This window comes from Amycolatopsis sp. 3B14, from assembly GCF_050958625.1.
Classification (GTDB): Bacteria; Actinomycetota; Actinomycetes; order Mycobacteriales; family Pseudonocardiaceae; genus Amycolatopsis_E; species Amycolatopsis_E thermoflava.
Genome location: NZ_JBHZEN010000011.1, coordinates 54,750 through 98,669, shown reverse-complemented (window position 1 = coordinate 98,669; position 43,920 = coordinate 54,750). Strand labels below are relative to the sequence as shown.

Genomic DNA, 43,920 nt, shown 5'->3' with positions numbered 1-43,920 from the left:
GTTTTCGGGGGCAGGGGCGCTGCGGGTGCTGGGGTGGATGGGTCGGCTGGCGGTGGGGCAGGTGGGTGGTGTTTTCGGGGGCAGAGGCCGCTGCGGGTGCTGCGGTGAATGGGCCGGTCGGTGGTGGGCAGGGGGTGGCGATTCCACGGGACAGGGGCCGGCGCGGGTGTTGCGGCGAGTGGGCCGGCCGGGGCGGGGCAGGGGGTGGCGATTCCACGGGACAGGGGCCGCCGCCGGCGCTGCGGTGAATCGGCCGGCCGGGGCGGGCAACGAACTGGGGCGGCGCTGATCTGCCACCAACCGTGACCGATCGGCGCCGCCGTGTTCAGGCCAGCCTGGCCGCCACCCGGGCGCGCGCTTCCCGCAGCGGCGTGGTTCCCTTGTCCCGTGCGGCATCCAGCACCGCGGACACCGTGGCGCCGATCGCCTCCACGCGGGCGTTCGCCTCCTCGTGCGGCACCCCCTCCACCTCGCGCAGCAGCGTGTACACCGCGCCGCCCGCGCTGGCGATGAAGTCCGGCACCCACACGATCCCCCGCGCGGCCAGCTCGTCCGCCACCGCCTCGGACGTGAGCTGGTTGTTCGCCGGGCCGACGACCAGCGGCGCGGACAGCTCGGGCACCAGCTCCGCGGACAGCACGCCACCCACCGCCGCCGGCACCACGATGTCCGCGGGCGTGCGCAACGCCTTCTCCGGATCCACCCACTCGTAACCGGACGCGCGCTTCGCCGGGTCCACATCGGACACCACCACCCGCGCGCCCGCCGCTGCCACGTGCTGCGCCACCAGCGCGCCCACCGAACCCAGCCCGCTGACGACGACCGTGCGGCCGGTCAGATCGGCGCTGCCGAACACGTGCCGCGCCCCGGCCCGCAGCGCGGCGAACACCCCCAGCGCGGTCGGGATGCTCGACGAACCCGTCCCGCCGTGCTCCGGCGGCAGGCAGAACACCCGCGACGTCGAGCGCCGCACCACCACCATGTCGTCCGGGCCCGTCCCGACGTCCGGACCACCGAAGTACGTGCCCTCGAACGATTCGATCAGCTCGCCCGCGTCGAGCAGCGCCGCCTCCCGCAGCGACGGCGTCACCTCGGTGTCCGGTCCGAGCGCGATCACCGTCTTCCCGCCGCCGAAATCCAGGCCGGCGGCGGCGTTCTTCGCGGTCATCGCCTCCGACAGGCGCAGCGCGTCGGCCAGGCCGTCCCGCCAGTCCGGGTACCGGCGCAGCCGGATGCCGCCGGCCGCGGGGCCGAGCGCGCGGGAGTGGATCGCGACGACGACCGGCAGCCCCGAGCGGGGACCGCGCCGGACCTTCACCTCTTCATGCTCCATGCGCGAAAAGCTAGGCTGATGCACAACCACGAAGCGCCGCCGCCGAACGATATTCGGCATGACCACCGGAGCTGCGAACATGGACGAACTTGATTCGGCGATCGTGCGGCTTCTGCAGGAGGATGCGCGGCAGTCGAACCGGGACATCGCGCGCAAGGTCGGCATCGCGCCGTCCACCTGCCTGGAACGGATCCGCCTGCTGCGCAAGCGCGGCGTGATCCGCGGCTACCACGCGGACATCGACCTCGGCGCCCTCAACCGCGGTGTGCAGGCGATCGTCGCGGCGCAGATCCGGCCGCTGACGCGCGACGTGGTGGACGCGTTCGAACGCTCGCTCGCCCAGCTGCCCGAGGTCATCTCGGTCTTCACGATCGCGGGCAGCGACGACTTCCTCGTGCACGTCACCGCGCAGGACATCGACCACCTGCACGCGTTCCTGCTCGAACGGTTCACCAGCCGCAGGGAGATGGTCACGTTCCGGACGTCGATCATCTACCAGCACCACAGCAAGCAGGTGCTGGACCCGCTACCCGGTCACTGATCGGGGTGCAGCGCGGCGAACACCGACGGCCAGTCCGGCCGCGGTGAGTCCTCGTCGTCGTACAGCTCGAACGTCTTGCCGGACGACGACGGGTCGAACAATGCGGCCACGACGGCGTCGGCCACCGCGTCGCGGGAGACCCGGCCTTCGCCGGTGTCGCCCTGCTCGACGCGCACCCCGCCCGCGGGCAGGTCGTGCAGCCAGCTCGGCCGGACGATCGTGTACTGCGCGCCGCTCTCCCGCAGCGCCTGCTCGCCCCGGGCGCGAGCCTCGATGCGCGCGCTCATCTCCGGGTGCTCCGCCGGCCGCGTCAGGTAGATCTGGGACACCAGCACCACCGGGATGTCCTCGCGCGCCGCGATTTCCGCGATCGCCGACACACCGCCGTGCATCGCGGCCTCCGCCGCGTCCGGTTCCTTCGGCGGCTCCGCGACGATCACAACCCCCTCGGCGCCCGCGAAGAGCGCCGGGTCCGGTTTCGCCGTCAGGTCCAGCGGAGGCTCCGTACTCCGGCCGGCCACCACCACCCGGTGCCCGCCGCTCGCGAGCCGTTCGGTGATCCGGCGGCCCGTCCGCCCGGCGCCGCCGACCACGACGAAGGTGCTCATGGCTCTCTCCCGGCTCTCTCGGAGGGAACCAGGATGGACCCGCCGGCGATCATGGTCAACGGGTGGTGACTCAACCGTTCCCGCAGCGCGGCCGCCGCTTCTTCGGCGCCGAGCTCCGACCAGATCTCCAGTGAGCGCCGGAACAGGCCGTGCGCCTCGCGGACCTGCCCGAGACGTTCGTGCAACTCGCCGAGGAGCTGCCCCGCTTCGGCCTCGGACCGCCGGTCGCCGTCGCGCCGGTGCACCGACAGCGAGTTCACCAGGAGGAGCTTCGCGTGCGCGAGGTCGCCGCTGCGCAGGCACAGCTCGCCGAGGCTCTGGTGCGCGTAGCCGACGCAGTGGTCGTCGCCGAGCTCGCCGAAGATCGCGATCGCCCGGTCCAGCTCCTCGCGGGCCCGTCCGAGTTGGCCGCGTTGCTGGTGCAGCAACGCCATCCGGTGCCGGGCGTGCGCCTCGCGGTGCCGGTCGCCGATCTCGACGCACGCCTCGCGCGCGTCGGTGAACCAGCGTTCGGCCGTCGCGTGGCAGCCGCGCGCCAGCCACACCGACCCGATCGCGATCCGCACCACCGCTTCGCCATGCCGGTCGCCGCTGCGGACGAACAGCTCCAGCGCGTCGTGGCAGTGCGAAAGTGCCATCTCGTGCTCGCCCGCGACACGCCGGATCGTGCTCAACCCGGCCAGCGCGACGGCCGCGCCCTGGTCGTCGCCGATGCTCCGGAACAACGCCAGTGACCGCTCGAACGCCTGACGCGCGGCGGTGTAGTCGTCCTGGTAGACCTCGAGCTGCCCGAGGTTGCGCAACACCAGCGCCTGCCCGCGTGGATCGCCTGCCCGCTCGGCCGCGCCCAGCGCCAGTTCGTGCGTGCGCCGCCAGTCCTCGTGGTGCCCGCGCAGGTCGAAGTACGGGGTAAATGCCGCCGCAAGCCGCCACGCCAGCCCGTCGAGACCGTGGTCCACCGCCAGCTCGACGAGCGGCAGCGGTCGCTCGCCCGCGAACCACGCCACCGGATCGGCGAAACGGTCCGGGCACCACAGGTCCGCCGACCTCGGCTCCGGCGCGGCGCCGAAGAAGCGGACCGGCATCCGCTCCGCCGCCTCGGTGGCGAGCGAGAGGTACCCCTCGACCACGCGGCGGACCCCGTCCGGATCCGGCTCCCCGAGTTCCCGCGCGTAGCAGCGCACCAGGTCGTGCAGCCGGTACCGCGGCTGGTCGCCGACCAGCTCCACCAGGTGCGCGTCGACCAGCGCGTCCAGCACGTCGTCCGCGTGCTCCCGCCCGAGCAGCGCCCCGACCACCCAGCCGGGGAACGGCAGCGGCCCGAGCCCGCCCAGCGCGCGGAACGCCCGCGCACAGCTGCCGGGCAGCTGGTCGTGGCTCAACGCGAGGCTCGCGCGCACCGCGAGGTCGCCGACGCGCAGCTCGTCCAGGCGACGGCGCTCGTCGGCCAACCGGACGGCGAGCGTGCGGAGTGTCCACTCGCGACGGTGCGAAAGCCGTGCGCCGGCGATGCGGATCGCGAGCGGCAACCGTCCGCACGCCTCGACGATCCCGGCCGCCGCCTCGGGTTCGGCCGCCACCCGGCCTGCCCCGGCGATCCGGGCCAGCAGCTCCGTGGCCTCCGCGGCGGTCAGCACGCCGACGTCGACGTGCCGGGCGACGGTGAGGTCGGGCAGCCTGCCCCGGCTGGTCACCAGCACCGCGGCCGCGCCCGCGCCGGGCAGCAACGGTCGCACCTGCGCGGCGCTGCCCGCGTCGTCGAGGACCACGCACACCCGCCGTCCGGCCAGGCGCGACCGCAGCAACGCGGCCCGTTCGCCGAGCCCACGCGGGATCCCGGCGTCCGGCACGCCGAGCGCGTGCAGCAGTTCCGCCAGCACGTCCAGCGGCCGCCGCGGCGAGTCCGAAGTGCCGCGCAGGTCCACGTACAGCTGGCCGTCGGGGTAGCGGTCGCGCACGGCGTGGGCGGCGTGCACGGCCAGCGCCGACTTGCCCGCGCCGGGCGGACCGGACAGCACCACGACGGCGGGGTGTTCGCCGTCCAGCAACCCGGTCAGCTCCGCGAGTCCGGTCTCGCGGCCGGTGAAGTCGGGTAGATCCAAGGGCAGCTGGCACACCGGCGCCGGCGTGTCCAGCTCGGCCACCGCCTGCCGGAGGCGGACGCCCGGCTCGGCGTCCAGCTCCGCACGCAACACGCGCTCGGCCTCGGCGTACGCGGCCAGCGCCTCGCCCTGCCGCCCGCTCGCGCCCAGCGCGACGACGAGCAGCCGCCACAGCTCCTCCCGCAACGGGTGTTCGGTCAGCAGGCCACGCAGTTCGACGATCGCCTCGGCGTGCCGCCCGGCCGACACGTGGCACCGCAACCGTTCCTCCTGCACCGACAACCGCAGCTCGCTCAGCCGCGCGACGGCCGGCGACCAGGTGTGGTGGTGCGGCAGGTCTTCCAGCACCTCGCCGCGCCACAGCGCGGCCGCCTGGTCGAGCAGCGCCGGTGCCTCTTCGGCGCGGGCCCGTGCCACGAGTCCTTCGGCGAGCGTCGCGTCCAGCTCGTCCGGTCCGGCGTGCAGCTGGTACCCGCCCGCGCCGCTTTCGATGCGGTCGCCGAGCACGCGGCGCAGGCCGTGCACGTAGGTGCGCAGGTTCGCGGCGGCCGACCGCGGCGCGCGCCCCGGCCACAGCACGTCGGTCAGCGCGTCGGCAGACACCACGACTCCGGGCTGGAGCAGCAGGGCGGCCAGCAGCAGGCGCGGTTTCGGGCCGCCGAGCGGCACGCGACGGCCCCCGGCCTCCGCTTCGAGCGGTCCCAGGATGCGGAAGAACACCAACGGCATCGCCCCCGACCGGAAAAAAGGAAATCCGATACTAGGCAAGCCCGTCAACGATTCACCAGTGCCGTTCGGCGGCTTTTTCCCGAATTTCAGCGGAAGTATTCGCGCCGATTGTTCACTTGTTCACCGGTTCCGGCCGGACGGCTCCGGGCGAATTCCGCGGCGGCGGGCAGCTTCGGGCCGCGCGGCTCGTCGGCCGCGAGACGGAGGCAGGCAAGCAGGCGCAGCCCCGTCCACTCCCGCTCGGTCCAGCCGCCGGGATCCGCGGGCGGCTGCCAGTCCAGCTCCGCCGCCTCCGTCCACACGTCGTGCGCGTGACCGGCCAGCAGGACGAGCCTGCTCACCGGCTCCTGGCGCGGGACCATGTCCTGCTCGCACCGCACCGCGTCGTCGACCGCGGCCAGGTGCCTGTCGAACGCCCGCCACACCGAGGGGTCTCCGGCCAGCGCCTGCCAGCCGGAGTCGAGCCGCCCGGCGATCCCGCGCAGCCACCGCCGCGCGGATCGATCTGCCAGGGAGTCGGCCCACTGCACCCCTCGATGATGAACCCTGAACGGCGTTTTAGCGACCGTATCCGGCCTTCCGGAGGGCGTCGGCCATCGAACCGCCGCCGCCGGCGGGCTCGCGCCGCTTCGGCTGACCGCCCTTGCGCGGCTGCCCGCCACGGCGCTCGCCACCGCCGCCACCAGCGGGTTTGGCACGGCCGCCGCCGACCTCGTCATCCAGGCGGAGGGTCAGCGAGATCCGCTTGCGCGGGATGTCCACCTCGAGCACCTTCACCTTGACGATGTCACCCGGTTTGACTACCTCACGCGGGTCCTTGACGAAGTTCTTCGACATCGCCGAGACGTGCACCAGGCCGTCCTGGTGCACCCCGATGTCGACGAACGCGCCGAACGCGGCCACGTTCGTCACGACGCCCTCCAGCCGCATGCCCGGCTTGAGGTCGCCGATCTTCTCCACGCCCTCGGCGAACGTCGCGGTCTTGAACGCCGGGCGCGGGTCGCGGCCGGGTTTCTCCAGCTCGGCGAGGATGTCGGTGACGGTCGGCAGGCCGAAGGTCTCGTCGACGAAGTCCTCCGGGCGCAGCTTGCGCAGCACCCGCTCGTTGCCGATCAGCTCCCGCAGCTCGATGCCGGTCTTCGACAGGATGCGCCGCACGACCGGGTAGGCCTCGGGGTGCACGCTGGAGGAGTCCAGCGGGTCGTCGCCGCCACGGATCCGCAGGAAGCCGGCGCACTGCTCGAAGGCCTTCGGGCCCAGCCGCGCGACGTCCTTCAGCGCCGAGCGCGACCGGAACGGGCCGTGCGTGTCGCGGTGGTTGACGATGTTCTCGGCCAGGCCCGCGGTGATGCCGGAGACCCTGGTCAGCAGCGGAGTCGACGCGGTGTTGACGTCCACGCCGACCGCGTTCACACAGTCCTCGACCACCGCGTCCAGCGAACGGGACAGCGCCACCTCGGACACGTCGTGCTGGTACTGCCCGACGCCGATCGACTTGGGGTCGATTTTCACCAGCTCGGCCAGCGGGTCCTGCAGGCGCCGCGCGATCGAGACCGCGCCGCGCAGCGAGACGTCCAGCTCGGGCAGCTCCTGCGAGGCGAACGCGGACGCCGAGTACACCGACGCGCCCGCCTCGGAGACGACCGCCTTGGTCAGCTTCAGCTCGGGGTGCCGCTTGATCAGCTCGACGGCGAGCTTGTCGGTCTCCCGGGACGCGGTGCCGTTGCCGATCGCGATCAGGTCCACCGAGTGGGCGGCGCAGAGCTTGGCCAGCTCGTCGATCGACTGGTCCCAGCGGTTCTGCGGCTGGTGCGGGTAGATCGTGTGGGTGTTGACGACCTTGCCGGTCCCGTCGACGACGGCCACTTTCACGCCGGTGCGGAAGCCCGGGTCCAGGCCCATCGTGGCGCGGGTGCCGGCAGGCGCGGCCAGCAGCAGGTCGCGCAGGTTCGCGGCGAAGACGTTCACCGCGTCCTCCTCGGCCTTCTGCCGCAGCCGCATCCGCAGGTCGATGCCGAGGTGCAGGAGGATCTTGGTGCGCCAGGCCCACCGCACGGTGTCCTGCAGCCACTTGTCGGCCGGGCGGCCCTCGTTCGTGATGCCGAAGCGCTGCGCGATGCGGCGTTCGTAGTCCGACGGGCCCACCTTCGGCTCGTCGCTGGGTTCCTCCGGCTCGACGGTGAGGTCGAGGACCTCCTCCTTCTCGCCGCGCAGCATCGCCAGAACCCGGTGCGAGGGCATCTTCGTGAACGGCTCGGCGAAGTCGAAGTAGTCGGCGAACTTCGCGCCCTCGGTCTCCTTGCCCTGGCGGACCTTCGACGAGAAGTAGCCCTCCGACCACATCTTCTCGCGCAGCTCGCCGATCAGGTCGGCGTCCTCGCCGAAGCGCTCGACCAGGATCGCGCGGGCCCCGTCGAGGGCGGCCTGCGCGTCCGCGACGCCCTTCTCGGGGTCGACGAACACGGCCGCGGCGGCCTGCGGGTCGGTGTTCGGGTCGGTCAACAGGCCGTCGGCCAACGGCTCCAAGCCGGCCTCGCGGGCGATCTGCGCCTTCGTGCGCCGCTTCGGCTTGTAGGGGAGGTAGATGTCCTCCAGTCGGGCCTTCGTGTCCGCGGTGCGGATCGCCTCCGCCAGCTCCTCGGTGAGCTTGCCCTGACTGTCGATCGACTCGAGGATCGCGGCCCGGCGCTCGTCGAGCTCCCGCAGGTAACGCAGCCGGTCCTCCAGCGTGCGCAGCTGGGCGTCGTCCAGCGCGCCGGTCACCTCCTTGCGGTACCGCGCGATGAACGGCACGGTCGCCCCGCCGTCGAGCAGGTCCACGGCGGCCTTGACCTGCCCTTCGCGGACGCCGAGCTCCTCGGCGATCTTCTGCTCGATCGACTGCACGGCCACTGTCACGATGCTGATCACTCCCTGCTCGCGGTTGCGGGGGCCAATTCTGCCTGCGCCGCCCCCGGCGCGGCACGGAAGGGGTGCCCGCCGTTGCCGAATCGGGAGGATCGGCGCGGTAACCAACGGGGGCCCGGCCGCGACCTCGGGATACCGGGGTCGAGGTGGGCAGGTGCGGATGGGCGGGAAGCGGCAGGTGCGGGTGGCGATGCACCGCCGGCGGGTCGACGTGGACGGGCCGGACGGCGAGCCGGTGACGTTGTCGTACCCGGGGATGCTGCTGACCGGGTACGAGGACGGCCGCGAGGTGTGCCAGCGCTGGATCCCGCTGGGCAACGAGCCGAGCGTGTCCGACGACGAACGGCTGATCGCGGCCCTGCACGCGGCGATGCGGTGGCAGAACAACGACGCGGAGGAGGAGTGCCCCTGAGGGGCGTCCGCGCGGTGCCGAGCCTGGGCTAGCTGTCGTGACCTGAGACGTTGCGGACGGTGAGGGCAGTCGGGTGATGGGTGGGTGGCCTGCTAGGGCGGAGTGTGCGCGTTCAGTCTTGTAGTGGTGGACCCAGGTGGGCAAGGTGGCGAGCCGGTGGGTGTTGGAGGTCCAGGGCTGGGCGTAGGCGAACTCGGTGAGCAGGGTGCGGTTGAAGCGTTCGGCTTTGCCGTTGGTCCAAGGGCAGCCGGGTTTGGTGAACTGGCGGCGCAGCCCGAGCGCGGTGCAGACCGCTCGCCAGGTGCTGCCGATGCGGTAGACCTTGGCGTTGTCGGTCAGGATCCGCAGCACGTGAATCCCCTGGTCGCGGAACCAGGCCACGGCCCGGTGCAGGAAGGCGGCTGCGGTGGTGTCCCGCTCGTCGGGCAGGGCTTCGACGTAGGCCAGGCGGGTGTGGTCGTCGATGGCGACGTGGCGGTAGTCGTAGCCGATGCCGCGGCCGCGGACCTGCTCGCGGCGTCCGTGGACCCGCCAGCCGCCGCCGTCGGGCACCCGGCCGAGTTTCTTGACGTCAATGTGCAGCAGCTCGCCCGGGGCGCGGCGTTCGTAGCGGATGCCCGAATGCCGTCGCCGCACCGGCATCCCGGCGATCGGATCGATCGCCGACAACGGCGCTACCCGGTGGCGACGCAGGACGCGGCCCACGGTCGAGGCCACCAGGCCCAACTGCGCGGCGAGGAACACCGCACCCCGGTGGGACTGTTCCCGCAACGCCAGGATCGCGTTCTCGGTCTCGGCCGGCAGCCGGGTCGGGCTGTGGTGCGGGCGGGAGGAGCGGTCGGCCAACCCGGCCTCGCCCTCCTCCCGATGCCGGACAACCACTTGCAGACCGTGGAGCGGGCCACCCCGAGCTGCTCGGCGATCCGCGCCGCCGGCCACCCCGCCTGATACCGCGCCACCATCAACTGCCGGGCATACACCGTCGTGCGTGCATTAGCGTGACCCATCGAGGACCTCCAGGCCTGGTGTGGATGCGTCGCAACACCCACCCCGCCCGGAGGCCCTCCCCACAATCAACCCAACACGCCGTCCACAACCTCACGAGTCACGACAGCTAGAACGCCCAGAGGTGGACCGACGCGCCGTCCTCGGCCACCGTGTACCAGGCGCCGTCGCCCGCCGAGCGCGGTGGGCCCGTGACGGGGAACGGGTAGGTGACCTCGCCGCGCGGTGTCAGGTCGCGCAGGAGCCAGTGACGGGCCGGGCGGTTGCCCGCGCCGGCGACGATGACCGTGCTCTCGTCGGCGAACGCCGCCTCCAGGTCCCAGTAGACGCGGCTGCCGGCTCCCGGCGGGAGGGTGCCCGTCGCGTCCAGCTCGCGCAGCACCGAGCCGTCCTCGTCGTGCAGCGACAGGGTCTCCTGGGTGACGTCGACGGTGAGCAGCAGGCCGGACGGGCTCACCGCGAGCGCGACCAGCTCGTCGTCGACCTTCGTCACCGACAACCGCCCGTCCCACCGGCCGGACAGGACGGGTGAACCCTCCTCGCCCTCGCCGATGCTCAGGTGCATCCGGGTGGGATCCGGGTGCGCGGTGTGGAACGAGCCGGAGGCCACGGTGCCGGTCTCCGCGCGGCCGAGCACCCGGCCGTCGACCGCGTCCAGCACGAGCCACGCCTCGCCGTCCGGTTCGCGGATGTGGGCCCAGACGAGCTTGCCGTCGCCGGACACCGCGGCCGATCCGTGGTCCGGGTACTTGTGGTCCTCGTCGTCGAGGTACTCGGCAGCCGACGCGTGCGGCACGTCGCAGCCGCCCCAGCACGCGTGCCGCATCTCCCAGCGGATGTCGCCGGCCGGATCGACCGCGCGTACCGCGTGCAGCCCGGCGAACACCGCGAAATCGCCGTGCGGGGACAGGGTCGCGGTGCCGAGACCGCGTGGCCACGGAGCCGGGAAGCGCACCTCGCGGCCCTCGCCGGGAGCGAGCGCGACCAGTTCGGTGTCGCCGCGCTGCACGAGCAGCCCGTGCACCAGTTCAGGAGCGTCGGCGCCGGACGGGGGCAGCGGCGCGGCGAGGGTGGCGACGAGGCGGGCGACGGTCACGCGCACACCTTACGGTCACGCCGGCGGCGGGCTGAGCTTCAGCAGGAGCCGGTGCAGTTCGGCGCGCTCCGCGGCGCTCAGTCGGCTCAGCATCGACTCGTCCACCTCGCGCGCGACCGGGTCGGCCTCGCGCAGGGCGGCTTCGCCCGCGCTGGTCAGGCGCAGGATGCGGCGGCGCCGGTCGGTGCCGATCGTGCGGGTGATCAGGCCGCGCTGTTCCAGCCGCAGCATCAGGTTCGCCAGCGTCGCCTTGTCGATCGCCGCCTGCTGGCCCGCGCTCGCCTGGTCCACGTCGTCGCCGTCGGCGATCGCCTTCAGGACCGCGTACTGCGGCTTCGTCAGCGCGGGCAGCTCCGCCTGCCAGCGGGCGCCGTGCTCCTGTAGGGCGCGGCGCATGACGTGGAACACGGCTTCGTCGACAGCGGTCATGGGGGCATGTTAGTGTGCGTACGAAAGGTTCGTATACGAACTAACGAGGAGGGTGCGATGCGGCTGATCGTCGGCATGACCGGGGCGACAGGCGCACCCTTCGGCGTCCGCCTGCTCGAAGCGCTGCGCGACCTGCCCGATGTCGAGACCCACCTGGTGCTCTCCCGCTGGGCCCGCACCACCATCGAGCTGGAAACCCCTTACACCGCACGGGAAGTCGGCAAGCTCGCCGACGTCGTGCACGGCGCGGGGGACCAGGCCGCGCCGATCTCGTCCGGCTCGTTCCGCACCGACGGCATGGTCGTCGTCCCGTGCAGCATGAAGACGGTCGCCGGGATCCGCGCCGGGTACGCCGACGGGCTGGTCGGCCGCGCGGCCGACGTCGTGCTCAAGGAACGGCGCAAGCTGGTCCTGGTGCCGCGCGAGACGCCGCTGAGCGAGATCCACCTGGAGAACCTGCTCGCGCTGGCGCGGATGGGCGTGCGCGTCGTGCCGCCGATGCCCGCCTTCTACAACCACCCGGACTCCGTGGACGACATCGTCGACCACGTCGTCGCCCGCGTGCTGGACCAGTTCGACCTGCCCGCGCCCCGCGCCCGCCGCTGGTCCGGCCTGCACCGATAGGAGGAAACCCGTGCCCTACGACGACTTCCGCTCGTTCCTGGACACATTGGACGAACACGGGCAGCTGCTGCGGATCACCGAGGAGGTCGCGCCCGAACCCGACCTCGGCGCCGCCGCCAACGCCGCCCCGCGCCTCGGCGACAAGGCGCCCGCGCTGTACTTCGACAACGTCACCGGCTTCACCGACGCCCGGATCGCGCTCAACGTGCACGGCTCGTGGGCCAACCACGCGCTCGCGATGGGACTGCCGCCGCAGACCGGGATCAAGGACCAGGTCGCCGAGTTCATCCGGCGCTGGGAGGACTTCCCGGTGCCGCCCGAGCGGCGCGCGAACCCGCCGTGGGCGGAGAACGTGCTCGAAGGTGACGACGTCGACCTGTTCCGGGTGCTGCCGCTGTTCCGGCTCAACGACGGCGACGGCGGGTTCTACCTGGACAAGGCCGCGGTCGTGTCCCGCGACCCGGCGGACCCGGACCACTTCGGCAAGCAGAACGTCGGGGTGTACCGGATGCAGGTCAAGGGCCGCGCCAAGCTGGGGCTGCAGCCGGTGCCGATGCACGACATCGCGCTGCACCTGGCCAAGGCCGAGGAGAACGGCGAGGACCTGCCGGTCGCGATCGCGCTGGGCAACGAGCCGGTGATCTCGATCGTCGCGGCGACGCCGATGGCCTACGACCAGAGCGAGTACGAGATGGCCGGCGCCCTGCGCGGCGCCCCGGCCCCGATCGCGACCGCGCCGCTGACCGGGCTCGACGTGCCGTGGGGCTCGGAGGTGATTCTGGAAGGCGTCATCGAGGGCCGCAAGCGCGAGATCGAGGGGCCGTTCGGCGAGTTCACCGGCCACTACTCGGGCGGCCGGAACATGACCGTGGTGCGCGTCGACCGCATCCACCACCGGACGAACCCGGTGTTCGAGTCGCTGTACCTCGGCATGCCGTGGACCGAGATCGACTTCCTGATGGCGGCGAACACCTGCGTGCCGATCTACCAGCAGCTCAAGGAAGCGTTCCCGGAGGTGCAGGCGGTCAACGCCATGTACACGCACGGGCTGCTGGCGATCATCTCGACGAAGAAGCGCTACGGCGGGTTCGCGAAGGCCGTCGGGATGCGGGCGATGACCACGCCGCACGGGCTCGGGTACGTCAAGACGGTGATCATGGTCGACGAGGACGTCGACCCGTTCAACCTGCCGCAGGTGATGTGGGCGCTGTCCACAAAGGTCAACCCGGCCGGCGACCTGGTGAACACCCCGAACCTGCCGGTGCTGGAGCTGGATCCCGGCTCGCAGCCGGCCGGCATCACCAACAAGATGATCATCGACGCGACCACCCCGGTGGCGCCCGACGACCGCGGTCACTACAGCCAGCCGGTGCGCGACCTGCCCGAGGCCGCCGCCTGGCTGACCAAGTTGCAGGGAATGCTGGCGCGGTAAGGAGAATCCGATGTGCCCACGTTGTGAGTTCGAGGTCGTGGAGAAGCTGGCGGACTCGCCGGTCGCCGGGGTGTGGGAGGTGCTGCAGTGCCGGCGGTGCCTCTACACGTGGCGGACCACGGAGCCGCCGCGGCGCACGAGCCGGGAGCACTACCCGGAGGAGTTCCGGATGACCCAGGCGGACATCGACAACGCGCCCGAGGTACCCGCCGTGCCGCCGCTGCGGGTGCGCTGATGGCGGACACGCTGATGTGGGAGGCGCGCGCGGTGCCCGGCGGGCGTGACGCGCTGGCGCGCTGGGTGGTCGAGAACGTGCCCGGGCCGGCCGACGTCTACCTCGGCGGGCAGGACCGGGTGGTGGTGATCGCGCGCGGCGCCGGGCGGCTGCCGGAGCCGCCGGCGGACCTGGTGGCGCGGCCGGTGGCGCAGTGGCCGTTCACGTTTCACCGGTCGGTGTAGCTGGCGATCGGCGAGCCCCGCCCGGCGTTCGATGACGTTGCGGCGGTAGTCGACCTCGTCGAAAAAGCAGGTGGCCGGCCGCCGCGAGAACCGCGGCGTTTGCGGTGGCCGACCTGGTCGGCGGGTTTGGGGACTACCGCACCGATCTTGCGATTGCGCAGGTGGTTCGGGTCGCCCGCATCAGGGACGGGAACATCGGCGAGTGTCCGGCCCGTCCCGCGGTCCGCAGCACCACCAGCGGCTAGGCCTGGTCGCGGGCAGCGGCGGGGTGGCAGCGTTTGAAGCCGATCAGCGTGCGGTAGCGCTCGCGGGCCGCGAACTGCGTCAGCGTCCACACCGCCGGCGTGCCGATCTCCGCGCACAGGTGCAGGACGCGGTCGTCGTCCGTCCAGACGCCCAGGTGCGCGCCGAACGGGTCCGCGGTCCGGTTGAACAGCGCCAGGTCCAGCGGCGCCGGCTCGGTCACCGGGCTGGTCGAGCCGGTGTCGTGCCACAGTTCCCGTGACCGCAGGTCCGGCGCGGCGAGCCCGAAGTGCCGGAGCACCGCGTAGGCGTAGACCTGGCAGTTCGCGCCCGCCGCCGGGTCGCCGGGTGAGCCGGGGATCCGGGAGCCGTCGTAGGGGACCGTGGTCAGCCACTCCGGCAGCCGGGTGAGCAGGGAGTTCACGAGATCATTCTGCTCGTCCGTGCCAACCCGCCGCGACTGTGCCAAGCTCGCCTCAGCAGGGGTCAGCGAGGACTTGGAGGGCGCACATGGAGCGGGTCGGCACCGGCGAGCACGTCGTTCTCGTGCTGCACGGGTGGTTCGGGTCGTCGAAGGCGTGGGAGGAGCTCACCCCGCACCTCGACGCCGAGCGGTTCAGCTACTACTTCCCCGACTTCCGCGGCTACGGTACGCGCAAGGACGAGGCGGGTACGTACACCATCGCGGAGGCGGCCGGGGACGTGCTGCTGCTCGCCGACGAACTGGGCATCGACCGGTTCTCCCTCGTCGGGCACTCGATGGGCGGCAGCGTCATGCAGTACGTCCTCGCCGAGGCGCCCGGCCGCGTCCGGTCGCTGTTCGGGATCTCCCCGGTGCCCGCGAGCGGGGTGCCGATGGACGCGGACACCTGGGGCCTGTTCAGCAGCGCGGCCGAGGACCCGTCGAGCCGCCGCGCGATCATCGACTTCACCACCGGCGGCCGCCATCCAGACTCGTGGCTCGACGGCATGGTTCTGCACTCGCTGGAGAACTCCGACAGGGCCGCGTTCGGCGCCTACCTGGAGGCCTGGGCGAAGACCGACTTCTCGGAGCGGATCGCGGGCAACGAGGTGCCGATCAAGGTCGTCGTCGGCGAGCACGACCCGGCTCTCAGCGAAGACGTCATGCTCGCGACGTTCGGGCAGTGGTACCCGAAGCTGGAGCTGGAGGTGCTGCCCGACGCCGGGCACTACGCGGCAGACGAGGTGCCGGTGACCGTGGCCAACATGATCGAGGTCTTCCTGGACGAGCACTGATGTCCGATGTGGACGTTTTCGACCCGAGGGTGTTCGCCCGCGGCGTGCCGCACGACGAGCTGCGCCGCCTGCGCGACACCGAACCGGTCGCGTGGCAAGAGGAACACGAGGTGCTGGACTGGCCGTCCGGTCCTGGTTACTGGGCGGTGACGCGGTACGCCGACGTGAAGCACGTGCTGCGCACGCCGGAGGTGTTCTCGTCCTGGCTCGGGGCGACGCAGATCCGCGACCCCGAGCCGGACGACCTCGCGTTCATCCGGCGCATGATCCTCAACATGGACCCGCCGGAGCACAACCGGTTGCGCCGCATCGTGGCCGCGGTGTTCACGCGGCGGCGGCTGGAAACGCTCGGCGGAGCAGATCGCCGAGCGGGCCCGCGCCCTCATCGGGGCGGTGGTGCCGCGCGGCCGGTGCGATCTGCCGGTCGAGGTGACCGACGACTTCCCACTGCTGAACCTGGCGGACCTGATCGGGGTGCCGCCACGGGACCGCGGGTTGCTGCTGAAGTGGACCAACCGCGTCATCGGCTACCAGGACCCGGAGCACGCCGAGGTCGTGCGCGGCCCGGACGGCAAACCGCTCAACCCGCGCTCGCCCGCGCTGCTGGCCGACATGTTCGACTACGCGCAGGAACTGGCCGAGGCGAAGCGGCGGGACCCGGCGGACGACCTGATGACGGCACTCGTCCAGGCCACTGTGGACGGAAGGTCGCTGGACGACGCCGAGTTGCGGATGTTCTTCTTCCTCATGGTGATCGCCGGGAACGACACGGTGCGCAGCGCGTTGCCCGGCGGGGTGCTGGCGCTGGTGCAGAACCCGGGCGAGTACCGGCGGTTGCGGGCCGATCCGTCGCTGCTGCCCTCGGCGGTGGAGGAGATGCTGCGGTGGCACCCGCCGGTGCTGACGTTCCGCCGCACGGCGGCTGTCGACACCGAGCTGGGCGGGCAGCGGATCGCCGCCGGGGACAAGGTCGTCGTGTACTTCGCGTCGGCGCACTACGACGAGCGGCAGTTCCCGGACCCGCACCGGTTCGACGTGTCGCGGACGCCGAACGACCACCTGGCGTTCGGGCAGGGGCCGCACCTCTGCCTGGGCGCGCACTTCGGGCGGTTGCAGATGCGGGTGTTCTTCCGGGAGTTCCTGACGATGCTGCCGGAGGTGCGCCTGGACGGCGAGGTGCGGCGGTTGACGTCGAACTTCATCAACGGGGTGACGCATTTGCCGTTGGCTTGGTGATGGCGCTACGCGGGTTTCTTGAGCGCCGGGCTTCGCTTCGCTACGCCCGGATGAGAGAAGCCCCTTCCGAACCCGATCTCGAATTGTTCGGTTGCCGAGACACCGCGTCAAGGCGGGAAAGCGTGCCTTGACCCGGTGGCTCGGCAACCGATTTGGCTGGGGATCGGGTTGCGGGAGGGGAGTGGTTCGTGGGGTTGTTGCTTTTCGTTGCCGGCTTGCGGCTACGCGAACGAACGAACAGAAACCCCGGCCTCAACCAATGCCGCCCGCACGCGGCGGCCGATCTCCACCGCCCCTGGGGTGTCCCCGTGCAGGCAGATCGACTGCGGCTCCACCTTCACCTCGGAGCCGTCGATCGCCGTGATCACGCCCTCGACAGCCATCCGCACGCACCGCCGCACCACCTCGTCGGCGTCGTGGATCACCGCGCCCGGCTCGCGGCGCGAGACCAGCGTTCCGGAGGGCGTGTAGGCCCGGTCGGCGAACGCTTCGCGCACCGGGCGCAATCCGGCCTTTTCCGCCTGCCGCAGCCACTCCGAACCCGGCAACCCCAGCACCGGCAGCGACGGGTCGAACATCCGCACCGCCTCGACCACCGCCGCGGCCTGCTCCGCGTTCGAGACGATCGCGTTGTAGAGCGCGCCGTGCGGCTTCACGTACCCGACCCGGGTGCCCGCCGCCTTCGCGAACGCGTTCAGCGCGCCGATCTGGTACAGCACGTCGTTAGCCAGTTCGTCCGGCGGCACGTCCATGAACCGCCGCCCGAAACCGGCCAGGTCCCGGTACGCCACCTGCGCCCCGACAGTCACCCCCCGCGCGGCCGCGGAAGCCGTCACGCGCCGCAGCACGCTCGGGTCTCCCGCGTGGAAACCACACGCCACGTTCGCGCTCGAGACGATCTCCAGCAGCGCGTCGTCCTCGGTGAGGTGCCAGATCCCGAACCCCTCACCGAGATCCGCGTTCAGGTCCACCCCGGTCACTCGCCCTCCAGCTCACCTTCGGTCCGCAGGTACACCTCGCGCAACTGTCCCAGCAGCTCCGGGTCCGGCTCCGCCCACAGGCCGCGGTCGGCGGCCTCGGTGAGCCGCTCGATGATGCCGCGCAGCGCCCACGGGTTGGCCTTCGCGAGGAACTCCTGGTTCTGCTGGTCGAGGACGTACGACTGGGACAGTTTCTCGTACATCCAGTCCTGCACGACCCCGGCGGTGGCGTCGAAGCCGAACAGGTAGTCCACAGTGGCCGCGAGCTCGAACGCGCCCTTGTAGCCGTGCTTGCGCATCGCCGCGATCCAGCGCGGGTTGACCACCCTGGCGCGGAACACGCGGGCCGTCTCCTCGGACAGCGACCGCGTCCGCACCGCGTCCGGGCTCGTCGAATCGCCCACGTAGGACGCGGGAGCCGTGCCGGTCAGCGCGCGCGTGAACGCGATCATGCCGCCGTGGTACTGGAAATAGTCGTCCGAGTCGGCGATGTCGTGCTCACGCGTGTCGGTGTTCTTGGCCGCCACCTCGATGCGCCGGTACGCGCTCTCCATGTCCGGCCGCGCCTCGACGCCGTCCAGGCCCCGCCCGTAGGCGTATCCGCCCCACGTCGCGTACACCTCGGCCAGGTCGGCGTCGTCCCGCCAGTTGCCCGAGTCCAGCAAGGGCAGGATCCCCGCGCCGTACGCGCCCGGCTTGGAGCCGAAGATCCGCGTCGTCGCCCGGCGCTCGTCGCCGTGCGCGGCCAGGTCGGCCTGCACGTGCGCGCGCACGAAGTTGTCTGATGCGGGCTCGTCCAGCGACGCCGCCAGCCGCACCGCGTCGTCCAGCAGTGCCACCACGTGCGGGAACGCGTCCCGGAAGAAGCCGCTGATCCGCACGGTCACGTCGATGCGCGGGCGGCCGAGTTCGGCGAGCGGGATCGGCTCCAGCCCGGTCACCCGGCGGGACGCGTCGTCCCACACCGGCTGCACCCCCAGCAACGCCAGCACCTCCGCGGCATCGTCACCGGAGGTGCGCATCGCCGAGGTGCCCCACACCGACAGGCCGACCGACTTCGGCCACTCGCCGGTGTCCTCGCGGTAGCGGCGCAGCAGCGACTCCGCGAGCGCCTGCCCGGTCTCCCACGCCAGGCGGCTCGGGATCGCCTTCGGGTCCACGGTGTAGAAGTTGCGCCCGGTCGGCAGCACGTTGACCAGCCCGCGCAGCGGCGAACCGCTCGGCCCGGCGGCGATGTACCCGCCGTCCAGGGCGTGCAGCACCGAGTCGATCTCCGCCGACGTCCCGGCCAGCCGCGGCACGATCTCGGTGGCCGCGAACGTCAGCACCCGCGCGACCTCGGGATCGGGAGCCACCTCCGCGACCGCTGACGGAGCCCAGTCCCGCTTCTCCATCGCCTCGACCAGCGCACGCGCCGACGCCTCGATGGCGTCCACTTCGGACGTCGGCGCGCCGTCGGTGAGCCCCAGCACGGACCGCAGGCCGGGCACCGCGCCGGCCTGACCGCCCCACATCTGCTGCGCCCGCAGCATCGCCAGCACCAGGTTCACCCGCGCCTCGCCGACCGGCGCCGCGCCGAGGACGTGCAGCCCGTCGCGGATCTGCGCGTCCTTCACCTCGCACAGCCAGCCGTCGATGTGCAGCAGGAAGTCGTCGAACTCGGCGTCGTGCGGCCGTTCCGCCACGCCCAGGTCGTGGTCCAGCTTGGCGGCCTGGATCAACGTCCAGATCTGCTGGCGGATCGCGGGCAGCTTCGCCGGGTCCATCGCCGCGATGTTCGCGTGCTCGTCGAGCAGCTGCTCCAGCCGGGCCAGGTCGCCGTAGCTCTCCGCACGCGCCATCGGCGGGATCAGGTGGTCGACGATCGTGGCGTGCGCGCGCCGCTTCGCCTGCGCGCCCTCACCCGGGTCGTTGATCAGGAACGGGTAGATCAGCGGCAGGTTGCCCAGCACCGCGTCCGGCCCGCAGGACGCGGACAGCCCGGCGTTCTTGCCCGGCAGCCACTCCAGCGACCCGTGCTTGCCCAGGTGGACCACCGCGTGCGCGCCGAACTCCTCCTCGATCCAGCGGTAGCAGGCGAGGTAGTGGTGGCTCGGCGGCAGGTCCGGGTTGTGGTAGATCGCCACCGGGTTCTCGCCGAAGCCGCGTGGCGGCTGGATCATCAGCACGACGTTGCCTGCCCGCAGCGACGCCAGCACGATGTCACCGTCCGGATTGGACGATCGGTCGACGTAGAGGTCGCCCGGCGGCGGGCCCCAGTGCTCCTCGATCTCGGCGCGCAGCTCCTCCGGCAGCGCGGCGAACCACTCGCGGTACCGCGCGGCCGGCACGCGGATCGGGTTGCCGGACAGCTGCTCCTCGGTCAGCCACTCCGGGTCCTGGCCGCCCGCGGCGATCAGGGCGTGGATGAGCGCGTCGCCGTCCGGCTGGTCAGTGCCGGTCGGCTCCACGCCGGGGAACGGCTCGTCGCCGAGGTCGTAGCCTTGCGCGCGCATGCGGCGCAGCAGCTCGATCGCCGAGGCCGGGGTGTCCAGGCCCACCGCGTTGCCGACCCGCGAGTGCTTCGTCGGGTACGCCGACAGCATCAGCACGATCTTGCGCTGTTCCGGCGGGGTGTGCCGCAGGCGGGCGTGCGCGAGCGCGATGCCCGCGACCCGCGCGGCGCGCTCCGGGTCCGGCACGTAGTGCGGCAGCCCGTCGTCGTCGATCTCCTTGAACGAGAACGGCACCGTGATCAGGCGGCCGTCGAACTCGGGCACCGCCATCTGGTTGCCCGCGTCCAGCGGGGACAGGCCGTCGTCGTTGTCCTCCCAGGTCGCGCGGTCGCTGGTCAGGCACAGCGCCTGCAACGTCGGCACGTCCAGCGCGGCCAGCTCGGCGACGTCCCAGGCCTCGTCGTCGCCACCGGCGCCCACCTCGGACGGCCGGGTGCCGCCCGCGGCGAGCACCGTGACCAGCAGCGCGTCGGCCTTGCGCAGCTCGGCCATCATCTCCGGCTCGCGCGAGCGCAGCGAAGCGCAGTAGATCGGCAGGGCCTGCCCGCCCGCGTCCTCGACCGCCTCGGCCAGCGCCTCGACGAACCGGGTGTTCCCGGACAGGTGGTGCGCGCGGTAGTAGAGGATCGCCACCACCGGGCCGTCGGTGCGGTGGGGCGTGCGCTCCAGCACACCCCACGCCGGCTGCTCGGCGGGCGGTTCGAAGCCGTCGCCGGTGAGCAGCAGCGTGTCGGAGAGGAACCGGTGCAGCTGGGTGAGGTTGTCCGGCCCGCCCTGCGCGAGGTAGGCGTGCGCCTCGGTGGCGATGCCTGCCGGCACGGTGGACAACGCCATCAGCTCGGCGTCCGGCGTCTGCTCACCGCCCAGGACCACCACGTGCTTCCCGCTCGCCCGGACGGTGTCCAGGCCCTCCTGCCACGTCCGCGCGGATCCCAGGATGCGGACCACGACGACGTCGGCGTCCGCCAGCAGGCCGGGCAGCTCGGCCAGGTCGAGCCGGGCCGGGTTGGCCAGGGTGTAACCGGCCTCACTGGTCCGGGCGCTGAGCAGGTCGGTGTCCGAAGTGGACAGCAGCAGGATCACGCGGTTCCCTCCTAGGTCCCCCCAACACTGTCCGCTGGGCAGGCCCGGAGTCAAGCCGTCCGTTCGTCGCGGCCGAGGCGGGGGAAGGGTTGCGTGGAGAAGATCACCTCGACGGGCACCTCGAAGTACTCGGCGATGCGCAGCGCGAGGTACAGGCTCGGGCTGTATTCGCCGCGTTCGAGGTACCCGATCGTCTGGTAGTGCACCCCGACCGCCTCGGCCAGCTGCCGTCGCGAGATGCCGCGCTCGGCGCGCAGCATCGCGATGCGGTTGTAGATCGACTCACTCATCCCGGCATCCGCTGTAGTGCCTTCTCCCGCCGTGCGGCCACGGTCGACCCGGACTCGCGCCGCGCCATCCTACGCAGCACGATCGGCGCCAGTACCAGGCCCGCGACCGCCCACGCGCCGAGCACGCCGAGCGTCTCCCAGGTCCGCCACGACTGCCCGATCTCCACGGCCACCATGCTGTCCGGCAGGAAGGCCGAGCGCATGCCGAGGCCGAGCCAGTACAGCGGGAACACCTGCGCGATGCCCTGGATCCAGGACGGCAGTTCGCCGATCGGGTAGAAGATGCCCGACGTGCCGACCAGTGCCATCACCGGCAGCATGATCACGCCCATCGTGCGGGGGTTCTCGAACAGCGACCCGAACACCGCGCCGATCGGCAGCGTCGCGACCAGGCCGAGCACCAGCACCCAGGCCAGGGTCACCCAGGTCATGGCGTCGATCTCCAGGCCGTCGAACATGAACAGTCCGGGCACGATCAGCAGCGCGATGCCGACGAGCGTCATGCCCGAGACCATCACGATCTTGCCGATCAGGTATCCGCTCATGCCGTTGGGCAGGGCTTTCGCGCGCAGCAGGGTGCCGTCCTCGCGCTCGACGGTGAGCTGCTGCATCGTGCTCATCATCGCGTTGAACCCCACGCTCGCGCCGATCAGGCTGGGCAGGGTCATCGAGCCGCGGGAGAACGTGGTGCCCGGGATGACCGAGCCTTTCATCAGGGTCATCACCACCAGGAACACCACGGTCGGGAAGAAGTACCCCCACAGGTCCTGGACTGTGGTGAAGCTCTGCCGCAGCTCGATCAGGCCGCGCTGGACCCCGGTGCGCACTGCGGTGGTGGTCGGTGTCGTCACCGTGCGCCTCCCTCGAACTTGCGCAGCAGCGCCATGTAGGTGTCCTCCAGGCTCGCCCGGCGCACCTCCAGGTCCTCGATCTCCTCGCCGTACTGGCCGAACAGCTCGCGCACGTACTTCGTCGCGTCGGTGGTCGAGTGCACGTACCGCTGCCCGTCGCGGGACCAGCGGACCTCGGCGTCGGTGGACATCTCGCGGCTGAGCTGCTCGGCCGAGCCGTTCGCGATGATCGTGCCGCCGGCCAGGATGAGGATCCGGTCGGCGAGCTTCTCGGCCTCGTCCAGGTCGTGGGTGGTGAGCAGGATCGTGGTGTCCGACTCGTCGGCCAGGCGGTGCACCAGGTCGTGGAACTCGCGGCGTGCCTCCGGGTCGAACCCGGCGGTCGGCTCGTCCAGGAACAGCAGGTCGGGGCGGCCGACGATGCCGATCGCGACGTCCAGCCGCCGCCGCTGCCCGCCGGAGAGCCGGCTGACCCGCTTGTGCGCGTGCTGGGTGAGGCCGACGGTCTCGACCAGCTCGTCGACGTCCCACGGCCGCCGGTGGTCGACGTAGTACGAGCCGAGGTGGGCCAGCAGTTCCCGCACGCGCCACTTGCCGTGGTCCCGCCAGGACTGCAGCACGATGCCCAGCCGCGCGCGCCACGCCTCGGTGCCCCGCGCCGGGTCGACGCCGAGCACCCGCACGTCACCGGCCGAGCGCATCCGGAAGCCTTCCAGGATCTCGATGGTGGTCGTCTTTCCCGCGCCGTTCGGCCCGAGCAGCGCCAGCACCTCGCCCGGCGCGGCCTGGAAGGTCACGCCCTTGAGCACGTCGTTGGCGCCGTACCGCATGCGGAGGTCGCGCACGTTGAGCGCGGGCTCGTCGCCCGGCGGCTCCGGCGGTCTCGTCGCGATCTGGCTCATCGCTGTCATAGGTGTTCTCCCCAGTGCTACGCCTGTGCGATGAAATGTAGCAGACCTACTACATATGATCCAGGTAATACTTCGCGCCGATCCCGCCGTTTACAGTGAGCGCATGGCCCATCCCGGACGTGTCCGCCCCGACGCCTGTCCGGGTGTCTTCGCCACGCACGACGCCGCAGACGGCGCGCTCGCCCGGATCCGGCTGCCCGGCGGGCGGGTGAGCACCGACCAGGCCGAGGTGCTGGCCTCGTGCGCGGAGGAGCTCGGCGACGGCTCGGTGCACCTGACCTCGCGCGGCAACATCCAGCTGCGTGGCCTGTCGCGGGACACCGGAGAGCTGGCCGCCCGGCTGACGTCGGCCGGCCTGCTGCCCGCGCCCGCGCACGAGCGGGTGCGCAACTACCTGGCCTCGCCGCTGAGCGGGCTCACCGGCGGGCTGGTCGACGTGCGCGAAGCGGTGTTCGAGCTGGACCGGGCGGTGCGCGCGCGGCCCGAGCTGGCCGCTCTGCCGGGCCGGTTCCTGTTCGCGCTCGACGACGGCCGCGGCGACGTGTCGGGCGAGGACGCGGACGTGTGCTGGCGAGCGCTGGACTCCTCGACCGGCGCGGTGTTGCTCGCCGGGCGGGACACCGGCGAGCGGGTGCCGTTCGCCGGGGCGGTCGACGCGCTCGTGCGGAAGGCGTTGTGGTTCCTGGAGGTCCGGGGCAGCGCGTGGCGGGTGCGGGAGCTGGACCTGCGTCTCGGCGAGCGTCTGCCCACGTCACCCGGAGTGCCGATCGGGCCGTTCACCCGCGACGACGGGCGCACCGGTGTCGTCGGCGCGCCGGTGCTGGGGCAGCTCGCGGCCGCGGATCTGCGGGCGCTGGGGGAGGTCGTGGTGACGCCGTGGCGCTCGGTCGTCGTGCCGCTCGGCCTGGACGCGCCGGGACTGGTGACCGATCCCGCCGCGCCGGGGCTGGGGATCAGCGCGTGCATCGGACGGCCGGGCTGCGCGAAGTCGCGCGCCGACGTGCGGGCGGACGCGCGAGCCATGATGCCCCGCGTCCCCGCCGGGGTGCGGATGCACTTCTCCGGATGCGAACGGCGGTGCGGGCGACCGCACGAGCCGCACGTCGACATGCTCGCGGGCAGCGAGGAATACCAGAAGGGAACAGCGTGATCGACTACATCCGCGACGGGGCGGAGATCTACCGCCACTCGTTCGCCACGATCCGCGAGGAGGCCGACCTCGCGATCCTGCCGGAGGACCTGGAGCCGGTCGCGGTCCGCATGATCCACTCGTGCGGGATGGTCGACCTCGTCGACGACCTGGCCTACTCGCTCGACCTCGTCGAGTCGGCCCGTGCCGCGCTGCGCGACGGCGCGCCGGTGCTGTGCGACGCGCAGATGATCGCCAGCGGCGTGACCCGCAAGCGGTTGCCCGCCGCCAACGAGATCCTGTGCACGCTGTCCGACGAGCGCGTGCCCGCGCTGGCCGAGCGGATGGGCACCACCCGTTCGGCGGCCGCGCTGGAGCTGTGGCGGGACAAGCTCGCGGGCTCGGTGGTGGCGATCGGCAACGCGCCGACAGCGTTGTTCCGCCTGCTGGAGATGATCGAGGAGGGCGCCGGGGTGCCCGCCGCGATCATCGGGGTGCCGGTCGGGTTCGTCGGCGCCGCCGAGTCGAAGGAAGAGCTGGTCAAGCGCGCGCCCGCGCCCTACCTGGTGGTGCACGGGCGGCGCGGCGGCAGCGCCATGGCGGTGTCGGCGGTCAACGCGCTCGCGAGCGAGGTCGAATGAAGACGGGCAAGTTGTGGGGTGTCGGACTCGGCCCGGGCGACCCGGAGCTGATGACGGTCAAGGCCGCGCGCCTGATCAGCGAGGCCGACGTGATCGCCTACCACTGCGCGCGGCACGGCCGCAGCATCGCGCGGTCGGTGGCCGAGCCGTACCTGCGGGAGGGTCAGGTCGAGGAACGGCTGATGTACCCGGTGACGACCGAGGGCACCGACCACCCCGGCGGGTACGAGGGCGCGATCGCCGAGTTCTACGAGCTGAGCGCGAAGCGGCTGGCCGAGCACCTGGACGCGGGGCGCGACGTGGTGGTGCTGTGCGAGGGCGACCCGTTCTTCTTCGGCTCCTACATGTACATGCACGAGCGGCTGTGCGACCGGTACGAGGCCGAGGCGGTGCCCGGGGTGACGTCCGTTTCAGCGGCGTCGGCGGTGCTCGGCAAGCCGCTGGTGCAGCGCGACGAGGTGCTCACGATCCTGCCGGGGACGCTGCCCGCGCCGGAACTCGCGCGGCGGCTGGCCGACACGCAGGCCGCGGCGGTGATGAAGCTGGGCCGCACGTTCGGCTCGGTGCGGGAGGCGCTGGCCGAGTCGGGACGGCTGGACGAGGCGTACTACGTCGAGCGGGCCACGTGGCCCAACCAGCGGGTCGAGCCGTTCGCTGACGTGGACCCCTCGACGGTGCCGTACTTCTCGCTGGCGCTGGTGCCGAGCCCGGCTTACGCGTCGCGGAAGGAGCCGGCTGCTGAGCCTGCGGAGGTTGCCGCTGAGGGCGGTGAGGTCGTGGTGGTCGGGCTGGGGCCGGCCGGGCCGGAGTGGCTGACGCCGGAGGCTTCGTCGGCGTTGGCCGAGGCCGAGCACATCGTCGGGTACGGGCCGTACGTGGCGAAGGTGCCGCAGCGGGCGGGGCAGGTGCGGCACGCGTCCGGGAACCGGGTCGAGGCCGACCGGGCCCGGCATGCGCTCTCGCTGGCCGCGTCCGGTGCTCGGGTGGCCGTGGTGTCCTCAGGTGATCCCGGGGTGTTCGCGATGGCTTCCGCGGTGCTGGAGCAGGCGGCTTCGTTGGAAGAGCCCGTGCGGGTGCGGGTGATTCCTGGGGTGACGGCTGCTTCCGCTGCGGCGGCCCGGGTCGGGGCGCCGTTGGGGCATGACTACTGCGTTTTGTCGTTGTCGGATCGGTTGAAGCCTTGGGATGTCATCGAGCGGCGGCTTGATGCGGCTGGGGCGGCGGATCTTGTGGTGGCTCTGTACAACCCGGCTTCGCGGACGCGGACTGAGCAGTTGGTGCGGGCTCGGGATGTGTTGCTGTGGCATCGGGCTGTGGAGACGCCTGTTGTTGTGGCGCGGGATGTTGGGGGTCCTGAGGAGTCGGTGACTGTTACCTCGCTGGGGGAGTTTGATCCTTCGGTGGTTGATATGCGGTGTTTGGTGATTGTCGGGTCGTCGCGGACTCGCGTGACGCATGGGCAGGTGTGGACGCCGCGGTCTTATTGATTGCGTAGCCGCTACGCGGCCGCCCCGATTTTTCATTGTTTCTACGCCCGAGCAGGGGTTGTCAAGGCTGGAAAGAGCACCTTGACAACCCCTGGTCGGGCGCAGAACTGGGCTGTGGATCGGGTGCGGGGGGAGGGGTGGGCGGTCTGTGTGGTCGGTTTTCGTGCCGGGTGGCGGTTTTGTTGGTGGTGAAAAAAAGAAAGCCCCCGCCGTGTGGCGGGGGCTTCTTTAGCGGGTTGGGGTTGAGCCGTTTGGTTGTTGGGGGCCGGGGCCTGGGCTTTGCCAGCCCCACATCGTTTCGGTTCCGTGTTCCACCTGGGGCGCCACCCCGTCGGTGTACGGCTCGATCTGCAGCAGGCGTCCCCACGAGCGGCCGGACTGGTCGCCCTCCAGATAGCTCGGCACCTCGGGCTGGTCGGCCAGCTCCTCGATCCACCCGTTCGGCCCGCCGCCGATGTTGTCCGCCACACCGGCCTCCGCGGCCAGATCACCCGCGGTGATGCGGTACGCCGGGATCTGCGAGATGCCGTCGTGCGAGGCGACCGGGTTCATGCACGGGTACACGAACGCCGCGGGCCAGTCCATGTAGACCGGCGCGCTGCCCACCCGCTGCGTGAGCGTGGTGAACGTCGGCACGCGTGGGGCGCTCACCGCGACCCAGCCGTCGCCCGTGATGTCGTCGTCCTTGGCCACCACGCGCACCCGGTTGACGTCCGCGGGCAGATCACCGATGTCGAGCCGCTCGTCGGCCCACTTCGTCTCGTCCGCCGACGCCCCGGTGCCGACGTTCTCCGCCAGCACGGTCGTCGACCGGACCACCTCGACGCCCGCCGGCGTCTCCCGGCCGAACTCCAGCGCCACGCTCGTCGCCTTGCCCGGGGGCGCCGCGGCGGCGATCGTCACCTGCGCGCCCGCGTGCTGGTCCGGCAGCGCGTACCAGTCGGTGCGCAGCCGGCCCGTCGCGGAGCCCTCGTGGTAGCTGCTCCACATCGGCACGGTCGCCGTGGTGAAACCGTGCGGCGGCGAGTTCAGCGGGTCCTCGTCGCCGTTGCCGTCGGTGTGGAAACCCGCCGACGACTTCTCGTTGCCCTCGTCCTCGGGCCGCGGCAGCGTCGAGTTCTCCTGCGCCGTGGTCTCCGGCACGGTCACCGCCGACACCGGTTTGAGCATGCTCGACACCGGGTCCTGCTCGACCATGACGTGATCGGACAGGTTGCAACTCTTGCCGAACAAGTGGTCCACGTTCGCCGCGGCCAGGCTGTAACTGCCCGTCGACATCTGCTTCTGGATGCCCTTCGCCATGCTGGCGACCTCGAACACCACGACCGCGCCGCACACCACGACCAGCGACGTCGCGCCCAGCCGCAGCGCCCGGCCACGCCGCTCCTGCACCGGCGGCGGCGCACCCGGCCGCTGCATGCGCACGTTCTCCACGAACGCGAACACCGCCGCCACCGCCGCGGCCAGCAGCAGCGCCGTGGACAGGTGGTAGCCCTTGATCGACGGCGCCTTGTCCCACCACGGCACACCGAGGCTGGACACGAACCAGTACGCGTTCGGGCCCGTCGCGGCCAGCGCGGACACCACCAGCAACCCGGCGGTGAACGCCGCCCGGTTGCGCCGCGACCGCAGCACCGTCGAACTCGTCGCCAGCGCGGTCAGCGCCGCCATCGCAGCCCCCACACCGGCGAACGCGCCGAAGTGGTGCGTCCACTTGGTCGGGGTCAGCGCCAGCAGCAGGAAGAACAGCGCCACGGTGCCGATCAGGCGGCGGGCCGGGCCCAGCGCCGCGCCCTGGATGCGGCCGCGGCGCAGCAGCACCACCAGGCAGGTGCCGGTGCACAGGATCAGCAGCAGCACCGGGAACCGGCGGGTCAGCGCGCCGTCCGCGCTGCTCTCGAACAGCAGCTCGTACCGCGACAGCTCCTCGTACCACGACTTGTTCGGGCCGACCGAGCCACGCAGGCGGGTCGCCTCCATCACCGTCGAGAACGTCTGGTCGGCGAAGACCACGATCAGCACGATGAACCCGGCCGCCGCGATCGGCGCCAGCACCGCGGCCCAGCCCGAATCGCGGGCCCGGCTGCGCAGCAAGTGGAACAACGGCTTCGCGGCCACCAGGAACGGCGCCACCGCGATCAACGCGGTCGGCGTCGCGGCCAGCGCGAACGCGGCCCCGATCAGGCCGAGGCACAGCGGCAGCAGACGCCGCGTGACCAGCGAGCGCTCCACGGCGCACAGCGCGATCAGCGAGCCCAGCGCCGCCCACGGCTCGGGACGCACACCGTTGTTGAACGGCAGCCACCACACCAGGAACACCACGGCCGCGGCCCAGCCCGCCGCCGGGCTGATCCGGACCTCCTTGCCCAGCCGCGGCAGCACCTCACGGCTGATCAGCAGCCAGCTCAGCACGCCGAGCAGGAACGACGGCAACCGGATCCACGGCGGCACCGTGGACACCGTCGCCATCAGCTCGTAGATGTGGTCGTTCCACCCGAACGGCGCCTCCGCGACGCCGAACCAGCGGTGATAGTTGGTCAGGTAACCCACCTGGTCGGCGACTCTGGCCATGGTCAGGATGTAGCCGTCGTCCGAGGTCACCGGCCCGATGAACACCCACGCGCCGAGCACGCCGAAGACGGTCACGTCCCGCTTGGTGAGCTTCCACCAGCCGATCGGCGCCCACCGCGGCGCGCGCCGTGCGGTGCCCGAGTCCAGCCGGTTGACCGCGATCAGGCAGCCGATCAGCGACAGCACGCCGAACACACCGATGCCGACCTTCAACCCGGTGGGGGACGACTGGTAGCGGGTGTCCGGGGTGATGCCGACCGACAGGCCGGCGATCGGGTCCCGCGCCGACGAGATGTCGGTGTAGATGCCCAGCACGCGTGGCCGGACGTCGCCCGCCGAGTCGTAGACCGGCGTGCCCGCCACCGACAGGGTGGTGTGCGTCGCGGTCGAGCTGACCCGCACGTCGCACCCCGCGGCCGGCAGCGGCTGGCGCGCGACCTGCTGGCCGCGGCTGGTCGCGGTGAGCACGCCGTCCTGGACGTTGAGCTGCAGGCCGGCGCCGTTGCCCGCGCGGGCGGGCGGCACGGTCGAGAACAGCAGCCCCGCGCCCGCGGTGCGCGCGTCGAGCGACTGGATCGTCGCGCACGGCACACCGACCTGCAGGTCCTGCGCCCAGTAGCCGACGAGCGGAGCGTTCACCGGGCGCGTGTCGCTGCCGGCCGGCCACACGATCTTCGCCGTGTCCTGGACGACCGGCAGCAACGGGAAGGCGACCGCGCAACCCGCGGCGAACAGGCCCAGTACGACGGCGAGGAGCCGCCACAAGAACGTGCGAGGTCGCTCCGGGGAGGTGCGTGCCGAAGTGCCCGGCTGGTCCGGGTCGGTCACCTCATCCGGTGCGACAGTAGGTGTCCTGCTGGCCATCCACATTGGCAGAACGCTATCGCGATGCTTCCTCGCGCTCGCTTCGGGATGGGGGTGTGCCGAACCGCTCACGGTGCGTCGCCGCCGACAACGGCCGCCGCTCGCGCCACCCGTGGCGCTCCAGGTCCGGAATGTCCTGGAGCCGGGTCACCGGGCCGAGGCAGAGCCACGCCACCGGCCGCACCCCGGCCGGGATCCCGAGCAGGTCGCGCAGGAAATCCTCGCGGTAGAAGCTCACCCAGCCGACGCCGAGGCCCTCCGCGGTGGCCGCCAGCCAGAGGTTCTGGATGGCCAGGCACACCGAATACAGGCCGGCGTCGGCGATCGCGTGGCGGCCGAGCACGTCCGGCGCGCCGCGGCTCTCGTCGTAGGTCACGACGACACCGAGCGAGGACGACAGGATGCCCTCGATCTTGATCGGCGCGAAGGTCTCCCGGCGCTCCGGCGGCAGCGACGCGGCGAACACCTCGCGCTCGGCGAGCACGTGTTCGCGGAACGCGGTGCGCGTCCGGGTGCTCTCGACGAGCACGAAATCCCACGGCTGGGTGAGTCCGACGCTGGGCGCGGAGTGCGCGGCCTCGAGCACGCGGGTCAGCACCTCGTCGTCGATGGGCTCGCCGGTGAACTCCGCGCGCACGTCCCGCCGTCGCCGCAGGACCTCGTAGAACTCCTCGATCATGCGTCCAGGATCGCCGACACCCAGCGCAGGGCGGCGTCCACGTCCGCGACGGTGTGCGCGGGCGGGCGCGGCGGGCGCCGCACGACGACCACCGGCACGCCCTCTTGACGGGCCGCGACGAGCTTCGCGGTGGTCATGTCGCCGCCGCTGTCCTTGGTGACCAGCACGTCGATGCGGTGCTCACGCAGCAGCGCGGTCTCGCCTTCGACGGTGTACGGGCCGCGGTCGAGGAGGACCTCCAGGCGCGGCGGCAGCGGCGGCTCCGGCGGGTCGACGCAGCGGGCCAGGAAGTGCGGCCGCGTGCAGCGCGCGAAGGCGGACAGGCCCTGGCGGCCGCTGGTGAGGAAGATCCGGTCGCCGAGGCGTTCCACCAGGTCGGCGGCCTCGTCGAGGGTGTCCACCCAGTGCCAGTCGTCGCCGGGGCCCTGCTGCCAGCCGGGGCGCTGCAGGCGCAGCAGAGGGACGTCCGCCCGGTGCGCGGCCTCGACGGCGGAGGCGCCGATGCGTTCGGCGAACGGATGTGTGGCGTCCACCACGGCGGCGGTGCCGTGCTCGGTCAGCCAGCGCGCGAGGCCGTCCGGCCCGCCGAAGCCGCCGACGCGCACCTCGCCGACCGGCAGACGCGGGTTGGCGACCCGCCCGGCCAGCGATGACGTCACCGCGACGCCGCGTCGCACGAGCCCGGCGGCCAGCGCACGGGCCTCACCGGTGCCTCCGAGCACGAGTACTTCCGTCACGCCAGCCATACTGCCTGGTGATGAGGTACGGGTGGACCACCGGAGCGTGTGCGACCGCGGCCACCACGGCCGCGTACACCGCGCTGCTCACCGGCGAGTTCCCCGACCCGGTCGAGGTGGAGCTGCCGCAGGGGCGGCGCCCGGCGTTCGCGCTGGCCACCGAGCGGTTGGACGCGGACTCGGCCACCGCCGGGGTGATCAAGGACGCCGGTGACGACCCGGACGTGACACACGGCGCGCTGATCCTGTCCACCGTCCGGCGCGGCGAGCCAGGCAGCGGCGTGACGTTCCGCGCGGGCATCGGGGTGGGGACGGTGACCCTGCCCGGGCTGCCGTTGCCGGTCGGCGAGCCGGCGATCAACCCGGTGCCGCGGCGGCTGATGACCGAGGCGGTGCGGCGGGTCGCGGCCGCGTTCGGCGATGCCGGGGATGTCGTGGTCGAGATCTCCGTGCCCGAGGGGGAGGAGCTGGCGCGGCAGACGTGGAACCCGCGGCTCGGCATCCTCGGCGGGCTGTCGATCCTCGGCACGACCGGCGTGGTGGTGCCGTACTCGTGCTCGGCGTGGATCGACAGCATCCGGCGCGGGGTCGACGTCGCGCGGGCGCTGGGGCACGAACACGTGGCCGGCGCGACGGGCAGCACGTCGGAGCGGGCGGTCGCCGCGCGGTACGGGTTGCCGGAGACGGCGTTGCTCGACATGGGGGACTTCGCGGGCGCGGTGCTCAAGTACGTGAGGCGCCATCCCGTGCCGCGGCTGACGATCGCGGGCGGGTTCGCGAAGATGTCGAAGCTCGCGGCCGGGCACCTGGACCTGCACTCGAAGCGGTCGCAAGTGGATCTCGCGCTGCTGGCCTCGCTGGCGCCCGAGCCGCTGGCCGCGCGGATTCTCGAGGCGAACACGGCGCTGCACGCGCTGCAGCTGTCGCAGGAGGCGGGCTTCCCGATCGGCGAGGCGGTCGCGGACCGGGCGCGGGCGTTCGCGGCGTCGGTGCTGGCCCCGGCGCCGGTCGCGGTGGACGTGCTGGTGATCGACCGGGCGGGGAACGTGGTCGGGGTCAGCGGGGCCTGAGCTTGTCCGACCGGTCCCGCGCCGCCGAGTACAGGTAGCTGTCCGGGAACTTCTCCGCCCCCAGGACGCGGCCCACGAAGATCACCGCCGCGCGGTCGATTCCCGCGGCGCGCACCTCCTGCGCGATCCGCGACAAAATCCCGCGCAGGATCCGCTGCCCCGGCTGGCTCGCGCAGTGCACCACGGCCACCGGGCAGTCCGCGCCGTAGTGCGGCAGCAGCTCCTCGACCACCTGCTCGATCCGGTTGATCGCCAGGTGCACGGCCAGCGTCGTGCCGGTCGCGGCGAAGTTCGCCAGCGTCTCGCCCTCCGGCATGGCCGTCGAGCGGGCCTGGACGCGCGTGATGACCAGGCTCTGCCCGATCGTCGGCACCGTCAGTTCGCGCCCCAGCTCCGCGGCCGCCGCGGCGAACGCGGGCACGCCGGGCACCACCTGGTACGGCACGCCGGCCGCGTCGAGGCGGCGCATCTGCTCGGCCACCGCGCTGTAGATCGACGGGTCGCCCGAGCACAGCCGCGCCACGTCGTGGCCCGCGCGGTCCGCCGCGACCAGCTCGCCGACGATCTGGTCCAGCGACAGGTCCGCCGTGTCGATCCGGCGCGCGTCCGCGGGGCAGTGGTCGAGCAGGTCGGGCGGCGTCAGGCTGCCCGGGTACAGGCAGACCCCGCAGCGCGCCAGCAGGTCGCGGCCGCGCACGGTGATCAGGTCGGCCGCGCCGGGGCCGGCGCCGATGAAGAACACGGTCATTTCACGAAACTCCATTGCGTCACGGTCCGGGCCGGGGTCCAGCCGGTGAATCCGCCGAGCGGCGCGGCGTGCTCGACGGCGATCCGGGTCAGCTCGCCGCCGTGCCGCTGGTATGCCGTCGCCAGCGCCTGTTCCGAGTCGAGCGTCACCGCGTGGGCGACGAGCCGTCCGCCGGGCCGCAGCGCGTCCAGGCAGACGTCCAGCGACGCCAGCCCGCCGCCGACGAACACCGCGTCGGGCGTGGGCAGGTCCGCCAGCACCTCCGGCGCCGCACCCGTCACGACCCGCAGCTCGGGCACCCCCAGCCGGTCCGCGTTGCGCTGGATCCGCGCGGCCCGTTCCGCACTGCGCTCGACGGCGATCGCGCGGTTCGCCGGATGCGCCCGCGACCACTCGATCCCGACGCTGCCGGCGCCCGCGCCGACGTCCCACAGCAGCTCGCCGGGCACCGGCGCGAGCCGGGCCAGCGCGCTCGCCCGCAGGTCCCGCTTGGTGATCTGCCCGTCGTGTTCGAAGGCGTCGTCCGGCAGCCCGGGCAGGGCCGGCAACGCCGGGCCTGAGCACTCGACAGCGACGACGTTCAACGGGTCGCCCGCCGGGTGTGACCAGTCTCGCGCGAAACCTTCGACGCGGCGCTCGGCCGGACCGCCGAGCTGCTCCAGCACCGTGAGTTTGCTCTCGCCGAAACCCCTTGCCACCAGCACCTCGGCGAGTTCCGCGGGCGTGCCGCCGTCGGAGCTGAGCACCACCAGCCGCGCCCCCGGCGCGAGCGCGCGGCTCACCCGGTGCACGCTGCGCCCGACGACGCTGACCACCTCGGTCTCCTCCGCGGACCAGCCCATCCGGGCCCGCGCGAGCGCGACCGACGACACCGCGGGCACGATCCGCACCTCGTCCGGGCCGAACCGCCTGACCAGCGTCGTCCCGATGCCGGACAGCAGCGGATCCCCGCTGGCCAGCACGCCGATCCGGCGTCCGGCGTGCTCGGCGAACAGGCCGTCCAGCGCGGGCAGCAGCGGGCTGGGCCACGCCACTTTCGGCACGTCGAGCGGCACCAGGTCGAGCTGGCGGCGGCCGCCGAACAGCACCTCGGCCGCCGCGATCTCGGCGCGCGCGGGCTCGGTCAGCCCGGCCCACCCGTCGGCCGGGACACCCACAACGACGATCCTCACGGGGCTGACCGTATGCGATGATCCTGGGGACGGTCGCCGCAGGAACCCGGTGCGATTCCGGGGCGGTCCCGCCACTGTGACCGGCCCGCGGGCCGGGAGCCAGAGCTTCGGCGGCCGTTACGTGCCCGGCACGTGCCCTGTTCAGGCGGGCGAGGACACCCGCGCGTGGCGAAGGAGTTCGCTTGAGGCCGTATCCGTTCACCGCCGTCGTCGGGATGCCGGACCTCCGGCTCGGACTGGTGCTCTCGGCGATCTCCCCGGCCATCGGCGGCGTGCTGGTGCGCGGCGAGAAGGGCACCGCGAAGTCGACGATGGTGCGCGCGCTGGCCGGCCTGCTGCCCGAGGTCGACGTCGTCGAGGGCTGCCGGTTCTCCTGCGACCCCGCCGCGCCCGACCCGAACTGCCCCGACGCGCCCCACGGCACGCGCGCGGTCCGCCGCCCGGCGCGGCTGGTCGAGCTGCCGGTCGGCGCGGCCGAGGACCGCGTGATCGGGTCACTCAACCTGGAACGCGCGCTGACCGAGGGCGTCACCGACTTCCAGCCCGGCCTGCTCGCCGCCGCGCACCGCGGCCTGCTCTACGTCGACGAGGTCAACCTGCTGCACGACCACCTGGTCGACACGCTGCTCGACGCGGCGGCGATGGGCCGCGCGACCGTCGAGCGCGAGGGCGTGTCGGTGTCGCACGCGGCGCGGTTCGTGTTGATCGGCACCATGAACCCGGAGGAGGGCGAGCTGCGGCCGCAGCTGCTCGACCGGTTCGGGCTGACCGTTGAGGTGGCCGCGAGCCGCGATCCGGAGCAGAGAGCCGAGGTGATCCGTCGTCGGCTGGCTTACGAGGCGGACCCGGACGCGTTCGCCGCGCGGTTCGAGGACACCGACGCCCAGCTCGCGGCCGAGATCGCGGCGGCGCAGAAGCTCCTGCCGTCGGTCGAGCTGAGCGACGACGCCCTGCGGCAGATTGCCGAGGTGTGCGCGGCGTTCGAGGTCGACGGGATGCGCGCGGACATCGTCACCGCCCGCACCGCGGTCGCCCACGCGGCGTGGAGCGGGCGCACCGACGTGTCCACAGAGGACATCCGCGTCGCGGCGCGGCTCGCGTTGCCGCACCGGCGCCGCCGCAACCCGTTCGACGCGCCCGGGATCGACGAGGAGCAGCTGGAACAGGCGCTGCGCGACGCCGAGCCGCCGGAGGACCCCGGTCCGCCGGACGACGACGGCCCCGGCTCGGGTTCCGACGCCCCGGCCGAAACCCCGCAGGGGCAGCAGAACGACAGCGGCGGGGAACCCGGCGGCGGTGGGAGCGAGCAGCAGTCCGTCGGCGCGGGGAAGCCTTATCGGGCCAGGATGTTCCGCGTCGCTGGTCTCGGGGAGGGGGCGCATGGCAAGCGGTCCCGCGCGGTGACCGACGCCGGGCGGACCATCGGCGTCCGGCCGCCCGGCACGCGCGCGGGGCGGCCGCACCTGGTCGCGACCGTGCGGGCAGCCGCGCCGCACCAGCGCTCCCGCGGCCGCGACGGCGCCGGCCTGGTGCTGCGGCCCAGCGACCTGCGGTTCGCACTGCGCGAGGGCCGCGAGGGCAACCTCGTGCTGTTCTGCGTCGACGCGTCCGGCTCGATGGGCGCGAAGTCGCGGATGCGGGAGGTCAAGGCCGCCGTCCTGTCGCTGCTGCTGGACGCCTACCAGCGGCGGGACAAGGTCGGGCTGGTGACGTTCCGGGCGGGCGCCGCCGAGCTGGCGCTGCCGCCGACGATCAGTGTCGAGGCCGCCGCCGCGCGCTTGGAGGGCTTGCCGACCGGCGGGCGGACGCCGCTCGCGGAAGGACTGCTGGAGGCGGCGCGCGTGCTGCGGGTCGAGGCGGTGCGGGACCCGCGCCGTCGTCCGCTGCTGGTCGTGGTCACCGACGGCCGGGCCACCAGCGGCGCGGACGCGGTCGCGCGCTCGCAGCAAGCCGCGGACATGCTGGCCGGCGCGGGCGTCGCGTCCGTGGTGATGGATTGCGAGACCGGGCGCATGCGGCTGGGGCTCGCGGCGGAACTGGCCGCGCGGCTGGGCGGCGAGCACGTGCCGCTGGGCGAGGTCGCCGCCGACACGCTGGCCACCGAGGTACGCAGGAGGGCTGCCTGATGCCGCAGGGGAAACCGCTGGTCGTGCCGGACGACGGCCTCACCACGCGCCAGCGGCGCAACCGGCCGCTGCTCGCCGTGCACACCGGTGAGATGAAGGGCAAGTCCACCGCCGCGTTCGGCATGGCGCTACGGGCGTGGAACCAGGGCTGGTCGATCGGCGTGTTCCAGTTCGTCAAGTCGGCGAAGTGGAAGGTGGGCGAGGAGAACGCATTCCGCGCGCTGGGCGCCCTGCACGAGAGCAGCGGCCAGGGCGGGCCGGTCGAGTGGCACAAGATGGGCGAGGGCTGGAGCTGGTCGCGCAAGCAGGGGTCGGACGAGGACCACGCCGCCAACGCGCGGGAGGGCTGGGCGGAGATCAAGCGCCGCCTCGCCGAGGAGCGCCACGACTTCTACGTGCTCGACGAGTTCACCTATCCGCTGCACTGGGGCTGGATCGACACCGCCGAGGTGGTCGCCGCTCTGCGCGACCGGCCGGGCCGCCAGCACGTGGTGATCACCGGCCGCAACGCGCCCGAGGAGCTGATCGAGGCCGCCGACCTGGTGACGCACATGACGAAGGTCAAGCACCCGATGGACGCCGGGCAAAAGGGCCAGCGGGGCATCGAATGGTGAATCGCGTCGTCATCGCCGCGCCCGCGTCCGGGCACGGCAAGACGACTATCGCGACCGGGCTGATGGCCGCGTTGCGGGCGCGCGGGCTGGCGGTGTCCGGGCACAAGGTCGGGCCGGATTTCATCGACCCCGGCTACCACTCGCTGGCGACCGGACGGCCGCCGCGCAACCTGGATCCGTTCCTGCAGGGCGAAGATCTGTTGGCGCCGTTGCTGCGGCACGGTTCCGCGGGCGCGGACATCGCGGTGATCGAAGGCGTGATGGGCCTGTTCGACGGGCAGCTCGGCACCGAGGGCTACGCGTCGACCGCGCACGTCGCGCGGCTGCTGGGCGCGCCGGTGGTGCTCGTGGTGGACGCGTCGGCGGCGAGCCGCAGCGTCGCGGCGATGGTGCTCGGGTTCGCGCGCTACGAGCCGGGCGTCGAGATCGCGGGCGTCATCCTCAACAAGCTGGGGTCGCCCCGGCACGAGGAGGAGATCCGCGCGGCGCTGGTGCGCACCGGGATCCCCGTCCTGGGCGCGTTGCGGCGCAGCGACGACATCCACGCGCCGAGCCGTCACCTCGGGCTGGTGCCTGCCGCCGAACGGGACGCCGAGTCCCGGGAACTGCTGCCGAAGCTGGCCGCGTGGGTGGCCGATGGCGTCGACCTGGAAGCGATCGTGCGGGTGGCGCGGACGGCCGGTCCGCTCAGCGCGCCGGCGTGGGAGCCGACCGGGTCGTATTCGGGACCGCGCCGGGTGGTCGCGGCGGCCGCGGGACCGGCGTTCACGTTCCGCTACACCGAGACCGTGGAGTTGCTCGCAGCGTCCGGTGTGGACGTCGTGGACCTGGATCCGTTGCACGACAAGGCGCTTCCCGAGGGGTGCGCCGGGTTGTACTTCGGGGGCGGGTTCCCGGAGGTGCACGTCGAGGACCTGTCGGCGAACGCGCCGTTGCGCGAGGAGCTGGCCGCGGCGATCCGGAGCGGGATGCCGGTGGTGGCGGAGTGCGCTGGGTTGCTGTACCTGTGCCGGGAGCTGGACGGGCTGCCGATGGTGGGAGCGCTGGACGCGTCGGCGGAGATGACCAAGCGGGGCGCGCTCGGGTACCGGACGGCTTCCGCCGCGCAGGACCACCTGCTGGCCCGCGCCGGGGAGCGGGTGACCGGGCACGAGTTCCACCGGACCGTGGTGACGCCACGGGCGGGCGCGGTGCCGGCGTGGGAGTGGGATGGCGTCGCCGAGGGTTTCGCCTCGTCCACGCTGCACGCGTCCTACCTGCACGTCCACTGGGCCGGGCACCCCGCGCTGGCGCACCGGTTCGCGGCGGCGGTGCACGCGCGTGGCTGACTACGACCTGCACCACCACGGGGATCGCGAGGTCGGGGACGGCCTGGTGGACCTGGCGGTGAACGTCCGGCTGCCGTCGCCGCCGCCGTGGCTGCGCGCGGAGCTGGCCGCGGCGCTGGAAGATCTGGCCGCTTATCCCGATCCGGGCGAGGCTGCCGAGGCGGTCGCTGCGCGGCACGGCCGTGAGGTGTCGGATGTGCTGGTGACGGCGGGCGCGGCGGAGGCGTTCACGTTGCTGGCCAACGCCTTGCGGCCGCGGCACGCGGTGGTGGTGCACCCGCAGTTCACCGAGCCGGAGGCGGCGCTGCGCGCGGCGGGCCACGAGGTCGACCGGGTCGTGTTGTCCGCTTCGGACGGTTTCAGGCTGGGACCGGTGCCCGCGGACGCGGACCTGGTGTTCGTCGGCAACCCCACGAACCCGACTTCCGTGTTGCACCCGGCGTCCGCGTTGCGTGCGCTCGTGCGACCTGGCCGGGTGCTGGTGGTGGACGAGGCCTTTTTGGACGCGGTGCCCGGCGAGCCGGAAAGCCTGGCGGGGGAACGGATTCCGGGTGTGGTGGTGATCCGCAGCCTGACGAAGACCTGGGGCATCGCGGGCCTGCGCGCGGGCTATCTGCTGGCCGAACCGTCGCTTGTGGACACGCTGCGGGCCGTGCAGCCGCCGTGGTCGGTGTCGACGCTCGCCGCGCGGGCGGTGGTCGCCTGCATGCGGCCGTCGGCGCTGGACGAGGCGGACAAGCTGGCCGTGCGGGCGGAGCAGGACCGGGAGCACCTGGTCGCCGGGCTGCGCTCGCTGGGCGTCGAGGTGGCCGGTGAGCCGCGCGGTCCGTTCGTGCTGGTGCGCATCCCCGGCGCGGCGGACCTGCGGCTGCGCCTGCGCGCGGCGGGATACGCCGTCCGCCGCGGCGACACGTTCCCCGGCCTGGACGGCGACTGGCTGCGGATCGCGGTCCGGGAGCCCGCGGTGACCGACTCCTTCCTGGACGCGCTACGACGCTTGCGCTGACCCCGGGATTCCCAGCAGCGCGAGGAAAGCGGCCGCCGCGGGCGTCGGGCCGGAGCGGCTCCAGGCGACGTACTCGACGCGGGCCGGCGCGTCCGTGACCTCGATGGTGACCACCCCCGTCAGCTGGGGCACGTAGGCGGACGGGAGCATCGCCACGCCGAGACCCTGCCGGACCATCCGCGCCAGCAGCGCGGCGTTGGTCACCTCGAAGGCGACGTCCCGGTCCAGGCCCGCCGCGGCGAACGCCTGGTCGCTCTGCACCCGGCCGGCCGTCGCCGCGGGCAGGTCCACGAACGTCTCGCCGGCGAGACGCTTCAGGTCGACCGCCGGTTCGCCGGCGAGGGGGTGGTCCGGCGCGACGATCGCGACGTGGGTGTCCCTGGCGAGTTCGCGCGCGTGCACGCCCTCGGGTCGCGTGGTCGTGGGCAGCCCCAGGAACGCCACGTCGACCGCGCCCCGCACGACCCGCTCGGTGAGTTCCTCGCTCGGGCTCACCCGCAGGCTGACCCGCACGTTGGGGTGGCGCTGGTGGAACTCCCGCAGTGCGGCCGGGATGTCGACCGCGGCGACGGTGGAGATCGACCCGACCGCGAGGCGCCCGCGGACCTCGCCGACCGCCGCGGCGACCTCGGCGGCCGCACGCTCGGCCGCGTGCAGGCACTCCCGGGCGGCGGGCAGGAACGCGGCGCCCGCCGGGGTCAGCCGCACGCGCCGGCTGGTGCGCTCGAAGAGCCGGGCGCCCAGTTCCCGTTCCAGCCGCGCGATCTGCTGGCTCAGTGCGGACTGGACGACCAGGCAGCGCTGCGCGGCCCGGGTGAAGCTGTTGGTCTCCGCCACGGCGACGACGTAACGCATCTGCTGGAGCTCCATGGATCAATCATGGCGAGTGATCGATGGAATGACAAAGATGCGTTGGACTCATCGATCGCGGGGCGGGAGGCTTTGTGGCATGGTCATCCAAGAAGTGCGCCCGCTCTCGCCCGTGAGAGCGTGGTCGGGGGTCGCGGCGATCACCGCGAGCCTGTTCGTCTTCCTCACCACCGAGTTGATGCCGGTCGGCCTGCTCACCCCGCTCAGCACGAGCCTCGGCGTCACCGTGGGCGTCGCCGGGCTGATGGTCACCCTGCAGGGCGTTTCCGCCGGTCTCGGTGTGCCGTTCATCGTCGCGTGGACCCGGCGGGTCGACCGCCGCATCCTGCTGTCCGCGCTGCTGGCTGTGCTGGCCCTGGGGAACCTGGTCACGTCGGTGTCGCCGAGCTACCCGCTGATCCTGGCGACGCGCCTGGTGATGGGGTTCGCCAGCGGCGTGTTCTGGGCCATCGGGGTGAGCATGGCGATGCGCATCGTGCCGGAACGCCACGCGAGCCGGGCGGCCGCGGTCGTGATGTCCGGCATCTCGATCGCCACGGTCGCCGGGATCCCGCTGGGGACCGTCGTGGAGAGCCTCACCGACTGGCGCACGACGTTCCTCATCTGGGCCGGCCTGAGCGTGCTGGTGTTCCTCGCGGTCGCCATCATCGTGCCGTCGCTGCCGTCGGCCAACGCGGTGCCCGTCCGGGAGGTGTTCGCGCTCCCGGTCCGGAACCTCCCGCTGCGCCGGGTGTTGTGCACCGTCGTCCTGTTCGTGCTCGGCCACTTCGGGGCGTACACGTTCGTCCGGCCCTACCTGGAGGAGAACGCCTCCGCGCCGCCGGTGTTCATCACCGTCGTGCTGATGGTCTTCGGCGCGGCGGGGGCGGTCGGGAACTTCGCCGCCGGGTACACGGTGAACCGGAGCCTGCGGGGCAGTTTCCTCGTCGGCTGCGCGGGACTGGTGGTGTCCATGTTGCTGCTGCTCACGATCGGCAGCGGGCCGGCGGGCGCGGTGGTCGCGATGGTCCTCTGGGGACTGTCGTTCGGCGCCGTGCAGCTGTGCCAGGTGAACATGACGCTCGCGGCCGCGCCGGAGACGTTCGAGGCCGCGATGTCGCTGAACACCATGGCCTACAACACGTCCATCGCGCTCGGCGCGCTGTTCGGCGGACTGTTCGCCGACCACCTGGGCGTCACGAGCGTCGTCTGGTTCGGCGTGGCGCTGACGGCGGCCTCGCTGCTCCTCACGCTACGGCGCCAGCGCTAGCCAGGCCGCGGCGGCCGCGATCTCCACGCACGCGCCGAGCACGTCCCCGGTGATGCCGCCCAGCCGGGTGGTGCAGCGCCACAACACGAGCCCGGCCGCGGCGACGGCGGCCGCCACCGCGACGGGGCCGCGCCACCACTCCAGCCCGGGCGCCAGCGTGGCGAAACCGGCGGCGGCGCACAGGGTCGCCACCGTCCACGGCAGACGGATGCTGCCCGCGACGGTGGCGCCGAGGCCGTCGGGCCGGGCGGAGGGCACCCCGCGGGTGCAGCACAGCGCCAGCACCCAGCGGCTCACCAGCGTGCCGGCGGTGGCGGCCGTGACCCCGTGCCCGGCGGAAATCGCGCCGCTGAGCGCTCCACACTGGACGATCAGCACGAGGACCAGCGTGGCGACCCCGGTGGGACCCGAATCGCCGCGGCGCATGATCTCCAGGGCGCGCACGCGGTCGAAGGACGCGCCGAGGCCGTCCGCGGTGTCGGCGAGGCCGTCCAGGTGCAACCCCCGGCTGGCCAGGCCCACCGCGCCGACCGCGAGCCCCGCCACGGCGATCGCGGGCAGCCCGAGCGCGTCCCCCGCGAGGACGACGAGCCCGGCCAGCACGGCGAGCGGCACCGCGGCGAGCGGCGCCAGCAGCATCGCCCCGCCCGCGACGCGCCGGTCGATGGTGCGCGGCGCGGGGACGGGGAGGGCGGTCAGGGTGCCGAGCGCCATCCGCAGCGCATCGCCGATCACGGCCGGCCTCCCGCGAGCCGCCGGCGCGTGATCCGGCGGTGCCGGGCGCGCCTGCATCCGGCACGGTCGCGAAGCTCAGGCAAGGTCGGCCAGCAGACCCATGTCCGCGATGATCGCCCGAGCGGCGCGCAGAGTGGGGATCGCCTGGACCGCTCCGCTGCCCTCGCCGAGCCGCAGGCCCAGGTCGACGATCGGCGTCAGCCCGAGCGCCTTCAACGCGACCGCCTGCGACGGCTCCGTCGACCGGTGCCCGGCCAGCCACCACCGCACCGCCTCCGGCGCGATCTCCGCGGCCACCACGGCCGCGGCGGCGGAGAACACCCCGTCCAGCAGCACCGGCACCCCGCGGACGGCGCCCTGCACCAGGAAACCGGCCGTCGCTGCGGCGCACGCGCTGCCCAGCGCCGTGAGCAGCTCGAACGGGTCCGACACCCGCTCCCCGGCCCGCTGCACCGCGGCCCGGACCACCGCGACCTTCCGCGCGCGCCCAGCCTCGTCGACACCCGTCCCGGTGCCGACGACCTCTTCGGCGGGCACCCCGAGCGCCGCGGCGACCAGGGCCGCCGCCACCGCGGTGTTGCCGATCCCCATGTCACCGGGGATGAGCAGGTCCGCGCCGTCGTCCACCTCGGCGTCGGCGACCCGGCGGCCGACCTCGAAGGCCCGCGCCGCCTCGCCCGGCTCCAGCGCGTCCTCGGCCTCGATCGACCCGGAACCGCGCCGGACCTTCCACGCCCGCACTTCCGCGGGCACGTCGGACAGGTCGTCGTCGACGGCGATGTCCAGCACCCGGACCCCCGCGCCGACCTCGCGGGCCAGCACGTTCACCCCGCTCTTGCCCGCCAGGAACACCCGCACCATCGCCGCGGTCACCTCGCGCGGGTACGCCGACAGCCGGCTCACCCCGTGGTCCCCGGCGAACACGACCACCCGCGGCCGCTCGATCGGCGGCGGCGGGACCTGCCCGGACGCGGCGCACAGCCACGCGGCGAGCTCCTCCAGCCGCCCCAGCGCGCCGACGGGTTTGACCAGCGCGTCCAGCCGTTCCAGTGCGGCGGCGTGCGCGGCCGCGTCCGGTGCGGGGATGTCGAAGCTGGTCACAGCCGAGCCCTTTCGTCGAGGTGCAGGACGCGCCCCGCCACCACCAGCTGGACGCTGTCCGCCTGGGCCGCGACGCGGTCGTTGAGCGCACCCAGCACATCACGGAACAGCCGTCCGGAGGCTGTCGCGGGCACCACACCCATGCCGACCTCGTTGGTCACCGCCACGATCGGCACGTGCGCGATCCGCCACGCCTCGAGGAACTCCTCCATCCGCTCGTCCAGCCGCAGTTCCCAGCCGTTCTTCGCGTCCCACGCGCCGACGTCGCCGAGCACCCGCGTGACCCAGGTGCCGAGACAGTCGATCAGCAGCGGCCGCGACGCTTTCCGGACCGTCGTGGCGAGGTCGCCGGTTTCGACCGTGCGCCAGTTCGCCGGTCTGCGGGCCTGGTGCAGCGCGATCCGCGCCGCCCATTCGGGGTCGTCGCCGGCAGGCACCGGACCGGGCGCGACGTAGACGACTTCGGGATGGCGGGCCATCAGACGCTCGGCGTGGCGCGACTTGCCCGAGCGGACCCCGCCCAGGACCAGCACCTTCGCCTCGTCGTCCCCGTACCGGCGGAGCAGCCGGGCGGCGGCCTCCAATGAGGCGGCCAGCCGCTGGGTCAGCTTGGTCATACCCGGCATTGTCGTGCACGGGCTACCGTCCCGTGTGTGGTGTATGCAAGATCGTTGACCGCGGTCGGCCTCGTGGCCGGTTATGCGCTGGACGCGGCCTTCGGTGATCCGCGCCGCGGGCATCCGGTCGCCCTGTTCGGGCGCGCGGCGAAG

At 72.7% G+C, this 43,920-nt stretch carries 39 protein-coding genes, 2 pseudogenes and 1 riboswitch (1 of these 42 cut by a window edge); of the genes and pseudogenes, 18 read left to right on the top strand and 23 right to left on the bottom strand.

What is annotated here, in order from left to right:
- Window positions 1–325: 325 nt before the first annotated feature.
- On the bottom strand, window positions 326–1,333 hold the full coding sequence (locus ACCP09_RS07505; RefSeq protein WP_433744355.1) for a Glu/Leu/Phe/Val dehydrogenase dimerization domain-containing protein: 1,008 nt from the start codon (window positions 1,331–1,333) through the stop codon (window positions 326–328).
- A gap of 79 nt (window positions 1,334–1,412) precedes the next feature.
- On the opposite strand from ACCP09_RS07505, the gene ACCP09_RS07500 reads away from it, so the two are divergent.
- Entirely contained in the window at window positions 1,413–1,874 is a 462-nt protein-coding gene (locus tag ACCP09_RS07500) for an Lrp/AsnC family transcriptional regulator (protein ID WP_027934408.1), read from the top strand.
- On the opposite strand, the gene ACCP09_RS07495 is transcribed toward ACCP09_RS07500, so the two are convergent.
- The 4 genes from ACCP09_RS07495 to ACCP09_RS07480 all read right to left on the bottom strand — a co-directional run bounded on the left by ACCP09_RS07495 (window position 1,868) and on the right by ACCP09_RS07480 (window position 8,223).
- Window positions 1,868–2,482 (bottom strand): SDR family oxidoreductase, encoded by a 615-nt coding sequence (locus ACCP09_RS07495; RefSeq protein ID WP_433744352.1) that lies wholly within the window; start codon window positions 2,480–2,482, stop codon window positions 1,868–1,870. The two genes, ACCP09_RS07500 and ACCP09_RS07495, sit on opposite strands and share 7 nt — an antisense overlap.
- Window positions 2,479–5,313 carry a BTAD domain-containing putative transcriptional regulator gene (locus tag ACCP09_RS07490; RefSeq protein ID WP_433744349.1) on the bottom strand — a complete coding sequence of 945 codons (2,835 nt, stop codon included), beginning with the start codon at window positions 5,311–5,313 and terminating at the stop codon, window positions 2,479–2,481. Before ACCP09_RS07490 ends, ACCP09_RS07495 begins: the two co-directional genes overlap by 4 nt.
- Window positions 5,314–5,399: 86 nt before the next feature.
- The gene (locus ACCP09_RS07485) at window positions 5,400–5,843 is read right to left on the bottom strand and encodes a DUF6401 family natural product biosynthesis protein (RefSeq protein WP_433744346.1); all 444 of its coding nucleotides are present in this window, start codon (window positions 5,841–5,843) and stop codon (window positions 5,400–5,402) included.
- 28 nt (window positions 5,844–5,871) lie between these two features.
- Entirely contained in the window at window positions 5,872–8,223 is a 2,352-nt protein-coding gene (locus ACCP09_RS07480) for a Tex family protein (RefSeq protein WP_433744344.1), read from the bottom strand.
- Window positions 8,224–8,380: 157 nt separating this feature from the next.
- On the opposite strand from ACCP09_RS07480, the gene ACCP09_RS07475 reads away from it, so the two are divergent.
- Window positions 8,381–8,632, top strand: a complete 252-nt coding sequence (locus ACCP09_RS07475; protein WP_027934412.1) for a hypothetical protein — start codon at window positions 8,381–8,383, stop codon at window positions 8,630–8,632.
- A gap of 66 nt (window positions 8,633–8,698) precedes the next feature.
- Here the strand turns inward: ACCP09_RS07475 and ACCP09_RS07470 are convergent.
- The 3 genes and pseudogenes from ACCP09_RS07470 to ACCP09_RS07460 all read right to left on the bottom strand — a co-directional run.
- A pseudogene (locus tag ACCP09_RS07470) lies at window positions 8,699–9,639 on the bottom strand (IS481 family transposase); the annotation flags it as partial.
- Between the two features lie 107 nt (window positions 9,640–9,746).
- Window positions 9,747–10,733, bottom strand: coding sequence for a hypothetical protein (locus ACCP09_RS07465; protein WP_433744341.1), 987 nt, complete (start codon window positions 10,731–10,733; stop codon window positions 9,747–9,749).
- A gap of 15 nt (window positions 10,734–10,748) precedes the next feature.
- Entirely contained in the window at window positions 10,749–11,162 is a 414-nt protein-coding gene (locus ACCP09_RS07460) for a MarR family winged helix-turn-helix transcriptional regulator (RefSeq protein WP_378366063.1), read from the bottom strand.
- Between the two features lie 57 nt (window positions 11,163–11,219).
- Between ACCP09_RS07460 and ACCP09_RS07455 the strand changes: the two genes are divergently transcribed.
- The 4 genes from ACCP09_RS07455 to ACCP09_RS07440 are packed head-to-tail and all read left to right on the top strand — an operon-like array spanning window position 11,220 to window position 13,677.
- A complete protein-coding gene (locus tag ACCP09_RS07455) occupies window positions 11,220–11,786 on the top strand; it encodes a non-oxidative hydroxyarylic acid decarboxylases subunit B (protein WP_027934415.1) in 567 nt (188 codons plus the stop codon).
- A gap of 10 nt (window positions 11,787–11,796) precedes the next feature.
- Window positions 11,797–13,218 (top strand): non-oxidative hydroxyarylic acid decarboxylases subunit C, encoded by a 1,422-nt coding sequence (locus ACCP09_RS07450; protein ID WP_433744336.1) that lies wholly within the window; start codon window positions 11,797–11,799, stop codon window positions 13,216–13,218.
- A gap of 10 nt (window positions 13,219–13,228) precedes the next feature.
- On the top strand, window positions 13,229–13,453 hold the full coding sequence (locus tag ACCP09_RS07445; protein ID WP_026153429.1) for a non-oxidative hydroxyarylic acid decarboxylases subunit D: 225 nt from the start codon (window positions 13,229–13,231) through the stop codon (window positions 13,451–13,453).
- The gene (locus ACCP09_RS07440) at window positions 13,453–13,677 is read left to right on the top strand and encodes a hypothetical protein (RefSeq protein WP_017984429.1); all 225 of its coding nucleotides are present in this window, start codon (window positions 13,453–13,455) and stop codon (window positions 13,675–13,677) included. The genes ACCP09_RS07445 and ACCP09_RS07440 overlap by 1 nt, the downstream gene beginning before the upstream one ends.
- 241 nt (window positions 13,678–13,918) lie before the next feature.
- Here the strand turns inward: ACCP09_RS07440 and ACCP09_RS07435 are convergent, their stop codons facing one another.
- A complete protein-coding gene (locus ACCP09_RS07435) occupies window positions 13,919–14,344 on the bottom strand; it encodes a hydrolase (RefSeq protein ID WP_433744332.1) in 426 nt (141 codons plus the stop codon).
- Between the two features lie 86 nt (window positions 14,345–14,430).
- Between ACCP09_RS07435 and ACCP09_RS07430 the strand changes: the two genes are divergently transcribed.
- Complete coding sequence (locus tag ACCP09_RS07430; RefSeq protein ID WP_123685120.1) at window positions 14,431–15,177, top strand: alpha/beta fold hydrolase; 747 nt, start codon at window positions 14,431–14,433, stop codon at window positions 15,175–15,177.
- A pseudogene (locus ACCP09_RS07425) lies at window positions 15,177–16,413 on the top strand (cytochrome P450). The gene ACCP09_RS07430 and the pseudogene ACCP09_RS07425 overlap by 1 nt, the downstream one beginning before the upstream one ends.
- Before the next feature lie 221 nt (window positions 16,414–16,634).
- Here ACCP09_RS07425 and ACCP09_RS07420 read toward each other — a convergent pair.
- Genes ACCP09_RS07420 through ACCP09_RS07400 form a run of 5 tightly spaced genes read right to left on the bottom strand, consistent with a single transcriptional unit; the run spans window position 16,635 to window position 23,014 of the window.
- Complete coding sequence (locus ACCP09_RS07420; protein WP_027934420.1) at window positions 16,635–17,393, bottom strand: LamB/YcsF family protein; 759 nt, start codon at window positions 17,391–17,393, stop codon at window positions 16,635–16,637.
- A complete protein-coding gene (gene cobN / locus ACCP09_RS07415; protein ID WP_433744329.1) occupies window positions 17,390–20,971 on the bottom strand; it encodes a cobaltochelatase subunit CobN in 3,582 nt (1,193 codons plus the stop codon). The genes ACCP09_RS07420 and cobN overlap by 4 nt, the downstream gene beginning before the upstream one ends.
- Before the next feature lie 50 nt (window positions 20,972–21,021).
- Complete coding sequence (locus tag ACCP09_RS07410) at window positions 21,022–21,261, bottom strand: helix-turn-helix transcriptional regulator (protein WP_027934422.1); 240 nt, start codon at window positions 21,259–21,261, stop codon at window positions 21,022–21,024.
- Window positions 21,258–22,112, bottom strand: coding sequence for an ABC transporter permease (locus ACCP09_RS07405; protein ID WP_378365907.1), 855 nt, complete (start codon window positions 22,110–22,112; stop codon window positions 21,258–21,260). Before ACCP09_RS07405 ends, ACCP09_RS07410 begins: the two co-directional genes overlap by 4 nt.
- Window positions 22,109–23,014 (bottom strand): ABC transporter ATP-binding protein, encoded by a 906-nt coding sequence (locus ACCP09_RS07400; protein WP_433744365.1) that lies wholly within the window; start codon window positions 23,012–23,014, stop codon window positions 22,109–22,111. The genes ACCP09_RS07405 and ACCP09_RS07400 overlap by 4 nt, the downstream gene beginning before the upstream one ends.
- A 112-nt stretch (window positions 23,015–23,126) precedes the next feature.
- On the opposite strand from ACCP09_RS07400, the gene ACCP09_RS07395 reads away from it, so the two are divergent.
- The 3 genes from ACCP09_RS07395 to ACCP09_RS07385 are packed head-to-tail and all read left to right on the top strand — an operon-like array spanning window position 23,127 to window position 26,280.
- Window positions 23,127–24,173, top strand: coding sequence for a precorrin-3B synthase (locus tag ACCP09_RS07395; protein WP_433744325.1), 1,047 nt, complete (start codon window positions 23,127–23,129; stop codon window positions 24,171–24,173).
- Window positions 24,170–24,793, top strand: a complete 624-nt coding sequence (locus tag ACCP09_RS07390; protein ID WP_431905480.1) for a precorrin-8X methylmutase — start codon at window positions 24,170–24,172, stop codon at window positions 24,791–24,793. The genes ACCP09_RS07395 and ACCP09_RS07390 overlap by 4 nt, the downstream gene beginning before the upstream one ends.
- Window positions 24,790–26,280, top strand: a complete 1,491-nt coding sequence (locus ACCP09_RS07385; RefSeq protein WP_378335407.1) for a precorrin-2 C(20)-methyltransferase — start codon at window positions 24,790–24,792, stop codon at window positions 26,278–26,280. Before ACCP09_RS07390 ends, ACCP09_RS07385 begins: the two co-directional genes overlap by 4 nt.
- Window positions 26,281–26,508: 228 nt before the next feature.
- Here ACCP09_RS07385 and ACCP09_RS07380 read toward each other — a convergent pair whose 3' ends face one another.
- The 3 genes from ACCP09_RS07380 to ACCP09_RS07370 are packed head-to-tail and all read right to left on the bottom strand — an operon-like array spanning window position 26,509 to window position 31,140.
- Complete coding sequence (locus tag ACCP09_RS07380; RefSeq protein ID WP_123685128.1) at window positions 26,509–29,679, bottom strand: arabinosyltransferase domain-containing protein; 3,171 nt, start codon at window positions 29,677–29,679, stop codon at window positions 26,509–26,511.
- Window positions 29,680–29,731: 52 nt separating this feature from the next.
- Window positions 29,732–30,394 (bottom strand): 5,6-dimethylbenzimidazole synthase, encoded by a 663-nt coding sequence (bluB, locus tag ACCP09_RS07375; RefSeq protein WP_433744320.1) that lies wholly within the window; start codon window positions 30,392–30,394, stop codon window positions 29,732–29,734.
- Window positions 30,391–31,140 (bottom strand): cobalt-precorrin-6A reductase, encoded by a 750-nt coding sequence (locus ACCP09_RS07370; protein WP_378365905.1) that lies wholly within the window; start codon window positions 31,138–31,140, stop codon window positions 30,391–30,393. The genes bluB and ACCP09_RS07370 overlap by 4 nt, the downstream gene beginning before the upstream one ends.
- An 11-nt stretch (window positions 31,141–31,151) precedes the next feature.
- On the opposite strand from ACCP09_RS07370, the gene ACCP09_RS07365 reads away from it, so the two are divergent.
- Window positions 31,152–32,201: a cobalt-precorrin-5B (C(1))-methyltransferase gene (locus tag ACCP09_RS07365; protein WP_433744316.1), complete on the top strand. Its 1,050-nt coding sequence runs from the start codon at window positions 31,152–31,154 to the stop codon at window positions 32,199–32,201.
- On the opposite strand, the gene cobM is transcribed toward ACCP09_RS07365, so the two are convergent.
- On the bottom strand, window positions 32,188–32,949 hold the full coding sequence (cobM, locus tag ACCP09_RS07360; protein WP_433744362.1) for a precorrin-4 C(11)-methyltransferase: 762 nt from the start codon (window positions 32,947–32,949) through the stop codon (window positions 32,188–32,190). The genes ACCP09_RS07365 and cobM overlap by 14 nt on opposite strands.
- On the bottom strand, window positions 32,946–34,106 hold the full coding sequence (cbiE, locus tag ACCP09_RS07355) for a precorrin-6y C5,15-methyltransferase (decarboxylating) subunit CbiE (protein ID WP_400989635.1): 1,161 nt from the start codon (window positions 34,104–34,106) through the stop codon (window positions 32,946–32,948). Before cbiE ends, cobM begins: the two co-directional genes overlap by 4 nt.
- A riboswitch (cobalamin riboswitch) is annotated at window positions 34,107–34,244 on the top strand.
- A 59-nt stretch (window positions 34,245–34,303) separates the two neighbouring features.
- Between cbiE and ACCP09_RS07350 the strand changes: the two genes are divergently transcribed.
- From ACCP09_RS07350 to cobC, 4 genes are read left to right on the top strand one after another with little or no spacing between them, the layout of a single operon-like run.
- Window positions 34,304–36,247: a putative cobaltochelatase gene (locus ACCP09_RS07350; RefSeq protein ID WP_433744313.1), complete on the top strand. Its 1,944-nt coding sequence runs from the start codon at window positions 34,304–34,306 to the stop codon at window positions 36,245–36,247.
- Window positions 36,247–36,861 (top strand): cob(I)yrinic acid a,c-diamide adenosyltransferase, encoded by a 615-nt coding sequence (gene cobO, locus ACCP09_RS07345; protein WP_020421889.1) that lies wholly within the window; start codon window positions 36,247–36,249, stop codon window positions 36,859–36,861. Before ACCP09_RS07350 ends, cobO begins: the two co-directional genes overlap by 1 nt.
- Complete coding sequence (locus tag ACCP09_RS07340) at window positions 36,855–38,189, top strand: cobyrinate a,c-diamide synthase (RefSeq protein WP_433744310.1); 1,335 nt, start codon at window positions 36,855–36,857, stop codon at window positions 38,187–38,189. Before cobO ends, ACCP09_RS07340 begins: the two co-directional genes overlap by 7 nt.
- On the top strand, window positions 38,182–39,195 hold the full coding sequence (gene cobC / locus ACCP09_RS07335; RefSeq protein ID WP_433744307.1) for an Rv2231c family pyridoxal phosphate-dependent protein CobC: 1,014 nt from the start codon (window positions 38,182–38,184) through the stop codon (window positions 39,193–39,195). The genes ACCP09_RS07340 and cobC overlap by 8 nt, the downstream gene beginning before the upstream one ends.
- Here the strand turns inward: cobC and ACCP09_RS07330 are convergent.
- Complete coding sequence (locus ACCP09_RS07330; protein ID WP_433744304.1) at window positions 39,178–40,065, bottom strand: LysR family transcriptional regulator; 888 nt, start codon at window positions 40,063–40,065, stop codon at window positions 39,178–39,180. The two genes, cobC and ACCP09_RS07330, sit on opposite strands and share 18 nt — an antisense overlap.
- A gap of 112 nt (window positions 40,066–40,177) precedes the next feature.
- On the opposite strand from ACCP09_RS07330, the gene ACCP09_RS07325 reads away from it, so the two are divergent.
- On the top strand, window positions 40,178–41,314 hold the full coding sequence (locus ACCP09_RS07325; protein ID WP_231960751.1) for an MFS transporter: 1,137 nt from the start codon (window positions 40,178–40,180) through the stop codon (window positions 41,312–41,314).
- Here the strand turns inward: ACCP09_RS07325 and ACCP09_RS07320 are convergent.
- From ACCP09_RS07320 to cobU, 3 genes are all read right to left on the bottom strand, one after another.
- Complete coding sequence (locus ACCP09_RS07320) at window positions 41,297–42,049, bottom strand: adenosylcobinamide-GDP ribazoletransferase (protein WP_433744301.1); 753 nt, start codon at window positions 42,047–42,049, stop codon at window positions 41,297–41,299. The genes ACCP09_RS07325 and ACCP09_RS07320 overlap by 18 nt on opposite strands.
- A gap of 75 nt (window positions 42,050–42,124) precedes the next feature.
- Window positions 42,125–43,150 (bottom strand): nicotinate-nucleotide--dimethylbenzimidazole phosphoribosyltransferase, encoded by a 1,026-nt coding sequence (gene cobT / locus ACCP09_RS07315; protein WP_433744298.1) that lies wholly within the window; start codon window positions 43,148–43,150, stop codon window positions 42,125–42,127.
- Window positions 43,147–43,767 carry a bifunctional adenosylcobinamide kinase/adenosylcobinamide-phosphate guanylyltransferase gene (gene cobU / locus ACCP09_RS07310; RefSeq protein ID WP_027934441.1) on the bottom strand — a complete coding sequence of 207 codons (621 nt, stop codon included), beginning with the start codon at window positions 43,765–43,767 and terminating at the stop codon, window positions 43,147–43,149. Before cobU ends, cobT begins: the two co-directional genes overlap by 4 nt.
- Window positions 43,768–43,803: 36 nt before the next feature.
- Between cobU and ACCP09_RS07305 the strand changes: the two genes are divergently transcribed.
- Window positions 43,804–43,920, top strand: the 5' end (the start) of a protein-coding gene (locus ACCP09_RS07305; protein WP_433744294.1) for a cobalamin biosynthesis protein. 813 nt of this gene lie beyond the right edge of the window; only the first 117 of its 930 coding nucleotides appear in the window; its start codon is at window positions 43,804–43,806; its stop codon lies beyond the right edge, outside the window.

Coding starts and splice junctions, on each gene's coding strand:
- ACCP09_RS07505 (WP_433744355.1), bottom strand. CDS start 1,333: ATGGAGCATGAAGAGGTGAAGGTCCGGCGCGGTCCCCGCTCGGGGCTG.
- ACCP09_RS07500 (WP_027934408.1), top strand. CDS start 1,413: ATGGACGAACTTGATTCGGCGATCGTGCGGCTTCTGCAGGAGGATGCG.
- ACCP09_RS07495 (WP_433744352.1), bottom strand. CDS start 2,482: ATGAGCACCTTCGTCGTGGTCGGCGGCGCCGGGCGGACGGGCCGCCGG.
- ACCP09_RS07490 (WP_433744349.1), bottom strand. CDS start 5,313: ATGCCGTTGGTGTTCTTCCGCATCCTGGGACCGCTCGAAGCGGAGGCC.
- ACCP09_RS07475 (WP_027934412.1), top strand. CDS start 8,381: ATGGGCGGGAAGCGGCAGGTGCGGGTGGCGATGCACCGCCGGCGGGTC.
- ACCP09_RS07460 (WP_378366063.1), bottom strand. CDS start 11,162: ATGACCGCTGTCGACGAAGCCGTGTTCCACGTCATGCGCCGCGCCCTA.
- ACCP09_RS07455 (WP_027934415.1), top strand. CDS start 11,220: ATGCGGCTGATCGTCGGCATGACCGGGGCGACAGGCGCACCCTTCGGC.
- ACCP09_RS07445 (WP_026153429.1), top strand. CDS start 13,229: ATGTGCCCACGTTGTGAGTTCGAGGTCGTGGAGAAGCTGGCGGACTCG.
- ACCP09_RS07440 (WP_017984429.1), top strand. CDS start 13,453: ATGGCGGACACGCTGATGTGGGAGGCGCGCGCGGTGCCCGGCGGGCGT.
- ACCP09_RS07430 (WP_123685120.1), top strand. CDS start 14,431: ATGGAGCGGGTCGGCACCGGCGAGCACGTCGTTCTCGTGCTGCACGGG.
- ACCP09_RS07410 (WP_027934422.1), bottom strand. CDS start 21,261: ATGAGTGAGTCGATCTACAACCGCATCGCGATGCTGCGCGCCGAGCGC.
- ACCP09_RS07400 (WP_433744365.1), bottom strand. CDS start 23,014: ATGAGCCAGATCGCGACGAGACCGCCGGAGCCGCCGGGCGACGAGCCC.
- ACCP09_RS07395 (WP_433744325.1), top strand. CDS start 23,127: ATGGCCCATCCCGGACGTGTCCGCCCCGACGCCTGTCCGGGTGTCTTC.
- ACCP09_RS07385 (WP_378335407.1), top strand. CDS start 24,790: ATGAAGACGGGCAAGTTGTGGGGTGTCGGACTCGGCCCGGGCGACCCG.
- bluB (WP_433744320.1), bottom strand. CDS start 30,394: ATGATCGAGGAGTTCTACGAGGTCCTGCGGCGACGGCGGGACGTGCGC.
- ACCP09_RS07370 (WP_378365905.1), bottom strand. CDS start 31,140: ATGGCTGGCGTGACGGAAGTACTCGTGCTCGGAGGCACCGGTGAGGCC.
- ACCP09_RS07365 (WP_433744316.1), top strand. CDS start 31,152: ATGAGGTACGGGTGGACCACCGGAGCGTGTGCGACCGCGGCCACCACG.
- cobM (WP_433744362.1), bottom strand. CDS start 32,949: ATGACCGTGTTCTTCATCGGCGCCGGCCCCGGCGCGGCCGACCTGATC.
- cobO (WP_020421889.1), top strand. CDS start 36,247: ATGCCGCAGGGGAAACCGCTGGTCGTGCCGGACGACGGCCTCACCACG.
- ACCP09_RS07340 (WP_433744310.1), top strand. CDS start 36,855: ATGGTGAATCGCGTCGTCATCGCCGCGCCCGCGTCCGGGCACGGCAAG.
- ACCP09_RS07330 (WP_433744304.1), bottom strand. CDS start 40,065: ATGGAGCTCCAGCAGATGCGTTACGTCGTCGCCGTGGCGGAGACCAAC.
- cobU (WP_027934441.1), bottom strand. CDS start 43,767: ATGACCAAGCTGACCCAGCGGCTGGCCGCCTCATTGGAGGCCGCCGCC.